Below are 57,671 nucleotides of genomic sequence, written 5' to 3' on the forward strand. Positions count from 1 at the left end.
ACGTAACTTTTCAAACCCGACACAGTAACGCTGCAGAAAATCGACGTCGTGCAGTTCTTCCATGAGAAGAGTATGGGCGATCGCTAACATCATCGCGGTGTCGGTATTCGGCCTGAGTGGCACCCACTCAGACTCGACACCCTCTGGACCGTCGTCACGAACCGGTGAGATATTGACAAACCGGACGCCGCTCGCCCGGGCGTTTTTCATGGCTGACAGCACTTCGTGCCGGCCAAGTCCGCCGGCCTGAACCTGTGCGTTACGCTTTGGGATGCCGCCGAAGCAAACGACCAACCGTCCCTCGTTGGCGATGCCGTCCCAGGTCGAATGACTGCCTGTGAGGCCGTTCATGCTGCCGATGATATGCGGGAGCAAAACTTCGCCGGCAGCATACGAGTAGGAATTGACGGAACCGGTATAGCCCCCGATCGTATTCAGGAACCGATGTAGCTGGCCCTGTGCGTGATGAAAGCGCCCAGCACTCGCCCAGCCGTAAGAACCCCCGTAGATGGCGCCGTTGCCGTGCTCGTCGCACACACGCTGCAGCTCGCCCGCCACCAGATCGAGCGCTTCATCCCATTCGAGTTCCACGAACGGGTCCGCGCCGCGGCGGCCTGCCGCACGTGATCCCTTTCGCTCCAGCCATTCCCGGCGAAATGAAGGTTTGCTAACCCGAAGCGGTCCATCTACCGCGCCAACAAAGGATTGCCCGATCGGCGACGGGTCTGGATCCCCAGCCCAGGGCTCTACAGCCTTCAGACAACCGTTCTCGGTCTCAACCAAATAGGTTCCCCAATGGGTCGCCGTCAGTTGACTGTTCGACGTGGGAGTGGTCACCGAACGCTCCCTTGCAACTGTTCGGCGATGCCGATGCCTGCCTGCCGAGCCTTCGTGCGTGCTGTTTCGTATCCGGCGCTTGCGTGACGAAGCACGCCATGCCGGTATCATTGTCCATCACCCGTGCCAGGCGGCTGGCGGCGTCCTGCGTGCCTGTTGCGATAGTGGTCACGCCCGCCGACTGTGCCCAGTTGCCCATTCCGTGCAGGGCCACGAGATCGGCGCCAGATGCGCAATTGAGCAATGCGTTCAAGATCGGCCAGTCCGATATGGCGTCCGAGCCATCGGCCATGTTTTCCGTCTCGCGATGCGGCAAGGTTGCTGAGCCTGAATCAAGATGGTCACGCGTAAACGCAATCGGACCCTTCAAAGCACCCTTTGCGACCAGATCATTGACGGCGAGTGCCAGCTGTTTGCGTTCCCCAAGACCAAGCCAGCCTATGCGAGCCGGTAGCCCGGTGAACTGGACGTGATCGCGGGCGGTGCGGATCCAGCTCGATATGCGATGGTCTGACGGGAACATCTGCAGGATCAGATCGTCGATCGCGTGGATGTCCCCCGGCTCGCCGGATGCGGCGATCCAGCGAAATGGCCCAATCCCCTCGCAAAACAGCGGGCGGATGAAAAGTTCGATGAAGGACCCAAAGCCGAATGCCTCTTCCAGTCCGCCCTGTTTCGCATATTTTCGCAGATTGTTGCCGTATTCGAAGACCAGAGATCCGCGCTCCTTCAGCCTCAGCATCGCTTTGACGTGCATGGCAAGGGTCGCGCTGGACTGCTGCTTCAGGGAGTCGGGATTGGATTGGCGTAGGTCCGCGGCCTGATTGGTGCTCATGCCGGATGGCACATAGCCGGCGACGGGATCAGCGATGGTCTGGTCGGTGACGATATCCGGCGTGATCTCCCTCGTGACCAATTCCGACAGGACGTCGGCAATGTTTCCCACGAGGCCCACGGACAGGCCCTCGCCGGCACTGCGCGCCTCGTCACACCATGCGAGTGCCTCGTCGAGGCTGTAGGTCAGTCGCTGGCAATATCCGGTGTCGACGCGACGTTGAATGCGCCTCGCATCGACCTCGACGACGAGCGTGGCCGCGCCTGCGAGTTGCCCCGCGAGCGGCTGCGCGCCGCTCATCCCTCCGCATCCTCCCGTGACGATCAGCCGGCCTTTGAGCGAACCGTCGAAATGAAGGCGGGCAGCGGTCATGAATGTTTCATAGGTCCCTGAAGGATGCCCTGGCTGCCGATATACTGCCATGCTGCAGCGGTCATGCCTGGCATGATCGTCAAACCCTTGCGCTCAAGGGCGCGGAAGTCGTCGTCTCCTGCCCAGCCGCCCACCACGTTTCCGTTGGCCATCAAGACGAGCGGTGTCGTTCCTTGCGAGGGGAACAGGCCGACAGGGCGACCCGATTGCATGATCAGTGTCTGGTCCTCCTCCAGACGTTTCAGCGCCGCAACCGCTTGGTCGAAGCTCTCCCAGTCGCGCGCGGCTTTTGCCCAGGACATGTAGATCACGAGGTCGGCCGGGTTCTCGGCGTTCTCCAGATTGTTCTCCAACAGGCGCAGGATGGTTTCCTGCCGCCAGCCCTTGCACCGCAGGTCTGGACCGCGCATCGCTTGAAAGCTGCGTTCACTTTTCATTGGAGTTCCTTGCATTGTGTCTGCTGCTGACGCGATTGATTGAAAGCTTGGTCGGCGTCGACGCGCAGCAGTGTTTCCAGAAGGATTGCCGCACCGTTGGCGCATTGCTGGGCCGGGGTCCACTCCTCGGGGCAGTGGCTGCGACCTTCCCGGCTGGGAACGAAGACCATTGCTATAGGCGCCACCTGCGCGACGAAGGAAGAATCGTGCCCTGCCCCGCTTGCCATCGACAGCGTCGACAATCCCAGATCAGATGCGGCCATACGCATATGATCGCGCAGGCGCTGGTCACAGTGGGCCGGCAACGAATCCGACAATTGACGAAACACCGCTCGTTCGACCTTTGCTGTGGTCGCCGCATGCAGGCTCGCTTTGTCGATCGTCGCGACAAATTCGGAAAGTTGCGCTGCGTCCTCAGCCCGGGCCTCGACAATCAGGCGAGCGAGCCGTGGTACGACATTGGCTGCGTTAGGCTCTACTTGGATTGCTCCTGTCGTTGCTATGAAATAGCCCCTCCCCGCTGCTGCGAACTGCTCACCGGATGAGCGAACCGAACTGATGGTCGATGCCGCTGCCACCAGCGCGTCGCGCCTCAGGTCGAACGGCGTTGCTCCGGCATGATCCGCGGCCCCGAGAAACTCGATCTCCAGACGAACGATACCGACAATACTGGAAACGATGCCCAGGTCGGTGCCACTGCTTTCGAGAACGCGTCCCTGTTCGATGTGAAGTTCGAGAAAGGCTGCGAGATCCGAGCGTCGAGCCAGGAACAATTTGTCAGGCTGTCCGCCGATCCGAGCTATTGCCTGCCCCAGCGTCTCACCCTGCGAATTCTCAAACGGAAGGAAATGCTCCGGCAGGTGTCCCGACAGCGCCCTGCTGCCGACGCACGAGAGGGCCGTATTCACTCGGCTCCTCGGCCAGAAAGTCGATTATTTCGATCGGGTGACGCGTATGGATATTACGTTCGCGCAGGGTGCGGATGACCTCCAGTCCAGCGAGCACGCCGAGAATGCCCGTCAAATCGACCTCCGGATGGCACTGTATCCGAATGCGAGCCAATCGCGATCGGGCGGAAGATCCGGCTCGCTCCCCTCCAGACGGCCGATCAGATTCGCGGCGGTGTCGTAAGACACGCTCATCCCAGCTTCGCGGAAGCGATTTTCGATCCAAGACCGTCCCTCCAGAAAGCAGGAGCTGAACGAACGGCGCGTATAGGGGCGACCCGGCTCCGTTATATCGGCAAGGGTCATCAGGTCCTGCCAGAGCCGATCCGCATTGACAGCCGAATTGGAAGTTGGATCACGGACAGTCATTGTTGGCCTCCGGCGACCAGCGCTTCGTAAGCAGGCAGCGCCTCGAAGCGAGCAATCCACGCTTGGACATTCGGCCAGGTCGACAGGTCAAACCCACCTTCGGGCGACAGACGGATGTAAGGGTAGAGAGCAAAATCCGCAGCACTCAGACCATGATCATGAAGCCATTGATGTTCGCCGAGTGCCCTTTCGACCGGCGCCAGGGCCGCTGCGACGATGCCGTGATAGTGCGAGATCACTCGGCTTGCGCATCCGTCTGGCCGGTCATCGCATAGAACCGTGGATACGCCAGAAAACGGCCTAGATCGGCCTGCTCGTAGAACAGCCATGCGGTGACGGCGGCGCGCCCCTTCGGGTCCTGCGGAAGGAGATCCGTTCCTTCTGAGAAATGCAGCAGGATCGCGCCGGATTCGCTCAGATGCGTTCCGTCCGGCAGCCCGACGACGGGGACGCGTTGAAAACGACTGAGCTTCTCAAAATCGGCACTCTTATGCGTGCCCTCCGCGAGATTCATCGTCACCCGTTTGAACGGGAGACCCAGGTGACGTAGGAGCAGGCGAACCTTCCAGGCGTTGCCGGAAAGCTTGCTATCGTAAAGCGTGATCATTATTCGGAGACTTCACTATTCGTTTCAAGGTAGGAAAACAGATCGACACCGAGGGCTTCCTCGACCTCCGCAAAAACGCTTGGATCGAGGGCGCCCTTGCCCAACGGGAAACCTGAGCGATTGGCGACGACGATGGAAACCTCAGCACCTTCCGGAAGCTGGGCAATGGCGATCGGATCACCCGTAACCGGGTCGAGCGATCCGATCATGTCGGGAAACGTCGCGACCCGCTGGCCATCGCGATCCGCGGTCATGAATTCATTGTAGATCCCAAGAACAATTTCGCGTGCGCCATCCGATATCACCAGCCGCCCGACGTCGAAGCCATTGCGGTAAACCACGCTGTTCTCGAGCACGGTACCGGTAACCAGAACGTCGCCCTTCATGAAATCGGCGGCGGCGCGGATCCGAGCGCTGCCAGGCGCTGCTTCCAGCATAGCTTTGCCAAGGTCGACCTGGAAACTGATTGCGCCCAGGGCAGCATTCGCAGCCACGAATGAGGTTTCGTATGGCCCTCGGGCAGAGGCGACCAGCCCGCCGCTGATGATGGCGGCGTGGCGCATCACTTGCGAGGTCTTGACCAAATTGCCTTGCGCGATCACCGAGATTTTCGAGCCGGTTTCCGTGTAGCCGGCCTGGGCGACCTGATACAGAAACGCATCCGACTTGGATGCCAATCCCATGCCACCCATCTGGACAGTCGGGTGACCGCGTCCGTTGGCTGCTGCATCGATATATGGAATATCGAGAGCGGCTGCGACGAGCCAGCCATTGAAGCCCGGGACATGGCCGCAAATGACCCCGTCCGGCTTTTTCCCGAGCCTTTCGATGAGAGACCGGGCGGCATCGACATGATCGCGCAAAACAAGTTCCGGCTTGGCAAATCCAGGAGCACCGACCGAAGTGGAGATAAGGACGTAGCCATCTGGATCCAGCGCATCGACGGAGACCAGGGAGATGTCGCCATAGCCAAGCGCGACTTCCGCCGCAAGGTCATGCCGCTCCAGCGAGCGGGCCACACCGCTGCCGCCTGCGGAAAGCAGGAGACCCCCAATCATTGCAGGCTCAACGTCTTGCCGCGTCAGCTTCCGTTTCATTTCAAACCTCTTTGGCGGGTTTCAGGCGGGTTTTTCCCGGCCCATGCGGGTGCCCCGAGATGGGACGACAGGTCCTGTGCTTCCGCGACCAGCCGATCGCCTGTGCGCGCAATGAAGGTCTCATCGACGCGGTAGCTGGGGCTGGTGACACTTAGGGCGGCAATGATCTGGGCGTCCGCGCCATAAACGGGTACAGCCACAGCGGTTACGTCCGGTTCGAGCGTCGTGGTCCGGAGGGAAAAACCGTCCGCGTTCACCCTGCCGGCAATCGCATCGCCTATCGCCGTTCCATCAAGCGGGACAGATCGGCCGATCCAGTTGTCGTGACGCACGGAGTGGCGGCTTGCCACCTGGCGAAGATACAGAACCTGCCCGTCATTGGTGGGAATTGCCAGATTGGCCGATTCCCCAGTCACACTGGCCAGACGCTCCAGATATTCCTCGGCGACATCGTAAAGCTCCACCCCATGCAGTGCGACGACACCGATCCGCAGCAACCGTCCGCCTGGCATGTAGCGGCCATCGGCAAGCCGACGTATAAACCGGGAGGCTTCGAGTGTTCCGAGCAACCGCGAAACGGTGCTTAGCGGAAGATCGACGGCACGCGCGGCTTCCGTAAGCGTAATGGTCTTCTGTTCAGCGCTGAAGCATCCGAGAAGATCGAATGCACGCTCGACGGACCTGACCGTCGCACGGTCCTGACTCCCGCCATCCCGCTTGGTCGTTTCCGTTTTTTTTTCATCGTCCATGGGGGTCTCCTACTACGCCCTGGGGACTGAACTGCCGCTTGCTTCGGCGGTGTCGAGCCCGAGATAGGTTCCAAAGAAATTTTCCGTCCCGCGAATCTCCGCCGGCGTACCAGCACCGACGACTCGCCCTGAGGAGAGGACAACGACCTGGTCGGCGATATCAAGTGCGCGATCCGTGTTTTGCTCGACCAGAACGATCGCCAGCCCTTCGGACTTCAAACGGGAAATGGTCTCCAGGCAAAGGTCGATCATCTTAGGCATCAGGCCGAGCGACAATTCGTCGACCAAGAGCACTTTCGGCGATGTCATCAGGGCGCGCCCGATGGCCAGCATCTGTTGCTCGCCCCCGGACATCAGGCCTGCTGTCTGGCTCCGTCTTTCCGCAAGACGTGGAAAGAGACTGTAAACCCGCTCACGGAGCTTGCGCGCCTGCGCGCGACTCTGCGAATATCCGCCGACGGTCAAATTGTCCTCGACGCTGAGGTCATTGAAGAGCCGGCGGCCTTCCGGAACGACGGACATGCCGAGAAAGGGACGGTGTTGCGCGGGCCTTCCGGTTATGTCCTCGTCATCAAGCCTGATCGTGCCGGCGCTCACCCGCACATGGCCCATGGCGGCCATGATGGTCGATGTTTTCCCCGCTCCATTGGAACCGAGAATGGCGAGAATTTCTCCCTTGCCGACGGTAAAGCTGACCTCGGCAGCAGCGATGACCGCGCCGTAACCACATGTGAGATTGTCGATCGTCAACATTGTCAGTGCCCTCCGAGATAGGCGGAGCGAACGTCTGGCCGTGCCATCACGTCGGCGGGCTCGCCAACCGCCATGAGGCGTCCCTGATCGAGGACGGCCAGCCGCCCGACGATCCGCATCACCTCGGCAAGCCGATGCTCCACGAGCACGATTGTCAGGCCGTCACGGTTCAGGCCGATGATCAAATCTCCAAGCGTCGTGGCCTCGCTTTGATTGAGCCCTGCCAGAGGCTCGTCGAGCAGGAGGATATCCGGATCGAGAGCCAGTGCACGGGCCACTTCGAGACGCTTCAACTGCCCCAAAGGCAAGAGACCTGCGGCTTTGTGAGCGACATCCGCAAGACCGACGCTGCCAAGGAGGTGCATGGCCCGCTGGGACGACGACGCCCGGTCGCGGTGAAGCAGGCTGCTGACGGGCGATCGAGTCATCCTGTGGCCGGCAGCCAGCATGACGTTCTCGACGGTCGTCATCGACCGAAACGGTCTGACGATTTGGTGCGTCATTGCGAGGCCCGCGCGTGCGCGCCTGTCGACCTGCGCGCGCGTCACATCCTTGCCGTTCAGTACAATCGTGCCGGACATCGGCTGCACGATGCCGGTCAGCAACCGCAGGAATGTTGTCTTGCCTGCGCCGTTCGGTCCGATCAGTCCAAGGAGCTCACCCTTTTCGACCGCTAGCCCGACGGCCTGCACGGCCTTTATTCCGCCGAACGAAATGCTGACGCCCTTGGCTTCCAGTATCGCCGTCATGCTGCGGCCCTCCTGTGCAGGGACCGACCGGCTTTTGCCAGGCTTGCCGTGACAAGACCAGCAAGTCCAGCCGGGCTGAACCGCATGACGAGCACCAGCATGACGCCGAAAATCAGTTGCCTGTAATCTCCGGCGAAACGGAAAGCTTCAGGAAAAAGCGTCAGCAGCACCGCACCGGCAAGGACGCCCCAGACCGACCCGATGCCGCCGATGACGACCATGGCGAGGATCGAGACCGACACAAGAAAACTGAAGGCATCAGGCGTAATGAATCGTGCGTAGTAGCAATACAAACCACCGGCCAATCCCGAGAGCGCGCTGGCGATAAAGAACGCGGCCAGCTTGAAAGCGGGAACCGGTATGGCGATGGCGCGCGCCGCGTGTTCGTCCTCGGCAATCGAGATGAAGGCGAATCCCAGCCAACTCGATTTGATGTAGATGCAAAGCGCAACCGTCGCGAGAACGAGTGCGACGATCAAAGCCACGAAACCGTATTGGCCGAGACCGTGGGCCGGAATGCCCGCGAGGCCCACCTCTCCCCCCAGGAACGCGTTCTTGCGCACGATCCCGAGAAAGAGAAAATTGACAGCAATCGTCGTCACGGCGAGGAAGTCGTGTCTGACGCGCAACGACACCAGCCCGATCACCACGCCGCAAATACCAACAAACAGCGTCACCACGGGAAGAACCGCCCAGAGGGGCCAGCCGGCAAGTGCCAGAAGCGCCGTTGAATAGGCCCCGATACCGTAGAAGGCCGCTTGACCGAGGCTGATCTGACCGCAGAATCCCGCGATGACATTCAGTCCCATCGCAAGGATGACATTGATCCCGATCAGAGGAACCAAACTGACGAGATAACCGCTCATGCCGCTGCCCTCCGGACAAGACCTTCGGGGCGAAGCATCAATGCGGCGATGAGGCAAATGGCAGCAATGGCGTCCCGATCAAGGACATGCGTTAGGAAAACCGTTCCGAACGATTCAGCGACGCCCAGCAGCAGACCGCCGACCAGAGCTCCCGGCATGCTGCCAAGTCCTCCGAGAACGATGATGGCGAGCGCCTTGTAGCTGACGACCATGCCCATATCGGGCTCGACATAATTGTTGAGAAGAGCGATCAGCGCCCCTGCGATACCGGCGAAAGCCGAACCGATGGCGAAGTTGAGATAATGAACCCGGGGAATGTCGATGCCGAACGTCGCCGCCATCTGAGGATTTGCAAGCGTCGCGCGCCATGCAACGCCGGTTCGGGTCAGGCCAACGAACAGTCCGAAGCCGATGAGGATCACCGCCGCACTCACGAGCATCACCAGTTGCAGGATGCCGATCGTGAGATTGCCAATGCCGACTGTCATATACAGATAGGGGTTGTCGTTGAACGAAAGTCCGAGATTTCCGAACACGATCCTGAAAGCATCCTCGCACAGGATCAGCAGTCCCACCGAGGCGACCAGTGGTACGAGCGGAGGGCGCGAGAGCAACGGTGCGTAAATCACCTTGTAGATCAGCATGCCCGTCAAAGAGCACACCAGGATCGCTGTCGGAACGCCGAACCAAAGCGATCCGGTAAGGTTGGTGATGACGACACTGACATAAGCGCCGAGGGTGAAAACAGCGGCATGCGCGATATGTAGAATCCGCATCAGCCCGTAAATCAGGGTGAGGCCGAGGGCCATGAGCGCGTACATGCTGCCATAGACCAGGCCCTGGGTGGCCAGCTCGATATAATACATGGCTTGCTCCCGAGGGGCGTTGAGAGAGGGTTGAAGCGTCCTGCGGCGATGCAATCAGTTCGCGATGTCGGTCACGAAGACGAATTTTCCTTTCTTAACTTCGATCACAGGCGTCGGAAGCTGCGCCTCGCGCTCGGGGCTAAAGGCGGCCAGTGCCCCGTAGAAATGCGGAAAATCCTTCGTCGATTGCAGAGCGTTCCGAACTTTCGAGGGATCGGTCGAATTTGCGCGCTTGGAGGCATCGTTCAAAAGCATGAAGGCTGAATAGACAGCAGCAGCCACAGACGGTGATTCAGCACCTTTCGCTTTCAGCGCTTCCATCAGATGCTGAAAGCTCGCATCCTGATTGTCACGGTTGAGCCCATTGATCACATAGACGCCTTCGGCTGCCTGACCGGCGATGGAGATCAGACTGTCGGAATCGAATCCCTGCGTGCCGATAATTGGCGCGGTTATACCGGCGGCACGGAGCTGGATCGCTAGCGGCCCTCCGTGGAAGAAATAACCGGCCACGAAGATGGCGTCGGGGTTGTCGCGCTTGACGCTTGCAACGATGGAGCCGAACTGACGGTCCTTCATTCCGAATGTATAGGTGTTGATCAGATCGAGATCGAGGTCCTGCACCGCCTGCTGAAACCCGCCGATCGCCGTCTGCCCGTAGTCGTTGTCGACGATGATGGCCGTGACTTTTTTCAGCTTGAGATTTTCGGCGATGAAATGTGCAGCCGACGTTGCCTGTTGCGGACCGAGTTTGAACGGACGAAAAACCTGATCGCCTGCCTGGGTGATTGCAGGATGCGTCGCATAAGCCGCGATGTAAGGTATGCCGCCCTCCTGGAAAATCGTTGCGGCTGCACGGGTCGGCTCGGAATAGCTCCCCGAAATCGCGAACGAGACTCCGTCCTGATTAATAAGCTTGTTGGCAATAGCAATTGATTGTTGCGGCTGAGCCTGGTCGTCGTAGCTGATGAGCTCGACTTTCTCTCCAGCGATACCGCCGGCTTTGTTGAGATCTTCGACAGCCAGTTCTGCGGCGATCTGCGCCGAAGCACCATCTGCAGCCGCAAAGCCCGTGGTGGGTGCATGAAATCCGATTCTGACGTCGGCGTGAACTGGCCAACTGCCAGCAATGAATGCTGCACTGCTCATAAAAGCAACACTTAGGAACCGATGCATGGATGCCCCCTTCAATAAGATCGCAAAACAAAACTTCCGCCTAGTGGATGTTACTACCATCTAGCGAGAACCGAGTCAATAATTGACCACACTCTTGCTATGCTTGTTTTTTGGGCGAAGAATTGGGCCGTTCGTTACAGAAGGCCAATCTCAGGGGTACAGATAACGCGGCTGCCAACATGCTGACCGGCAAAAGCGGACAACAGGCTCTCTGGATTGGGTGGCAGCGACACGCTCAATGGCGGCACCGGCTTTTCTTGCCGCTGTCAGACAAACAATAGTGCCCACCTCTTGATCCAATACAGAATTTCCCAGACCTGCGTGAGCAGTCCCAGGATAGGCTTGGCGTCACAATGTTCGGGCAGCGCCCAAGAGTGCTGCTGTTCCCATGGTGGCAGTGCATGACTTTTTGCTCGTACTAACGAAATCATCTCAGCAGGTGAAAGTTTCTCTGGCGACGATCGATCCACCCTTACTTCCGCTATAGGACGTGTTGGCCGCTTCTGATGCGGGAAATACGACGAGCCTCGCAATGACCAACGCCGCGCGGAACCATCTTTGTTGGACGGGAGGTTTAATTTCGGCGCTCGCAAGAATGTAGCCTTCGTCCCTTGAGGAAACCTTTTGCAGCAGCAATCGCTTCATCCAGGCTCGGACTACTTCGAGCCAGGCATTCAAGGCATGGAAATGGGGTGCGCTAGCCCCTGGCTTGACCAGCCGGCTGCCGGACTGCCTTGGGCCTGGGTGATGTGCGCCTGCACGGATCGCAAATAGGCCAGTTCGTCGTCTGGATCCCTGGCGGCCAGCGCGTCCGAATTGGAGCGTCTGTGGGGAACGATCGCGGCACCGATCGGGCAAGTAAATTCCACCTTGATGGGTTTGATCGAATCGAGCCGACGCTTGACTCCAAGCCATTCTAAAGTCGCCCCGGATTGTATCTTGTGGCCGTCAGCCGCTCAGACACAGCACAGGACTTGGAGTCGCGATACCCTGCGTCGCGCAACGTGGCCCTTATAGGCCCATCCCTGAGAGCCCAGCTCCTGCCCGCAGCGCGACCGATGCTGCTTGTGTGTTCGTCAACACGACGCACGTCCTGTGCTCAGGCAGAAGACTTTGAAGCCAGGGCCAGAACGGTCGGAGTTCGCGCCACAGTGCTGCCGGTCGCCAAGAGCCATTCCGCCATTAACGAAGATCTCGGCAAACCAGGAAGCTACACTGTGGCGGTCGATCGGTTTGTCCAGGGGGTGGTCCAATAGGCTCAGCGCGACGGTTTCAGATGGATGGCTCAGCATGGGCTGCCTTCGGACGCACCCGTCGCGTGCCTGGCGGGCGCCCTTGCCACGACAATCAGAAACACCCGGTAACAGTCGGGGTTCACATTTGTGATTAACCGTTGATCAGCGGGAAACCAACACGGAGCCCTCTACCATCGTCGTGCGCACACAGAACTCCTGATCGTGCAATCGGAACGCGATGATCTCCAGCATCGCGGCCGTGCCGGATCGCGGCCGTGCAGTGGGCCGCTCATCAAAAGTCCTCCCACGTTTCCTTGACGGCGGCATTGCCAGAAAATGCCTTGGCCACCTTGCCGGCCAGTTTCCTGACGGGTGACTGCACCGGGCGATGGGCAGGGCTCGCGGCCATCACGGATGCGGTGTGACGAAGCGCGCCACCAAGCTGGAACTGCGAGATCAGTTCGCGCAGCTTTCCGCTCTCGTTGGCAAGCGTCGCGCCGGCTGCACTCGTCTCCTCGACCATTGCCGCGTTCTGCTGGGTCACCTGGTCCATCTGATTGACGGCCGTGTTGACCTCGGCCAGACCAACGGACTGCTCCCTGGCCGATGTGGCAATCGATTCCATGTGCTGGTTGACAGTGACAATGTAGCCCTCGATGGTTTTCAGCGCCTCGCCTGTGTCGCTGACCAGTTTGACACCGCTCTGCACTTCGATCGAGGAGTTTCGGATCAGATCCTTGATCTCCTTGGCCGCACGGGCCGAGCGCTGGGCAAGCTCGCGGACCTCCTGAGCGACGACGGCAAAACCTTTGCCTGCCTCGCCCGCCCTTGCAGCCTCGACGCCTGCGTTGAGCGCCAGAAGGTTGGTCTGGAAGGCGATCTCGTCAATGACACCGATGATGTTGGAGACCTGGTTGGAGGAGGCCTCGATCTTCTGCATGGCATCGACGGCATTGGCGACGACCCGGCCCGATTGGGTCGCACTCTCATTGGCCTGCACCGCGACCTTGCGGGCTTCTTCGGCACGCTTGGACGAGTTGGTCACATTGACGGTGATCTGGTCGAGTGCGGCCGCTGTTTCTTCCAGCGCTGCGGCCTGCTGTTCCGTCCGCTTGGACAGATCGTCAGCGCTGGCGCTGACCTCACGGCTGCCTGTATCGATCCCACCTGTCGCCTCGGCTACGGCCCGCAGGGTTTCCGACAACTGCGAAACGGCGGCGTTGAAGTCGGCGCGCAGCGTCTCGAAGTCCGCTGCGAACGGCTCGGCCAATTGGAACGTCAGGTCGCCACCCGCCAGATGCTTCAAGCCTTCGCCCAGACCGGCTGTGGCCTGCGCCATCTCCTCGGCTCGGGCACGGTCAGCTTTAGCCTGGCGTAGGCGCTCTTCTTCTGAAAGGCTCCGGTTGGCTGCGGCGTCCTGCTCGAGCTTAATGTTGGCGACTGCGTTGTCCCGGAACACGGCAACCGCCTTCGCCATCTGCCCGACCTCGTCCTTGCGGTCTTGGGCATCCACCGGTGATTCGGTATCGCCCGAAGCGAGTGATGTCATCCGTTCGCGCAAACTGGCGATCGGTGCAGTGATACCGCGCGACGAAACGAACAGCGCTGCCGCAATGCCAAAAGCGAAAGCAATCGCGATCGTCAGAAGGCAGTAAAAAATTGTCTGCGCTGTTGTGTCGCCGAGCAGAATTCTGCCGGATTCGACGTCTTTTCTGAGCCCTCCCAGCCAATCCCTCAAATCGTCCGCGAGGGGAAGAATAAGCATATCCGCCTTGGCGAGCACTTTCATGGCTTCGTCGTCATGATCCGCGCTTCCAAGCTGAACGGCTTGATCGGTAAGTGCAATAATGCTGCTTGCGCGGGCTGCGAGAGGGTCAATCTCGCTCACCCTATTGGGAAGCTCAGCCTTTACGTCAGCAAATCGACCTTGAAGTTGGGATACGCTCGCCTTGTAGAACTCGCGAGCTCGCTCAAGCTCAGGGGTTCCTTGCGAGTAGGCGAGGGTCTGATAGGCGCCGTATGCGACCGCGGCGAGGTTCCTGTTGGCCCTTGCCATATCCACCGCTGCGCTGGCTTCCTTGGTAATAAAGTTTGAATAGGCTATATCGGCCTTTTGGAAACGGTCTGATAGAATCAGGGATGCGGCGATGCCAACGGCGCATATAGGTAAGATTAGCGACAATATTTTAGTACGTATTTTGGCGTTCTCTAAAAACGACATATTCCCTCGCGATGATTGAAATCACGAGCGGCACGACGAGGTCTGCCTACACTGAAACCGCTATCGGAAACGGCCCGGTCTCCTCCCGTGCCAATCGGCGTCGCCAACAATTTTGGATGGCGATCCTTGCAACACATCCGATCAGCTAAACATCATACGGCGATGCGCTCGGTATGGATGGACGAAAATGACAGAGGACGTCGCCCGTCATGGCGACCCTGATACCTGTTCTGACCCAAACAGGGTGCAGCGGTTTAGTTTATTTAGCGTAAATTAAAGCATATGTTTTGCGCCCTGCCTCGGCACGACTCCCATGGAGGCGATGACTGCAAAGAACGTTCGACGCTCGGCGTAGGAAGAACTGCCAGATTGGCGTTTTTGTCACTCATGCCAGCCGCTTCGGTTAGGCGCTGATCGACGGCAGGCTTTATTTGCCTGATCCGTGGGCGAGAAATGAGAAGCGCTGCAAGGTCGCATCGGTTTCGGACGAAGCCGCTTTTGCGCAAACGCTACTCAATGCGCCTTTAAGCGCAGAACTGATCAGGCGATCGACATCGCGGATCTTATCGTGGCCAATGGTCAACGACCGCGCTGACAGGCCGGACATATGACAGCGCCGTCCGACGGTGATCTGCGCTGAAAAACCTTTCTAACCGGGCCGTTCCACATATGCGTCAAAACAAATTTTGCACGCCGAAACACAAACTTATGTGCTTGGTATTCGTGCAGTTCGTTCCGCCAACGTCGTCCTAGAGTTTCATTTGGCGTCGGGACATATGAGCCGCACCACGGACCATCTATCGTCGCCTCAGGTGGCTTGGATATGCTCGCCTCTGGGCTCCGCCGCATGGCCGCGCCGCATGCCAAAGCCAACGAAGTCGCCGCCCGTCCGTTGCGCGGCCGTTGTAAACGTAACCATGAAGCGCACGGAACGCGATACCGCGATGCTTCAGTCAACTTCCCGTCAGGCAGAGTGTGGACAGTGACATCGCGGGTTCGGCAAGGCCTAAAAGTCCCATTCCCGAGAGCGCTAGACCGAGCGCCTTGCGTATTTTCGGCTGGGCTTGATACGAAGTGCTCCGGGACTTGAGGAAACTCACGCCCAAGGCGACGGACCCGACCGCGGGCACGGTGGCTAGGCCGAACCCGGCCATGAACATTGCTCCGCCCTGAGGCGACCCCGCGAGCATGCCCGTTAAAAGCGCATTGTACACCATGGCACAGGGCGCAAATCCCCAGCCCATCCCGGCAAGCAGCGGCGATGCCTGCTGCCAGGCTGGCGACATGGGGCGTGTCGAGGCGATGAAAAAACGCCGAAAGAGTCCATCGAGCTTGCCAAAGGCTGGTAGGACGCCTGCAATGGATAGGCCGCTGGAGACCACGGAGAGTGCTGCAAGAAGGCGAAGGACTGGTTGCGCTGGCGACAATTGTAGCATGAAATCCAGAGCACCGCCAATCGTCCCGACGAAGGCCCCGGCTAGCATGTAAGTCAACACGCGACCCAGTTGCAGGGCGGAAACTGCCCGGACCCGCGCAACGCCGCCGTTTTCTCCGGCATTTGTGGCGAGAAGAAGGGAGGACGCGATGCCGCCGCAGAGGCCGGCGCAATGAAGGCTGCCGGCCAATCCCATCAGGAATCCGCTGGCAAGCAATGTCGCCAGGGTCATGGTCGCCGCCCCCGCGTCGGGGGAGGCGTCCGGTTCCTACCTGTAATCATCGCACCGTCAGGCATTGACCTCGGCCGGCATGCTGGCGCGATTGATCTCCGGCGCGAGATTGATCGCGGGATTGCCGTTGAAGAAGCCCGACGGCATCAGCTTGAAGCCGGTGGTTACGCAGGGCTGCACCGGAAAATCCTCGAGCCGTACCGGATGATGCAAGCCGAAGACATGCCACATGACGACTTCGGTGTTCTCCAGCGGGCGATCCGCCTTGATGAAATCTGAAAGTCCGCCACGACCGCTGGAATGGTTCATGAATTCGCCAGCAGGGTAGCGCTCCTGCGGGTCGTAGCGGGTGAACCAGACATGGTTCTCGACGAAGGAGGCCCGCTTGCCGGAAGGGGAACCGGGATGAACGAAGGGCGTGACGCAATGGGTGGCTTCGAGCTTGTAGCCGACCGGGCGGCCAACGCGGTTCAGGCTGTTCGGATTGACCACCTTCCAATAGCGATGCGAGGCCGGGTTTGCGCGCCGCGCCGCCTCGCTTTCCCGGGCAAGGATCGTCTCCTCCTCGAAAAAAGCATTGCCATAGGGATTTTTCGGACCCGGCGGCTCGCTATAGGTGTTGCATTCGACCACGCTATTTTCATCGCCGTCCACCGCCATTTCGACCCGGGCACACAGGATATGCTGGTGGATATGACCGAGCACGCCCGGTGCGACTTCGCGGCCGTATTTGGTGGGCTCGCCGGGAAGGCAGGCTGCGGTATTGATGATGCCGGTCGCCTTCACCTCGAACTCGATCATGCCGTCGAGGAAGAGATACCAGTAGAGCGCATACTCATAGTTACCGACGGTGCAGATGGTTGAAATCACCAGCTTGGCGCCGCGCCGGATCTCGGTGCGCTCGGTGCGAAAGTCGATGTGCTTCCACAGCAGACCGGAATCCTCCTCGTGAACGCAGATCGCCTTCTCGATCGTCCACGGTTCGCCGTCCATCGTGTTCAGGTGCACGTCGAGATACTGGATGACGCCCAGGCAGTCGCATCCCAGTTTCAGCGAATTGGCCAGCTTGCCGATGCCATATTCGCCGATGTCGAACACGTTCTTTCTGAAATGACCGTTGTCGGGGCTGCCGTAGGGAACGGTCATTTCGACGATCGAGGCGCGATGGGCGATAGGTCGGCCGTCAAAGCGGATGTCATGTAGCGTCAGGGCCTCGCGAGCATTGAAGCCGACCACGAGCGACCAGTTGCGCCAGTTTAGGCGCCTGCCGTCGAACGAGAAGTTGACGCCCTCGGGCTGCTCGACATTGATCGGCCGTGCTTTCGGTTGAAAGGTTTCGATGAACTGGTTCTCATAGTTCACCTCCATCATCGGAACCGGTACCACGCCGTAGTCATCGACGCGGATCACGCGGTTCTCGATCAGATCGACGACGGCATTAAGGCCCTCGATCGGGTGCGCGTAGAAATTCTCGTTCTCGCGCAGGCGCAGCCAGACGAAGACATGCGCCAGATGCCTCCCCTCCTCGCCGGGGATATCGAAATTGCCGGCCGACCACGGGTCGACGCAAACCATCGACATGTCGGCGATGCCGCGCTTGGCGCAGGCGGCGATGAAGGCCGGATCGGCGCGCACGATGTCCTCGATCCCGACGAACTGCTCCAACTGGATCATCGGACGTTGGCCGGGGCAAGCCTCCGCCGAAAGGATCGTCTCGCTATCCAGGCAGACCGTCATTTTCGTGACGCTCACGGTCTTGCTGCTGAAGACGTTGACGGAGGCCTTGCGGGCGATCCCTGCGCCCGGTCGGAAGGCGCTGACATCCGAGCGTGACGGTTCTTGCAACTGGATCGTCTCGAACCGGGTGTCAGCGCCATATGGCGGATTCGTGCGGACGATGGCCGCAGCGCGGCGGATTTCGTCGGATGTGAGAGACTGGAGCGGATGGGTGACGTCAGGCGAGGCTGGGCGCCGTGACGCCGTGCAGCAGGTATCCATGTCAAATTCCTTTTCATGCTCGATAGGGCGGATCGCGGGACGACGTGCCGCCAATATTTGAGGTTCACAGTGCCAAAGCGCCCGGTTCAGGCGAAAGCGCGACCGAGATTGGCGTAGACGTCGGGCTTGCGGGACTTCATCCAGATGGCCAAAGCCGCTCCCGACGCACCTGTCAGGCCAACCAGCAAGGGGAAGCTTTCAACGACCAGTGATTCCGAGCCGCTGACGAGAGGCAGGTTGATGATCATCAGGATCAGGCACCCGATAAGCCCTGCCATGCTGAGAAACGGCGCAACGACGCGGTGCCATAGGCTCACACCACTGGCAGCCTTGTGGAAAAAGCCCATGACGGCCAGCGAAACGAGGGATTGCAGAACAAGAACGCCGACGCTGGAGAAAGCGCCCATCCATGCGAAAACAACGGCGTAGGGATCCTGTCCGCCAAGCGCGAAGGCAAGAACGAAAACCGCAATGAGGATCGTCTGGACAAGGCCCGCCACATGCGGCGACTGGTGCTTGCTGTGCGTGCGGGCCAATCCCTTCCAGGCGATGCCTTCCCGACCGAGCGCGAAGAAATAGCGATTGATGGTATTGTGAAATGAGAGCGCGCAGGCAAACAGACTGGTGACAAGCAGGGCGTCCATCACCATCCCCGCAGTATGCCCGAGCGTGGCCTGAACGGCAGTAAGGTAAAGCGTTGCGGTGTTGGCACTGGCTTCAGCGGCGATATTTTCCGGTCCGTAGTGCAGTGCTACCGCCCAGGTGACGATGGCGTAGAAGACAGCAATGATGACGATGGCGAGATAGGTTGCGATCGGAATGGTGCGTTTGGGGTCCTTCGCTTCCTCGCCGAAAATCACCGTTGCCTCGAAGCCGATGAAGGAGGCAACCACGAAAACCAGCGCCACGCCCATACCGGGCGCGAGGATGGCCGATGGTCCGAAGCCTGCCAGCGTCACGCCGTCCGGCCCGCCGCCCATGAGGAACACCTTCAGCGAGAAAAGCGCCAGGATGGCGATCTCGCCGATCATGCAATAGCCGAGAAGCCGACCTGAGAACTCGATATTGCGCTGTCCGCAAACATGGACGATCAACGCAAGGGCCACAGCGAAGACCCACCAGGCGATATTCGGACCGCCGGGCCGTCTTGACGATGTCATTGACGAAGAAGCCGAACAGACCGAACACGGCGATTTCGATGGCGAAATAGGTGACCAGCGCGATGAAGGCGCCCGCGACACCGGCGGGCCGGCCGAGACCCGCTGCGATATAAGGATAAAACCCACCGGCATTGCCGACGAAGCGGCTCATGGTGGTGAAGCCGACGCTGAACAACAGGTAGAGCATGCCGACCAGGAGGTACATGGCCGGTACGCCGGGGCCGTTTCCAAAGGCAAACGCAGCGGGTGACGCCCCCACGACGGCCGTCAGAGGAGCTGCGGCGGCGACAACGAAGAAGACGATGTGCGAGATTCCGACCGCATTCTTCCGAAGTTTGAAATCTTCCTCAACTAACGTCATCATATTCCCCTTTTTTATTGTTTATTATTCGATTGAAATATCTTCAAAAGACAGCAATATACAGTGACCGTTACGCAAGGCGAACGGATAAGTACTCAGGCCGGGGCCTTCTATTGATGCTTCTGCTCACGCTATGACGTCGTGGCGACGAAGTAATTGACAATTTGCGCCAGATTGCAGTGGAAGTGATTTGCTTCACGCGCTGAAATCGTGATCCTAACTGGCACGCCGTTTGCTTCGTGCACTGCTTGAAGGAGCGCGACAATGGAAGCTTCGGGCGTAATAGACGCGACGGTAATCGAAACAGCGCTGGCGACGATGGATGGGATAGACCGGTCCGTCATCGCAGCACGGATCGGGTTGGCAGGCGGCGCGCTGTTCGGCAATCAGCGCTTTCTGCCGCTCGCTACATTCACGGCTCTGCTTGATGTAGCGGCAGAGGAAACACGCGATCCCTTGCTTGGACTTCATGTCGGAAAGCTGTTTGAAGTCGATGGCTTGGGGGACCTATCAAAGCTCTTCCGCTCGGCCGGCACGGTGGGTGAGGCGATCGAAAAATTCACCCGCTATTTTCCTGTGCTGCAGAGCAATACCCGCACTGCTCTGACTATAGATAACGGTATTGCGCGCTTCTCGTATACGATCACCGACATGACGGTGCGCAATCGCACGCAGGATTCCGACTTTACGGAAACCGTGTTCTGCAAGATGCTACGTGCTGCGATCGGCCATGATTGGCGACCAAGCAGCATAGACTTCGAGCATGCAGCCGAAGGGCATTTGCCGACTTATCAGTCACATTTCGGCTGCAAACTTCGTTTCGGCCGCCGCGAGAACGCCATTTATTTTCCCGCGCACGAACTTCACGCTCCTATTCTGCGCGCGGACGATCGGCTTCATGCCAGGATCGAAGCGGATATCAGCGACGTTATCACGAACGGCCAAGCACGGCTTGATATCATCGCCAGTATCAAGGCGTGGATTGTAGCGGCGCTGGTGCGGGGAGCGCCTGTGGATGCTGAGGATGCAGCTAACGCTTTTGGTATGAGTCTGCGAAGCCTGCAACGCAAGCTGCTCGAACTGGGCGTAAACTTCATCGACCTGCGACATCAAGTGCGGATAGAAATTGCCAAGACGCTTCTCTCGAACACATCTCTCCCGATTCCCGTTATTGCTGAGCAGATGCGCTTCAGTGAGACGAGCGCTTTTTGTCGCAGCTTCAAGAAATTGAGCGGCAGCACCCCCGCGCGTTATCGCGACGATGCTCGACTGTCGCCAGTGTAGCATCTGCGTCGCCTTTCATGTGTGATCGAATTTTCCGTGCCATGGGATCTGATACCATTCCTGATGCAACTTCATGGTTAGCCTGTGCCTAGGATGGGGACCTGATCAAAGAATTGTCTTTATTGCATGATTCTTGCTTGTTCGAGGTTCAAAGCAAGGATGCTCATGATGAGCGATCTTTTCTGGCTTTCGGACCCGGCATCCGGCCGATGCATATGACCTGCAACCCTTCCTACAATCGGCAAGGATGTTGTCTTGGGTGTTGCCGGTTCTTGAATGGAAACAGGCGGGGCGCGCACCTTGCGATGCGCGGCCCGCCTTATCTGGCTGCTGTCCGGTCAGGCCGGGAGCTGGAAGTAGGCGTTTGCGGCGAGAACGACGGCAAGGCCGGCGGCGAGCGCTGCATAGGGCAGGATCCCGGCTTTCTTAACACCCAGATCCTGGCCGACGAGGCCCAGGTCTTCCATGGCGCCCTCCGGGAATTTTCCTCCATCGCGCACGTAATGACGATAAGCGAAGACCGGCAGGATCAGGGCGGCGAAGATGAAGCCGACCCAGAGTGCGTTGGAATACCCCCAGACCTTGGCGCCAGCACCGAGGAACAGCGCGTTGACGAAGGCGAGAACGGTGTTGAGACCGATCAGCCAGGTGGGTGCTTTCCACGGGCGCGGGATATGGCCGGCATCCATGCGGTGAATCCAGCCAGCGTTGAGGTTGAGGAAGTTAAATATAATGTAGCCGACATTGGAGACGGCAAGCACGAAGAAGTAACCAGCGACGTCAGAAGCAATGGCCAGCAGAATGAGATTGAAGGCGAAGTCAGTCCACATGGCGCGAGTAGGTGCGCCGTGTTCATTGACGTGATCGAGATACTTTGGCAGCCAGCCGTCTTTCGAACCCTGATAGAGGGTGCGCGACGAGCCCGCCATTGCCGTCATGATAGCGAGAAACAGCGCCATGATCATCAGGATCACGAGGATCTGCGTGACGATGCGGCCGCCATGGACAAGGCTTGCCAGAGCCTCTGCGACACCCGTGCCATTGACAATGCCGGGCGCGAGCATGCCTGCATGGCCGAGAACGCCCTGAAAGGTGAAGGGAATGAGGAAGAAGAACAGGCAGCACAGAAGGCCCGAATAGAAGATTGCCTTGAACGTGTCGGTATTCGGGTTCTTCAGTTCACGGGTGTAGCAAACGGCGGTTTCAAACCCGTAAGTTGACCATGCCGCGATGTAGAGGCCACCGAGGAAAAGCGTCCAGCCGCCGTTGCTCCACACGCCATCGACGCCAGAATAACCGGCTGTCGGCGGAACGAGATTGGTCACATTGGCGATGTCGATCTGGCCGGAGAAGATTGGGTAGAGGCCGATGATCAAGAGCGGTAGAAGAACGATAATAGCAAGCCACTTCTGGACGCTTGCCGTTCCCTGGATGCCGCGGTGCTGGATCGCGAAGATGATCAGCATCAGGATGGCACCGATAACAAAGGTGGCGTTAAGGTTGGCGTTGGCGAGGAACGGGATGTCGAAGCTGGCAAGCGACCAGTTGCGGATCGGAGGCGTCAGCGCTGCAACGCCGTCGGCCGAGAGCAGGGCCGAAATGGCTTCGGACTGGCTCTTTCCGGCATGTGCCGCAATCCATTCGGAGACGCGCGGGCTGTCCGCTGCTAACGTTGCCATATTGGCATTGATCCACTCCATGACGGCCGGACTATCGGCGCCAGGAATCGGGAACAGAGCATTGAGGATGTAGCCGGCTGCGATAGCGCAGCCGAGAGACAGAACCGGCGACCAGGCGAACCAGTTGCACCATACCGAGAGCGGTGCGATGAATTTCGAATAACGCAGCCAGGCAGTGGCGCCGTAGATTGATGCCCCGCCCGATTTATTGCCGAACATGCCCGCGATTTCGGCATACGTGAAGGACTGCAGGAAGCCCATTACCATGGAAATAATCCAGACAACGAAGGCGAGCTTGCCCGTCGTGCCTGCAATTCCGCCGATGGAAAACAGCACGAGTGGCGGTACGCCGGCGGCGACCCAAAACGCCCCTTTCCAGTCCAGCGCACGAATCAACCCCGTGCCCGGGGCAGCCGATTCTTCGGTCTCAACGATAGAAGCCATAATAGTCTCCTCGACCAGTTTTTTGCCGTGAAGCGCGTGTGCGCGCGTCCCCAATAGGATGGTTCTTGCTGCGGTTTCTCGCTGGATGGCGCCTGCGTTTTGCAGTGTCGCCATCTGTTCCCAATTGCAATTTCGAGTCCGCAACTTTTTCTCATAGTGAATTTTTTTTCTTTTAGGTCAAGTATCTCTTTACATTCCGCTGCGTCTCATAGGATAGTTTTGCCATAATACCGGTTCAAAGAAGGACGCGTTCGGGGCAGCGAAGCGCGTCCGCCACCGGGCGGGAGCTGAGATGGACAATTCCGGACGATCTGCAGGCGCACTGATGCCGCCAAGACCAAGCACGATTTTGCGGCCGGGTATTCCGACGCTGATGCCCGGTGTTGAGCGATACCGCGTCAGGGGGCGTGGCACGACGGTGGTCAAGGTTGCCGCCGGCGACCGGGTTGTTATCAAGGACGTCGAAGGCGGACAGCTTTGTGAAGCGAGTTTCGTCGACGCCGGCGGCCGGTTCAACGCTGCCGGCCTCGGTGTCTCCTTCGCGCGGCCCGCCGACGGACTTCTGGAAATTCTCGGGCGGGACGAAGACAGCGCACGACGGACGCTCGCCGCCTTGAAACGGCGCAATGTCGATCCCTCAGGCGCACAAGCGCTGGTGCTGTTCGGTGAAAACTCTTCGCCGGGCGCCTCCGCGGAATTGACGATAACGCTCGACGGCCTGCTGATCGTCGCGGCTCCGGCGCCGCCAATGGACCTGGAAGAACAGAACACCGCGACAGCGCTCGAACTACTGATCACCCGGTCCACAATCGAACGGACTTACGTGGACATGCTGCCGGAACCGATGGCCGACCCGATACAGGATCTGCGCATTCGGGCGGCACGGGCTTCGGCCTATTTCGTGCGGGCCGGCGAGTTCATTCAGGTGATCGATGTCTCGGGCAGGCAATGTACGGATTTTCAGGCTTTTTCGGCCCGCAAGGTCGACAAGGGACTGGATCTCGCTCTCGATGCGACGGTGACCCGCACGCTTCTCGGGCGCAGCTACCCGATGCCCGGACTGCCATCCAAGGCGTTCGACCGGGATTTCGAGCCCCTGGTGGAGATCGTGCAGGACACGGTCGGACGCCACGATGCCTTTGCTACTGCCTGCAACTCGCGCTACTACGACGACATGGGGTATCCTGGGCATGTCAACTGCACCGAAAACTTCAACGATGCGCTGGCGCCCTTCGGCATTGCCCCGCGCAAGGGTTGGGAGGCGCTCAATTATTTCTACAACACCAATGTTGATCATCACAATCAGCTCTATCTGGACGAGCCCTGGTCGCGGCCGGGCGACTACGTGCTGATGCGGGCGCTGACCGATCTCGTCTGTGTCTCGTCGTCTTGCCCGGACGATATCGACGCGGCAAACGGTTGGGATCCGACAGATATCCATGTCCGCACCTATTCGGACAAGGAGACATTCTCGCGCGCCGTCGCCATCCGAATGACCCCTGATGCAGAGCCCGAAATGACCAAAGAAACCGCTTTCCATCCCCGTTTCTCGGGCCTTACCCGCAACCATGTCGAATATCGCGGCTACTGGCTGCCCAACCGCTTCAACAATGAAGGGCCGATCGAGGAATACTGGGCGTGCCGTGAAAACGCCGTAGTCATGGACCTCTCGCCGCTCAGGAAATTCGAGGTGACGGGGCCTGACGCGGAGGCGCTGCTGCAATATTGCTTCACTCGAGACATCCGCAAGCTTTCGCCCGGACAGGTCGTCTACACGGCCATGTGCTACGAGAATGGCGGCATGATCGACGACGGCACAGTGTTCCGGCTCGGCCAGAACAATTTCCGCTGGATCGGCGGCGATGACGTCAGCGGTATCTGGTTGCGCGAGCAGGCAGAGAAGAAGGGATATAAAGCCTGGGTGCGCTCCTCAACGGACCAGATGCACAACCTCGCCGTCCAAGGACCGAAAAGCCGGGACATTATCAAGCAGATCGTCTGGACAGCCCCGATGCAGCCGTCGATCGGTGAACTCGAATGGTTCCGCTTCGCCGTCGGCCGCATCGGTCATTTCGAAGGCGCGCCGGTCGTCGTTTCGCGCACTGGCTATACGGGCGAACTCGGCTATGAAATTTTCTGTCATCCCAAGGATGCGCTCACCGTATTCGACGCTGTCTGGGAGGCTGGCCAGGAGCACGGGCTGAAGCCGATGGGACTGGAAGCGCTCGATATGGTGCGTATCGAGGCGGGGCTGGTGTTCGCCCATTATGACTTCTCCGACCAGACCGATCCCTTCGAAGCCGGCATCGGCTTTACCGTGCCGCTGAAGTCGAAAACCGAGGATTTCATCGGCCGCGAGGCGCTGATCAAGCGCAAAGAGAACCCGCGCTACAAGTTGGTCGGCCTTGATATTGACGCCAACGACGACGTTGGCCACGGCGATACGGTGCATATAGGGAGGGCACAGGTCGGTGTCGTGACCAGTTCGACGCGTTCACCGATTCTGAAGAAGACAATCGCGCTGGCGCGGATGGATGCCTTGCATTCGGAAATCGGCACCGACGTAGAGATCGGCAAGCTGGATGGCCAGCAGAAGCGGCTTCCAGCAAGGATCGTGCCGTTTGCGCACTACGATCCGCAGAAGCTCAAGCCAAGGTCGTGAGGGAGCAGCTCTCGCCGTGGCGAGCGGTCAGTCCGATTTGTGCTGCGCCATCGAAAACTGCCGCGCGACGGCATCGGAATGTTTCGCGCGCGTGTGCATTCCGAGGAAAGAACGCCAGGCAAGCACCAGGCGTGTCGTTCTGCGCCGATCGGCGCCAGCGAGGAGTTTCAGGGAGCACAAGAAATGCAGGATTTCGGCGGTGCGCGTCGCGGTCGCGCGCATGTCGTCGGTCTGTTGTTCGATACGCCCTAGTAGAGGGATTCGATGTTGATGATGCTGCGTTCGAGATAGAGAAGCTCGCCGTTTACGCCCCAGACGTCACCGGTGGTTTCCGTACCCAAATATAGCGACCCTTGTTGTGGCGGATGCGTTATTTCAGCGCCTCGCGACTACTTCACCCATGACGCGGGTGGTCTCCTCGAAATTGATGTAGGTTTAAGCGCGTATCGACTGCCGATAACCTCAAGAGGAAACCTTTTATCCGTCCGAGAGCGCTGCTTAGAAAATCCATGGGGACCTGGTAAATGCTGGAGGGCGGACAAGAATACTATGGATGGTTCTGGATGATACTCCGTTACTCGAAATTTGTGGCCGAAGGTCATTGAGATGGCCTTCGGCTTTGTCGTCACGAGCGATCAGTTCTTTAGATAAACCTCGAGCGTATCGTCCATAGCCTCCAACCATGGCGTATGATGCTTGGGTGCGAGGGTGCCGGTCATCAGCGACTTGTAGGCGTTGTCGCGGAAGCCCATGATGTTCGCAGCCTTGTGGTGCTCCCATTCCATGAAGGTCTTGTTGGTGCCCTCGACGTCGAACTTCGGATAGTCGGTGTCCTCCAGAAGTTCGATGATGTAGTCGCCTTGGAACCAGATCATCTGCTCGGCATCTTCCAGCGTTTCCTCGCGGGCACGCCACTTGTCGAAATGCGCCTTCATCTCTGCTTTCGAGGGCAGGCCGACGCGGCCCATGATGACGTCGCGTGCATACCAGGCCTGGGCGTCGAACATGTTGAAGGTGTAAAACTGGTCCTGCATGCCGATATACATCAACTGCGGATTGTCCTCGTAGACCACACCCTTGTAGAGACTGTCGCTCCAGAGGCGGTTGGCTGTCTTCAGGCGCAGGTCATCCGGCAAGAACGGGAAATGGTGGAGGTAGCCGGTGCACAGGATCAGCGCATCGACCTCCTTGGTCGATCCGTCGGCGAAATGGGCTGTTTTATTGACAAGCTTCTGCAATAGCGGCCGCTCTTCGAAGCGCTCCGGCCATTTGAAGCCCATTGGCTTGGAACGGTAGCTGGTCGTCACCGACTTGGCACCGTATTTCCAGCATTGCGATCCGATATCCTCGGCAGAATAGCTGCGGCCGACGATCAGCACGTCCTTGTCCTTGAACTCCAGGGCATCGCGGAAATCGTGGGCATGCAGCACGCGGCCGCCGAAGGTCTTCACGCCTTCGAAATACGGGACGTTTGGGGTCGAGAAATGGCCGGAGGCGACGACGACATAGTCGAACTCCTCGTCATACATCCGGTCCTCGACGCGGTTGTGCGCGGTCACCGTGAATTTCTTCGTCGCCTCGTCGAACCGCACCATGCGCACGGGGGTCGAGAAGCGCACCCATTTACGCACGTCGGCCTTTTCGACGCGGCCCTTGATGTAGTCCCACAGCACGGCGCGAGGCGGATAGGAGCCGATCGGCTTGCCGAAATGTTCCTCAAAGGAATAGTCGGCAAACTCCAGGCATTCCTTGGGGCCGTTCGACCAGAGATAACGGTACATGCTGCCATGGACCGGCTCACCATACTCATCGAGGCCGGTGCGCCACGTGTAATTCCACAATCCGCCCCACTCGGCCTGTTTCTCGAAGCAAACCACTTCGGGGATTTCCGCGCCCTTTTGGGCCGCGGACTGGAATGCTCTCAATTGAGCAAGACCCGATGGTCCTGCGCCGATTACCGCTACTCTAGTCATATATGTATGTTCCCTTTTATATCGTTGTAAGCTTTTTGAAGACCTTCAATCCGGATGGATGCCCGCGCTGGTCGGCGCACCGTCGTCATATTTCGCCAACCAGTCGATCATGATCTGACGATTGCGGGTCAGCCCCTTGTAGTCGACGATCTCGGCAGGCAGGCTTTTCAACACGCGCGGCAGGCGGCGGCCCCATTTCGGTACGGTGACCAGCTCATTGAGGTTGATCAGATAGCAGCGGATGACGAAGAGGATGGCGTTGGAGCGCGGCAGGCGCCAGAGACTCTGCAGCTCGACGCGCAGATGCATTTTGTCGCCGACATTATCGGGCGTAACCGTTGCCCGGTCCGGTCCCCATTTGGGGAAGTTTTCTGGAGATGTATCGAGCCGCGGATTGACCGTCATCGTCCAGTTGAGGCGCCGCGTCGGCTTGCCCTGCTGCAGGTTGAGCAGGAACTTCAGCGCCCGTTCGAACACGCCGATCTGGTGAGCAAGTGGTACCGGACCGTGCCATTCCATAAAGTTCATGCCGATGTCGAAATCCAGCGACCAATCAGCCTGGGTGGTGACCATGCCGGCATCCATCCAGAGATTGTTGTCACGCTGGTCGACGATGCAAAAATCGCCCTGTGCTTGCCTTGTGATGTATTCCATTGGCGGATAGGGAAGCGTCGACGGGTCGCCGAAGGTGAAGGTCTCGTCGATGCCAAGCGGCCTGTTGATCCAGCGCCAGCGGTCCCCGTTCTTTTCAAGAGTGAAGTGTTCGGGGTAATCCTGCGCCTTATGCTCCATCAGCAGTTCAAGGACATCCCATTGCGCCGTCATCATGTGTGGCAACGCCTGGCAGCGGAGCGGGTCTTCCTTCAGCACCATCGCCCGGTCCTGCATCTCCGCGACGTAATGTTCGTCGACATCGACCAGGTTTTCAAAGACGCTGTCCTTCTTGCCCCGGACATGCGGCTCCATATTGACCGAGTACATGTATTCGTCGCGGTCGAAGGGAAAGGGAAAACGCCTGATATTGTGGAGGCTGTTGCGGAAGCTGAAGTCGTCGCGGAACGTTTCGTTCCTGAACGTGATGGTCATCTGTCCGGTCCCCTTAAGCTAGAGTTGAAGAACGAGTTGCTGGCCCTTGAACCGCGATACGCAGATCATGACCTTTTTGCCGGATGCCTTTTCCTCGTCCGACAAATAGATATCGTTATGTTCAAGGGTACCATCGCAGGAGGAAACCGCAGTTTCGCACTGGCCGCAGGCTCCTCCGCGACACATGTAGGGGGCATCGCAGCCATGGGCTTCGGCTGCCTCCAGAATGCTCTGGTGCTCGCCGACGGTCATGTGGATGTTGGATTTTTCGAGAAACACCTGGAACGGCAAGCCGGCGGGCGGTGCCAGGAACCGTTCCGAATGTAGGTTCTCCTTCGGCCAGCCCGCCTCCAGCGCCGTCATCAGCACGCCGTCGATCATGCCAGCGGGACCACAGACATAGAGATGCGTGCCAAGCGGCTGGTTGTCGGCGATCTTGGCCACGGGAAGGTAATTCTTTTCCTCGTCGACATAAATCTTGATGCGGCGCGGACCGTAGCGATCGAGCAACTGCTTCCAGTAAGCCCCGTGCGAGCGGGAACGGATCGCATAGTGCAGTTCGAAGGCGATGTTGTCGCGGCTGAACTGCTCCATCATGGCGATGAAAGGGGTGATGCCGATGCCGCCGGCAAACAGCAGGTGCTTGCGGCCGCGATGGTCCGGCGCGAAGAGATTGACAGGCTGGCTGATGGTCAGCTGATCGCCCGGCTTCACCTGCTCATGCAGGAAGATCGAGCCGCCGCGGGAATTGGGAACCCTGAGCACGCTGATCTCGTAGGCACTATTATCATCAGGATTTGACATGAGCGAATATGGGTTGCGGCGCAGAAGGCCACTATCGTTCATTGAAACGACGACATGGGCGCCGCCTGAGAAGAACGGCATGGGATGTCCGTCTGTTCGCTCGAAGCGGAAACGTTTGACCAGATCGGTGACCTGGGTCACATCAGCGACCCTCACAGGCATATCGGTATTGAGGCTCATGGGAACATTTCCTCAGGGTCAGGCGCAGTACCCGGTTCTTCCGCATCGATATTGACACCCTGGAACGCGCCGATACGTCTCGAATAGTGATCGCGCACCAGCAGAGGCAGACCGCAATGGGTGCAGGCAAAGGGGCTGGTGGTCACGTTGTCGGTGATGCCCTTGCAGTGCACGCATTGTACCCGACGCGCCGTCGAGCCGCGATGTTCGGTGTGGATAGAGTTGAAATCGATCGCGAATTCGAGCGCAACCTGCATGACCTGACCAATGAAGCCTTCCGTGCCAGCGATATAGAGCCGCGTTCCCATCCGGGCCTGATCCAGACAGGCGCGCAGACGAAACAATAGCGGCTGAAGCGTCGGAGCCTGCCAGAAAATATCGGGCGACAGGGCCGCGAGCGTGACGTCGTAGGCTTTGGGTGCTGCACCGGCGGCGAGATAGAGGATTTCCGATTTTGCGAGGAAATCCCTGCCTTTCAAGTCGACCTGATCGGTCAGGGCTGCCGCCCCCTCGCCCTCAAGGACGAAGAGGTGGCGTTTGGCGTGGGGATCAATGCTGAGCCCCTTATATTCCGGCCTGCTTTTGATCCCTTGCACGAGCATACTGTCAGTCCTGTGCCATCCGCTTGGTCTTCTTCGGATCATCGAAGGTGATTGTATGGGCGATGGCTTTTGCGTTCAGCGACTTGCCACGCACTTCAAGCGGCGTGCCCTGCACGGCCTTGTCCACATCGAGACGTGCGATTGCCATCGAGCGGTTCGTGAGCTTGGAATAGCTCGGGCAGGTGATGACACCGACCTTTTTGTCATCGGCAAAGACCTCGTCGCCGAGATCGGCGGGACCATCCGCCTCGATAAGAAGCCCGAAAATCTTGAAACGTTCCTTGCCCTTGAGGCGCGCATGCTCCTCGGCACCGCGGAAACCTGTCTTGCCCGGGCTAACGGTGAAGTCGAGGCCGAGCTCCCACAGGCTGTCGCCGGGCTGCTCGTTCGCAAACGGATACATCTGCGAATTGTCGTAGGGATAGAATAGCAGGTAGCTTTCAACCCGGAGCATGTCGAGAACGCTGAAGCAGACGGGGATGATGCCCATCTCCTTGCCTTCATCGACGATGCGATCCCAGACCATGCCAGCATCCTGACCGCGCACGAAGATTTCATAGCCGCGTTCGCCGGTGTATCCGGTGCGCGAGATCATCACCGGGGCTCCGAACAGCGTCGTCTGCATGTGATGGAAATATTTGAGGGAGCGGATGCCGGGTACATGCTTTTCGAGATAATCGACGGCGAGCGGTCCCTGCAGCGACAGGTCGTGCAGGTCGTCGTCGAACAGCACGGCGCAATTGCGGCCCTGTGCCTGCTTGACGATTTCCTCATGGCACGCGCCGGAGCCGTGAACCAGCATCCAGGAGTTTGGACCCGTGCGGTAGATGATGCCGTCATCGATAAAATGACCTCGGTCATTGAGCATGCAAGCATAGACGGACTTGCCTGGGTAAACCTTGGTGACGTTGCGGGTGGTGATGTAGTCGAGCACCGCGATCGCATGGGGTCCGACGAGATGTACCTTTTTCAGGCCCGACACGTCCATGATGCCAGCCTTGGTGCGCACGGCAATGTGTTCTTCGTAAATATCCTTGTCGTAGGTCCAGGCGGTTCCCATCCCGTTCCAGTCTTCAAGCTTCGAGCCCAGCGCCCGGTGGCGATCCGCCAGAGCTGAAAAACGCCATGTAGAAGTCATAATATCCCGTCCCCTATTTTTACTGTATGGAATATTTGTTTCCTGAGTATAATGCTGTTTTCACGGTTGGCAAGCGTTCCACTTTAGAATTTCGGCGGTTTCAGACCACCTAATCGATAGGCCGCGATCACCGTATTTGCCATCAGCATGGCTATGGTCATCGGTCCAACGCCGCCCGGTACCGGTGTGATAACAGCAGCGACATCGGCGCATTCGGCAAAGGCGACATCGCCCACCAGCCGCGACTTGCCCTCGCCCCGGTCAGCTGCAGCAATCCGGTTGATCCCGACATCGATCACGGTCGCGCCGTGCTTCAACCAGTCGGCCTTGACCATTTCCGGACGGCCGACGGCGGCGACGAGAATATCGGCCTCACGGCAGATGCGGGGGAGGTCCTTCGTACGCGAATGGGCGACAGTGACCGTCGCATTGGCATGAAGCAGGAGCTGCGCCATCGGCTTGCCGAACAGGTTGGAACGGCCGATGACTACGGCATTCAGCCCGGAGAGATCGTCTCCATGGATACCCCGCACGAAGAGCATCGCACCGGCGGGCGTACAGGATACGAGCCCGGTTGAAATGTCGCCCGTGGCAAGCTTGCCGGCGTTCATCACATGAAGCCCATCGACATCCTTCTGCGGCAGGATGGACTGGATGATCGGCTCGGAATTCAGATGTTTCGGTAGCGGCAGCTGCACGAGAATGCCGTGGATTGAACTATCCGCATTGAGCCTGCCGATCAGCGCCGCAAGCTCCGCCTGCGTCGTCTCGGCAGGAAGCGTATGCTGAACCGATTTGAAACCGCATTCCTTCGCCGTACGGCTTTTCGCGCCGACATAGGTGTGGCTTGCCGGATCGTCGCCGACGATCACCACTGCCAGCCCGGTCTTTGCACCGGTCTTAGCTTCCAGATCTGCGACCGCCGCCGTCACGGTCTCGATCACGGTGGCGGCAACTTGCTTGCCATCGATTACATCAGCCATGGCTGCTTACCCCATCCGCTCGGACGCATAGCTGCCCGGGCTTGCAGGGAAGACGACAGTGCGGTTGCCGTTGATGAAGGTGCGGTGGTGAATATGGGCGTGGATGGCGCGTGCCAGAACCTGCGCCTCAACGTCACGCCCGAGAGACACATAATCCTCCGGGCTCTGGGCATGGGTGATACGCACAATATCCTGCTCGATGATTGGACCCTCATCGAGATCGGCAGTCACATAATGCGCTGTTGCACCGATCAGCTTCACGCCGCGCTGATAGGCCTGCTTGTAGGGGTTGGCGCCCTTAAAGGATGGCAGGAAAGAATGGTGGATGTTGATGATCTTCCCCGACATCGTCTCGCACATCCGGTCGGAAAGCACCTGCATATAACGCGCAAGCACGATCAGTTCAGTACCGCTGCCTTCGACGATCTCCATGATCCGTGCTTCAGCCTTAGGCTTGTTTTCCTTCGTCACCGGAATGTGGTGGAAGGGGATATCATGATTGACCACCACCTTCTGGTAATCGAAGTGGTTCGAAACGACGCCAACGATGTCGATCGGCAATGCGCCGATTTTCCAGCGATAGAGCAGGTCGTTGAGGCAATGGCCGAAGCGCGAGACCATGAGCAGCACCTTCACGCGCTTTTTGGCATCGTGGATTTCGGCGTCCATTCCGAACGTTTCGGCGATCGGCTTAAAGCCTTCGACGAGCGCCTGCCCGCCGACACCGTCTTCCGAGATGAAGGAGACACGCATGAAGAACTTACCGGTATCGAGATCGTCGAACTGGCTGGAATCGACGATGTTGCAGCCCTGCTCGGCAAGATAGTTCGAGATCGCAGCCACGATCCCACGGGTGGATTTGCACGTCACTGTCAATACATAGGTCGTCATGCCGATTTCCTCCGCCGTTTTACGGCCGAATTTTCACTTTGCGCCGCGGATATCCACGCGCACGGGTCCATTCAGGTATGTTTTTGCTGCTGTCAGACGTCGAGCGTTGTCTGGTGCTCCCAGGCGGTGAATTGCGCGCAATAAGCGTTCCACTCGCCCTGCTTGAGCTTCAGATAGGCCTTTGAGAACTCCATGCCCAATGCCTGCTGCAGTTCCTCGTCCTTCTCGTATTCGCGCAGCGCATCGAGAAGATTGAGCGGCAGTTTAGGCGCATTCGTCACGGTATGACCTTCGCGATACATGTCTATATCGTGATGCGGACCGGGATCGGCCTGTGAGCGGACACCCGAGAGACCGGCCGCAATGATGATGGCCTGCAGCAGATAGGGGTTCACGGCGCCATCCGGCAGACGCAGTTCGAAACGCCCCGGCCCTGGCACTCGTACCATGTGGGTGCGGTTGTTCCCGGTCCAGGTCACCGTGTTCGGCGCCCAGGTCGCGCCCGAGATGGTCCGCGGCGCGTTGATGCGCTTGTAGGAATTAACCGTCGGATTGGTGACGGCAGCAAGAGCAGAGGCATGTTTCATGATGCCGCCCAGAAACGTCTTGCCCTTTGCGGAGAGCCCGAAAGGCATTGCCTTGTCGGCAAAAGCGTTGACCTTGCCGTCCAGATCCCAGACCGAAATATGAGCGTGGCAGCCGTTGCCGGTCAGCCCCTTGAAAGGTTTCGGCATGAATGTCGCGCGCAGCCCGTGCTTTTCGGCAACCGACTTGACCATGAACTTGAAGAAGGAATGTTTATCCGCCGTCTGGAGCGCATCGTCATATTCCCAGTTCATCTCGAACTGGCCGTTCGCGTCCTCATGGTCGTTCTGGTAAGGTTTCCAGCCCAACTCCAACATGTAGTCGCATATTTCCGCGATCACATCGTAACGACGCATCACTGCCTGCTGGTCGTAGCAGGGCTTTTCCGCCGTGTCGTACTCATCGGAGATTTTCGCGCCGTCCGGCGAAATCAGGAAAAATTCCGGTTCCACGCCGGTTTTGACCCGCAGCCCTTGCCCGGCCGCTTCCGCGATGAGCTTTTTCAAAACGACGCGCGGCGCCTGTTCCACAGGCTGGTCTTCCATGACGCAATCGGCAGCAACCCAGGCCACATCCTTTTTCCAGGGAAGCTGGATGACAGAGGAGGCGTCCGGCACTGCGAAGAGATCGGGATGGGCGGGTGTAAGATCGAACCATGTGGCGAAACCGGCAAATCCGGCGCCGCCCTTCTGCATATCGGCAATCGCTTCTGCAGGAACCAGCTTGGCGCGCTGACCACCGAAGAGATCGGTATAGCTGATCATGAAATATTTGATGCCTTTTTCGGCAGCAAACTTGGAGAGGTCCAGTGTCACGTCATTCCCCTTTTTTTGAATATCAGACACTTCATCGAAAAAGACGGCCACATCCTCCCAAATGCGCCCGTCCATTGTGTTTTTTTAAAAGCTGCCTTTACCCGGGAACCAGTTTGTTCCCGCCAGCGGAACCTGCGCCATTGCCGCAGCCTCCATGGTCAGAGCCACCAGATCTTCCGGCTCCAGATTGTGGAGATGGTTTTTGCCGCAGGCGCGCGCGATGGTCTGGGCTTCGAGCGTCATGACCTTCAGATAGTTGGCGAGGCGGCGACCGGCGGCGATTGGGTCAAGACGTGCGGCAAGTTCCGGGTCCTGCGTGGTGATGCCCGCGGGGTCTTTGCCCTCGTGCCAGTCATCGTAAGCGCCGGCCGTGGTGCCGAGCTTCTGGTATTCGTCTTCCCATTTCGGGTCGTTATCGCCCAGCGCCACCAGCGCCGCCGTTCCGATGGCAACCGCATCGGCACCAAGCGCCAGAGCCTTGGCGACATCCGCACCCGAGCGAATGCCACCGGACACGACCAATTGTACCTTGCGATGCATGCCGAGATCCTGAAGCGCCTGTACTGCGGGGCGAATACAGGCAAGCGTGGGCATGCCGACATTTTCGATGAAGACGTCCTGCGTGGCCGCCGTGCCGCCCTGCATGCCATCAAGCACCACCACATCGGCACCGGCCTTTACGGCAAGTGCGGTGTCGTAATAGGGGCGCGCACCACCAACCTTGATGTAGATCGGTTTTTCCCAATCGGTGATTTCGCGCAGTTCAAGGATCTTGATTTCCAGATCGTCCGGGCCGGTCCAATCAGGATGACGGCAGGCGGAACGTTGGTCGATCCCCTTCGGCAAATTGCGCATATTGGCGACGCGATCGGAAATCTTCTGGCCAAGCAGCATGCCGCCGCCACCCGGTTTCGCGCCCTGGCCGACAACCACCTCGATGGCGTCCGCACGGCGCAAATCCTTAGGGTTCATGCCATAACGCGACGGCAGATACTGGTAAACCAGCGTCTGGCTGTGGCCGCGTTCCTCATCCGTCATGCCGCCATCGCCCGTGGTGGTGGAGGTGCCGGCAATGGTTGCGCCACGGCCGAGCGCTTCCTTGGCGTTGCCGGAAAGCGCGCCGAAGCTCATGCCGGCAATGGTGATCGGCGTTTTAAGCGTGATCGGCTTCTTGGCAAAGCGCGTGCCGAGGGTAACGGTCGTATCGCACTTCTCGCGATAACCTTCGAGCGGATAACGCGAGATGGACGCGCCGAGAAACAGCAGGTCGTCGAAATGAGGCACCTTGCGCTTCGTGCCTGCGCCGCGAATATCATAGATGCCGGTCGCAGCCGCACGGCGGATTTCCGCCAGCGTGTGATCATCGAAAGTCGCGGACTTGCGCGGCGGGGTGAAGGGGTTGTGATAGCTCATCGGAAAATCCCTCGCCTCAATACGCGTCGGCGTTGTCGATGTTGAAATTGTAGAGCGTGCGGGCCGAACCGTAGCGCTTGAACTCATCAGGGGTGACATCGGTGACACCCGCTTTTTCGAGAAGCTCGGCAAGCTTTTCCAGATGTTCGGGCCGCATTTCCTTCTCGATGCAATCGGCGCCGAGGCTTTTGACCGAGCCGCGCACGAAAAGCTTCGCTTCATAAAGGGAGTCACCCAGCGCATCGCCCGCATCGCCGCAGACGACGAGGTGGCCGGACTGGCCCATGAAAGCGGACATGTGGCCGATATTGCCCTTCACGACGATATCGATGCCCTTCATGGAAATGCCGCAACGGGAAGCGGCGTTGCCCTTGATGACCAGAAGCCCGCCGCGACCGGTGGCACCTGCGTATTGCGAAGCGTCGCCCTCGATGACGACGGTGCCCGACATCATGTTTTCTGCAACACCTGGGCCTGCCGAGCCGTGGACGGTGACGGTGCCGCCATCATTCATTCCGGCGCAATAATAACCGACCGAGCCGCGAACATCGACGATGACGGGGCTGTCGATGCCAACAGCGACGGCATGGTGGCCGCGCGGATTGACAACTTCGAATTCGGTATCGTTTGCGCCCGAGGAAAGCCCATGGAGCGCGCTGTTGAGTTCACGCAAAGGCGTGTGGGAGAGATCGAAAACTGGCATGGATATGACTTTCGCAATATGCGCCGATGACGGTTTCACGCGGCCTTTTCATGGTCCCAGAAATAGACGGTCGCCGGCTCCGGCTCCCAGACGCGGGCACTTTCGATGCCGGGCAGATTGACCAGCGCGCGGTATTCGGAGCCGAAAGCGACATATTGATCGGTCTCGGCCATCACCGCCGGCTTGCAGGCGATGGGATCGCGCACCACGCCGAAACCGGATTTGGTGCCGACGACGAAGGTAAAGAACCCGTCGAGATCATCCAGCGCGCCGGTCAGCGCTTCGCCCAGATCCTTGCCCTTGGCCATTTCAGCCGTGAGATAGGCGGCGGCCACTTCCGAGTCGTTCTGGGTTTCGAAGGTCATGCCCTCGCGTACCAGTTCCCGACGCAGATTATTGTGGTTGGAGAGCGAACCGTTATGCACCAGGCACTGGTCGGCACCGGTGGAGAAGGGGTGTGCGCCAAGCGTCGTCACAGCCGATTCCGTTGCCATGCGGGTGTGGCCGATGCCATGGCTGCCCGCCATGGAGCGCACGCCAAAACGGGCGAGGACATCTTTCGGCAGGCCGGTTTCCTTGTAGATTTCCACGCTGTCGCCGGAGCCCATCACCCGCACATTGGGACGGATGGCGGCGAGGACCGATCGAATTCCCGTGAGCTTTGCCGATGGAATATCCAGGACCGCGTGGGTGCTTTTCACCGCAACCGAAGCTTCAACGCCATTTTCCTTCAGCGCTTCGGCAAGGCCCGAAAAATCGGCGACTGGATCGGCCGACTGGATGGTCACTTTTGCCCGGCCATCGGCAGCGCTTCCATAGATCGCGATGCCGGCGGAATCCGGTCCACGATCCGTCATAATCACGAGCATGTCCGAAAGCAGCTCACCCAGCTGCGGTTCAAGGCTTTTGTCTTTTAAAAACAATCCGACAATTCCGCACATGGGGACAATTCCTTGTTTCGTTGACGAAGGATGGATAGCAGCTGCCTTTCTAAATTTCAACCATGAAGAAAGTTATTTTCTTTTAAGGCAATTAAAACTACGCCAGACGATTGGAAGACTGCCGTCGCGCGCGTGGCGGCTCCCCGAAGGCGGACGGTAGGTTCGTGCATGATGCCCCGGCGTCGGACACCCGGTGGCGAGCGCGATTTCGAAGATGGAAAGCGGGTTTCGCTGCTGCAGTAGACGCAGGGCATGATCCGGCCGCTATTCCCGGTATTCGAGCAGGAAGGACGAACCCATGTGGCTGAAAAGGATAATCGAGATGACGCGGGAAGACGACCGCCGGTTTGGGGCTGGCCTACCGGTCGAGTGGCACCGCGGTCGTTGCTTCAATTTTTCCAGCACCATCAGCAATCCACGATGATTGACCCCGTAGCGCTCGGCGAGCGACGCTCGCTACGGCGCAACCTCGACAAGCGTATGAAGACAAAAGTCGCTAATTTTATGGGAAAAATCAGACTCCATGCGCTCGGAATCCGGTAGGCGATGCGCTACACGTTCTGGCGGCGCAAAAGCGGCGACCTGCGGCTCCTGATGCAAACGATCGCGACGGCACCTCATGCGGTTCGCCCCTATGGCGCCAGGCAATTGTTCGTCACCACTGATGCGACGCCTTCTTCTGCGGAGCTTGTCGGCTAAAAGCTGTTGCACAATGGCAGATCGTCCATTGCGGACCAAGGCCAGAAGCGTATAGAGATCGGCATAGGCGACCGGTCTGTCGAGACCATGCTTGCAAAAGGGCAGGACCATCGATCTCGACGGCGCCAGCTTCCCCCTTCGTCCAGTCCACTATGATCCTGATCGGCTATATCTTAGGACTGATCACCCGCAAGGGACGGAAATTTTCGATCTGGTGCAGTTGCGCGGCTGGCCGGAGGCCTACGGGACAAGAGCATCCAAATCCGCCTTGAGTTCGGCGTCGATACAAGGCCTGCACGGGTGGCTTCGGATTTTAAGTCAGTCAGTCTGGTTGCGCCTTTGCGGATAGCTGATGATTGAGAGGTAACGGGCCGGTAGATGAACCAGTTCCTGCGGTCCGTGGGGTGAATCGGCATCGAAGAACAGGCTGTCGCCAGGTTGCATGGTGAATAGCTGATCGCCGTGGCGGTAGACCACTTCTCCCTCTAGCATGTGCAGGAATTCCATGCCCTCATGCTGGAACGTCGGGAAGACATCGGACTCAGTCGTCAGCGTTATCAGATAGGGTTCGACCAAGACGCCGCTTGTATTGTTGGCGATATGACCGAGCAGGCTGTACTGGTGCCCCGCACGCGTACCGCGCCGCTCGATGTTCACTCCTTCTCCGGCCTTGACGAATGTCGCGTCGTGCGGCTCCTCGAACCGGCGAAAAAACGCAGTGAGCGGCACGCCTAGCGCTTTGGTCAGCGCCTGCAGCGTTGTCAGTGACGGCGAGATGTTGCCGTTCTCGATCTTCGACAGCATGCCCACGGAAATGCCGGTTGCGTTTGCAAGGTCAGTGACGGTGATGCCGAGCGCTTTGCGATAGGTGCGAACCTCGTGCCCTATCGCCATTTCTAGATTGTTTTCCCTGGGCTCGCGAACCCGGTGCGGGTCCTGCGACAAGATGGCCAACTGCTGCTCATCCTTTTCATTCTTGTCGGTCATCATTACCTCCTACGAACTAAGTTCCTTACAGGAAACGTCTCGTTATTCCGAAAAATTTTGCCTGCTGTAAGAAACCCACACCTTCTTCCGTACACTTGCCGGCGCGATCGACTTTCTGTGATCTCCGACCTACGCCTTCGCAACGGTCATCGGGGTCAACCGCTGTCGCTGTTTCGCTTCCTGACAATTCTCATCCTGCCGCGCTGACGCGAATCGAACGGACAATCCTGCTTCCGCATCATACGTGGGTTATGACTTAAAGGAATGACTTCTGCGCATTAGTCGTTTGTCAATCTTTGAACGATGGGCTTTTCTCTTAATCTAGGTAGGAGCTCGATACATGACAGAACAGATCACGGCAAAGCGCGTCGAGCGCGATAGCATAGGTGCGTTTGACGTGCCCTTAGACGCCGTCTACGGAATAAAGACGCAGCGCGCCATCCAGTTGTATCCGATGGTTGGTCAGGGGCGATTTGCGGATTATCCTGCCCTGCTGGACGCAATGTTGCAGTCCTGCGTGTTGCCATACAGGATTATCAGGTGAAGCTGAATTGCCAGCGCAGTCGCGGATGTCGTTGAGGCAGCGCCTAGCTTGTGGCGTGCCGACATCAGATACCGTTGCGTCGTATGAATCGATAGGCCGGGAATCTCGGCGATTTCGTCGTTCGTTTTTCCGAGAGCTGACCAGTGAAGGCACTCCTTTTCCCGCGGATCGTGCTGCGGAATTGGGTCATGCTCGCCGTGCAGTTCGAACACAGCTTTCCTATGGATCAGAAATGCGAGCTCGAGCCACTCGTGGCGATATATCTGGACAAGCCTGCTCCACTCACTGGCAGGCTTCCTGGAGTTCAGGGAGAAGAGCAAGCGGCGCTTCTTGTCGACAATGGGAATAGAATATCCATTGGCTCCAACGCCGTCTTCCTGGACGTCGAGCACAAAGTCATGGGCCGATTGGGGAACGTCGACCTTGCGCCAATCGAATGGCATTTGTCGGATGCGGCCCTCGCGGACGATTGGATCGACTTTTACGTATCCCGCAAGAGGTAGCGAGCAACCCAGGCATCACGATAGGTCGTGCTAACATATGGGGTGTCGAGCAGATGGGTCAATTGCAACGATTCAGCCGCGTCGCGCACCTTCACCGCGATCTCTGCTCAAGGCCACCAGGCGTTGGTGATCGGTTGGCAAAACGGTGAACGATATTCCTGTGCGCATACGCCAGACTCGCAGGCCAACCCAGCAAAAGGAATCCCATACCGGACTCTTATGTCGGGCGGTAACCACTAGACTAGACATTGGCCCGTTCAAAACCAGCTCGGCAGTCGAAACCGAGATGTACGATAAGGCTCCGGCGCGACGATGGAGCATTCTTTGCCTTGATGCTGCAATTGGTAAAACAAGTGCGGCATACCGAGCGTGGGATCAGCCGTATAGTCCGGATAGGGGATGGCGGCACGCCAGGCCGGGTGGTAATTGATCGTACCGACGACAGATCTGAAGGGCATCGTGACCAGTACTTCGGCAACTTTTCGGTTTTGTTCGGTCGGATCAAAAGGTGCGCCTGTACCCCCAGCGATAGCTGCCGCGGCCCCGTAGTGTCGAACTGAACTATAGGTCAGGCATCCAACCTCGGGTGTGGACAATTCCCCGAAGCATTTCATGTATTTGTGCGCGAACGCTTTCCCACTCTCATCCTGGAGGAGACCGACTACTGTCCCGATCAAGACGCCTTCTGCCCGTTTCCCCACGATATCGCCGAAACTTTTGTGCATGCCTCCGTACTGCAAATAGACAAGACAGCGAAACGGGTCTTGCAGAAACTGGTTTTGGAAATGCGCCAGATCATGGGCGTAGAAATGCGTATTCACCAAGATCGACGGCTCGACTGCTCGAGCCCTGTCGAGAACATTCCTCCACTCCTTGGTTGGCGTATCGACGATTTCTGGACCGAACGCGGTGACCCACCCAAACTCCTTCGCAGCCGACTTCATCGCGTTGGCGATCACGATGCTGTAGGGGCGCGATCCAGAAATGATCGCGAGCCGATTTGAGTCCGGGCGCCACTGCCCCGTATCTCGAAGCCAGGAAATGAACTTGATGAACCCCTGACCGTACCAATAGTCGGCTGGGTTGCCCATGAGGCAACCGAAATAGCGATGTGGGTCGCTGGCAATTGTGTCGTGATGCTGGATAGTTGTATTGCTGTGAATGTAAATGATCCCGGCATCGGCTATGACATCGTATTCAGCATTATGAGACCCCATATTATAGCCGTTGATGATCGCATGCACACCGTGCTCGTTTATAAGTCTGCGCGCTGCGGCGACAACTGCCCCGGCGCTCTGATCGCCGGAATCGACACAGACGAGTTTCAGTTTCCGGCCGTTTATCCCGCCCAACGTGTTGATCTCGTCGATTGCCAGGCGAGCGCCGTTCCGGAACTCCTGCGCATCGACGCGAGAGGCCGACCCAAATGGCAGCATACTCCCGATTTTAATACTGTCCATTGGTCGATACCTCACTCATAGCGGGGAACGGATTTTTTCGTAGAGTAGATGATGCATAATCGAGCGCAGACGAGCTGGGCTAACCGGCTTGATGAGGAGCACTGTGCCGCTGTCGCGAATTTGCTGCGCCACAACCGGGTCCGTGTTGGCTGTGCATACAATCGCCGGAATGTCGCGACCGACATCCTCGCAGATCTGCCGCAGAATTTCAGTACCGGTTTCACCATTGCGCAAACTGTAGTCTATCAGAACGATATCGGGATCGAAGCGATCTTCGACGAGGGCTCTTTGCGCGCCGATCCTGTCGCTGACGGTGAGAACTTTGATTCCCCAACGCAACAGCATTTCCTGAAGAGCTGCACGCAGGCGCTCGTCGTCCTCGACTACAAGCACGCGGACATCGCGGAATTCTCCGTAAAGGCCTTCGGTAACGTCGCCGTCGGAAAGCTTGCTTTGCCAAATGTCGCCGACTGGCACTTCGACCGCGAACATGGAGCCATGTCCTACCGAGGACACAACCCGAAGCTTGTGCTCCATAATATCCGAGAGACGCTTGGCGATGTTTAGTCCCAGACCCAAGCCACGTTGACGAATTGTAGACTTGCTGTCGACCTGATGGAATTCCTGGAAAATGAGATCGAGTTGGTCTGTTGCGATGCCACATCCAGTATCCCAGACTTGAATCTCCGCCATATGTCCACGGCGACGCACTCCAATCAGTATTTTACCATTTTCAGTAAAACGTATGGCATTCGCTACAAGATTGCTGAGAATCCTTTCAAGTAAAGCCTGATCCGATTCAAGTGTCAGAAAACTTTGTACGACACGGAATTCGAGCCCCTTCTGAGACGCAATCGGAGAAAACTGTACGTTCAATCGCTCCAATATCTGCGTTGATTGAAAATGATTCCTTCTGACAGCGATCTTGCCAGCATCGAGCTGGCCGATTTGCAGTAGCGCGCCAATCAGGTCCTCCATAACATCGACCACCGCATCTATTGACTTCAGAATCTCCCGCAATTGGGCCTTAGGTTTCAGTTCCAAGGCATTGAAGGTAAGGATTTTCAACGTCGATAGGGGTTGGCGCAGATCGTGGTTAGCTGCGTGAAGAAATCTGCTTTTCTTCGAGTTCGCGTCTTCCGCTAGGGATTTTGCCTGATGTAGCAAACGCTCGCCCTGTCTTGTGACAGTGGAATCCTGTACGATCAGCAGGACTCCTCCCTCCACATCCTGCCAAGCAATATCCAGGTAACGACCATCTGCCAGGCTCCAGCTCGCTGGGCGTCGATACTCCCATCCCTCAACCATGTGGTCCACCCATTCGTCGGAAGGACGGTCGAGGACCAGTTCTCTGGACGATGCCAGTGCGGTCAGAAAGTGGACGAGAGTCGAACCGATGGGTGGGGCAACATTAAAAGTAGCAAGAGCTTGGTTGAAGTACCGGTTCGCCTGAAGGAGGCGACCGTCTTCATTCCAGACGGCAAGCCCGAAATTAATCTGCTCAACCAGCCGGGCTGGAATGATGTCGGCGGACGGTTCGCTTCTTGCTGTTTCAATCGAATCGTCACGTACAATGCCGATCACACGCGCGGACTCACCAGAATTTTCGGATGATCTACGAACGGTATCTTTTATGAAACAGACAGTTCCGTCATCCAGCAAATAGCGAAGCCGCAATTCGGAGGCTTCACTGCAATGCAGCCTAGCAAGATGCGAGGCAATCTGCTCGGCTTGTTCGGGAGTGCATCGGCCCGCATCAAAATCATCCAGGGGCAATAGCCTTCCGTGTGTGCCGACATTTCCTGTCACCCATTCTATAGCGAAACGTCCGTTGCGATCAAATACCGCTGAATAGACGAGGCTATTAGATATCTCTGCCAGCAAGCGGGCTTCCTCAGGGATCGTGAAATCGGGGTTGTCCAACACAAATCCTTGTCCTAAATCGCTCTGGCCCATGAGAGGTTTTCCCGTCGGTTAGTCAAGGTGGGCTCGCCTCAAAGCGGTCGCATAAGTCGAATCGACCTGCGACAATAAGTTATTTGATCGCGATGACGGTTGCGACGTGCTCAGCGCCGACCGATCAGTCGCAAAGCGGCAACGTTGCCGCTGCGGATTCGAATGACTCGAGGCAGTCGGTTTCAGCCCGTTCGCCGCCCGAGAACGTCACTTTCGCTAAGACATGTCCGTGTTGGGCTGCCGACGCTTCAACCTCATCTTTGTCCCTTGCGGTACCTTCGCATTAATATTCCGAAGGTGGACTCGCACCGTGCTGGCGCTCATTCCAAGTTTCTGGGCTATTGAGACGTTCGAGCAACCTGCGCTTGCGAGCTTGAACACTTCGTCTTCGCGAGGGGTCAGGGGCAGATTCGACACTTCCGGTCCGCTGGCAATCGGTCCCGTTTGGTCCATTGACTGCGAATTCTTGAGGATCTCGCGCGGAAAGAAGACGTCTCCGCCTAATACCAGCTTGAGGGCGCGCATGACCTCCGCCCCGCCGGCGCTCTTGGGTATATAGCCCACAACGCCTTCTGCGATCGCCCGGAGAACATGATCGCGCTCTTCATGAACCGAAATGACAACAATCGGGATTTCCGGATAGCGGTTTCGCAGCATCCGGAGGCCCGAGAATTCGGCAAAGTCCGGCATCACGAGGTCAACAAGCATAAGCTCCGTGTCAGGATGTTTGCTGAGCAATTCCATCGCCTCCTCAAAATTTGATGCTTCGATGGCCTCGAAAGACGGGCTCACGGAGGAGATTGCGTGCTTTAGCGAGGTGCGAACAATCCAGTGGTCATCAGCTAGCAGAACTTTCATTTCATTCCCGTTGTTTACCGTCGGACTTAAACATAGCCCCTTTTGGTCAGGGACGTATACACGAAAGAGTGGTCCTTGTCTTGGCCTCTCGGTAAAATCAGAGGGTTATGAAGCCTGGATTGTTTAGGGCCGTGAATTGTGCGGTGCCGCGCATCAGCTTTCGAACTTCCACGAATCGGTCGTCCTAGTAGGGAAATGATTAGTTACGTTTACGCATCAACTAGGCGGTTGACTCAAGACAGCATAAGCTTCATCCTAGAAAAAATGCAAAAACGTTTATAAAAGGGGAATAAACATGCTTAGACTCAATAAACGCCAGTTCCTACAAGGCGCTGGTATGACTGTTGCAGCTGCTTCCTGGGGCTTTCCCGCCAGATCGGCGAGCGACGTCATCAAAGTCGGTGTCATCCAGCCCCAGCAGGGTGATTGCGCACAATGGGGGATACCGATCACCAGAGGCGTACAGCTGTGGGCCGAGGAACTGTCAGCCGGCAGCGGCTTCGTGGCAGGTGATGGAAAGACCTATTCCATTGAGGTTAGTGGTTACGACAATGTCTGCTACGCTGCGGGTGATGAGCTTCGAGCCGCACGGCGTGCGATCCTTGACGACGGCGTGCATCTTCTTCTTCAGACCTTCACGCCCTCGTGTCGTCAGGCGTTGGGCCCGCTTTCCAATGAAACTAAGTCCCTCATCACTGCCTATGGCGGCGGCTTTCTGAGCAAGGACTTTCCCTTTCTCGTGGGCGGCCACACCGGGCAGCCGATGGCCAACATGCTGGCTATCAGTCATATGATCGAGAAGCATCCCAATGCGAAGCGAGTTGCAATCATTACGACTGACTCGTCATTTGCAAGCGCGGCGCGCGCCTACGTTCAGGCAGGATGCGCTGTTCATGCCGACAAGGTTGAAATAGTTTATGACAATTCTTTCGGCGCAACCGCGACGAACGATATGCTGGGCCTTTTAACGCCGGTGGCCGAAGCGAACCCGGATATCATTTACGAAGGCGGATTGGCGCCTGGCCAGAAGGCAGCGATGATCTCCACGATGGAACAGCTCGGCTTTCAAGGTATCTACGGCAGCGAGACATGGGAGATCGGTTTCATTGAGCAGGCCGGGATGCTACCTGCTGTCGCCGGGAGGCTTTTCAGCAGCCCCGCAATCGACGCGCAAGAGCCGAGCTTCAGTCCGCGGGCGCACGCATTTTACAAAAGATATGTCGAGCGGTTCGGCGCTGCGGAATGGGCGTCTTGGGCTTCTTCGGCGTATGCAACAATGGTCGGTCTCGAAATCGGCCTGAAAGCAGCGCCCGCTGTCGATGCCGAGTCCATTCTGAAGACCCTATACGGCATGTCTTCCATAGATCATCCTTTGTTCGGCCAATCAAAGTGGGGCGGTGAGGAAATCTTCGGTGCTAACCATCATCTTTACACGCCTCAGCCAATATACGGTGTAAACGCCGACGGTTCTCCAAGCATCAGCGGCATTATCCAAACCTCGGAATGGTGGTCACAACACAAGGAAATCGCCCTCCCCGCGCTGGCGGCTGCCGGCCAGGTCTATGCAAAATAGGTGTCGTTTCTCCCATCGACTCGTCAACGAGCGAGGCGATGGGTACTCACCAACCGAGACACAGGACCTATATGCCGTGCAAATCATTGTAAACTGTCTTTTCCTTTCATCATTCTACCTTTCCTTCGCAATCGGGTTAACGTTGATCTTTGGCGTCATGCAGGTCGTCAACTATGCCCATGGCGAAATCTTCATGGCCGGAGGCTATACGTTATATCTCACCGCAAGTTTGTTGCACGGGCTCGTGCCCGGTGCGGTAGTGCTCGCCGCAGCCTTTGTGGCGGCAATTGCCGTGGGTGGCGCGCTGGGATTGTTGATCTATTTTGGCCTTATCAAGCGGTTGAAGGACCAGCCCTTGTCGATCTTTATGGCGACTTTGGCGTTGAGCTATGTCTTGCAGGTCGTTATTATCCAGATATTTGGGCCAATGGGGCGCTCGATCCCCGTATTGATTCCGGGCGTCATCCGCGAAGCGGGCATCATCCTTCCGACCCAGCGCCTAGCCGTACTTTCAATAACCCTTCTGACGATCCTCTCGCTCTGGTTCTTTCTTAGCAAAACAGATCTTGGCAGGGCGGTAAGAGCGGTGGCGCAAAACAGTACAGGCGCCGTCCTGCAGGGGGTAAACCTTGGCCGTATAGCGTTGATCAGTGTGATCATCGGCAGCAGTCTCGCTGCCATGTCCGGCGTGCTTATGGGCAGCCTCCTTAACATCAATCCGTTCATGGGCGGCGAGGCGATCTGGAGGGCATTCATAGTCGTCATTGTCGGCGGTATCGGAAGTCTGCCAGGCGCTGGTTTGGCAGCCGTATTGTTCGGAACTCTCGACACGCTTCTGACGTCCTTCGGGTACGGCGCATATGTCGCCTTGGTCGATGCGCTCATCATGATCGGCATCCTGTGCTTCCTTCCAAACGGGTTGCTTGGGGGGAACGAACGATGAGCGTTTTCAACATGTCACCTAGATCGCAGATCACATCTCTCCGCGGGTCGGCTTCCGCCTGGTCACGTCTATCTATCGCCGACTGGTCTGGCCTTGCGGCCAGCTCTGCTGCCATCCTTTTCTGCGGCTTCCTTGCCGGTGAGTATGCGAAGCAGGTTCTCATACTGTTCATGATCAACCTCATGCTCGTGACAAGTTACCGGCTGATCACGACTATGGGTGGCTGGTCCTTTGCGCACATCGCCTTTGCCGCGCTTGGCGCCTATACGATGGCCTTGCTGACAACGTCGCTCGGGCTTTCCTTCTGGATCGCAATTTTTGCCGGCGTGCTTGTCGCAGCTGCCGCGGCACTGTTGCTCGCCTATCCCTTGCTACGTACCCGGCAATACAATTTCTTCCTCGCGACTTTTGCTGCAAGCGCCGCCATTCAGCAAAGTCTCATTCAATTCTCCAGTCTGACTGGCGGCACGAACGGCATAGCTTTCATCCTCCGACCTTCATCTTTTCTTGGTCTGTCGTTTGAAGGGAATATCGGTTTTTTTGTTCTTGTCTTTATCCTTACAGTAGCGGTGACCATCGCTCTGCTTACACTCGATCGATCCCAGTTCGGTCGCACGATCAGGGCTGTCGCGATGAACGAGCAGCTGTCGGAATCCCTTGGAATCTACAGCTGGGGCTATCGAACTTTGGCATTCGTCACGGGCTCAGCAATCGCAGGCCTTGCCGGCGTCCTGCTGGGAAATTTCAACGCGATAGTCAACCCGTCCGACTTCGGTCCGTCCTTCATGTTCAAGATCGCCGCCGCCGTAATCGTGGGCGGAACCACGACGTTCTCCGGACCTATCCTAGGTCTGATTTTCTTGACTGCTATCGAGGAAATTTTTCGTGGGTCGGCGCAATATATTCCGTTCTTCTGGGGGTTGAGCGTCATCCTGATAATTTTGTTCAGCCGAGGCGGGATTGAAGACTTCATTTACCGGATAATCTTTCGGCAACCGATGGCAGCGGGAGGGCGTTCAGGTGCTTGAAATAGAGAACGTAAGCAAAAGCTTTGGGAAGATTGCCGCGATTAAAGACATTAGCTTTTCAGTCGCGCAGGGCACGATAGGCGGCCTTATTGGTCCAAATGGTTCCGGCAAGACGACGATGTTCAACCTCATCAGTGGTTATCTAAAGCCGAATTCGGGCAATATACGGCTCGAGGGTGTTCAGATCACCGGATATCGACCAAGCAAGATCGCCGCGCTCGGTCTCCTGCGGACGTTCCAATTGACAAGCGTCTACAAGGATTTGACTGCACTCGAGAATGTGAGGATGGGGCAGCATCTTGCCCGGGTTGGAGCCAGGCGTTCCCACGTCATGAATATACTGGGCTCCATGGAAGCGACCGACGCGTCGGCCCTGGTGATCCTCGATTATATGGGGTTGGCCGACTACGCCTACACACCAGCCAGCCAATTACCCGGGGGGCTGCAGCGGATGTTGTCGATCGCCACCGCGCTGGCTGCCAGGCCCTCCGTGCTTCTTCTTGACGAACCTTTGGCGGGCATGAACTCGACGGAGAAAGCGAACATTGCCAGGCGTTTGCTCGATTTGAAGCGCCTGGGGATCACCATGCTCATCGTCGAGCATGACATGAAGTCCGTGATGTCGGTCTGCGACAACATTTGCGTAATAAATTTCGGTACGAAGATTGGCGAGGGAACGCCACGCGAAATCACTGCAAATCAGGCCGTCATCGAAGCGTACCTAGGACCCGGCGGAGGCGTCCATGCTTGAAGTCGAAGATCTGCACGTATCTTATGACGGCAACATCGCCGTGGATGGGTTCTCATTTCTCGCGAAGTCGTCGACCGTAACCACGATTATCGGCAGCAACGGAGCCGGCAAGACGACTCTCTTGAAATGCATAAGCGGCCTGTTGCCTGCGAGGTCAGGTCGCGTACGGCTCAACGGCGAAGACATCCTCAGGCTGCCCACGGCACAGATCGTGCGCTTGGGCATATGCATGGTCCCGGAAGGCCGCCTTTTGTTTCCCCGCATGAGCGTTCTCGACAATCTGCTTGTCGGAAGCCACCTGCGAAATGACAAAGCCGGTATCGCAAAAGACCTTGAGCGAATTTATCATTACTTTCCCGTGCTGAAGAAGAAGGCGGGCGCATTCGCCCGTAACCTGAGCGGCGGCGAACAGCAAATGGTAGCATTCGGTCGAGCCTTGATGGCGTCGCCGAAGGTGTTGCTGTTGGACGAGCCGTCTATCGGATTGGCTCCCCTCGTCGAGCGGCAACTTATGAAAACGGTGGGCCAGTTGGCAATCGATGCGGGCATCACCGTCGTGTTGGTTGAGCAAAATGCGTCCCTCGCGCTCAGTGTTTCCAATTACGGCTATGTCTTGGAACTCGGCTCGAATGTGTTTGAGGGAAGTGTAGATGCATTGCTTTCAAGTCCCCGCGTGAGGGAGGCTTATCTTGGGTTTTAGTTAGTCGCTACACGCGGGAGACCAAGAATGGTGTCTCCCTATCATTTGCAGGTGCTGTCAATTCTTAATGTCACGCGACCCCAGCGTTGCGTGACGAGGTTGGCCGCGTCCAAAGTTAACTGGGCGGTTTCTTTTAGCTGGCCCCGATTGCTGTCGAGCTAGATGGCCGCATCTCAATTCAGTCGTCCGTTATGCAGAAAGGAGAAAGTATAAAATGCCATGTTCAGACCCCAGACAGATCAGAGATCGAGGTGAAGAGTGGGCGGAGTATTTCTACAACAGACGTGGTAGAGAGATCCTTCAGCTTATTACCGACGAGCTGTTGGAAGAGCACTGCAGCAACTGGGACGAAGCCAAAGGCTTCCACAGCGAGAATCTCCAGAAGGTACTGAATTTCATACGAAATCTTCCGGCCATAGGAAAAGATTTCGCATATGAAGAAAAGCCTTACGAGAGCTACAGGCTTGGGCGTATTACAAAGCGCGGCGTTCCTCCAGAGCTTTCAAACGGCCCACACTACATGGGTGAATCAGAAGCTGTGCACGCAATACTCTTGGCGCGCATCGACCGAATCCGTCAACGCATCGAGGGTTGAGACATGTCAGAAATTCATATCCGCGGCTACTGTGACAAGCCAAATGTTGCCCCAGGTCAGGAAATCACCTTCTACGTTTCCTGCGACCAGGAAGGTCCGTATGAAGCGCAGTTCGTTAATCTGGTCAATGGCGACGTAAATCCCAAAGGCCCCGGCTTCCGGGACTTGATCATTGATAACCCTGTCAATGGAATCTACAAGGGGCATAAGCAAAGAACGCAAGCTGGCGGTCACGTGGAAATACCCGATCCGGAGAGCAAGCTCGCCTTTTCGCAGAGTTTCACTATCCATGCCTTTATCAGCGCCATGCTTCCGGAAGGAGGCAGGCAAGGGATCATAAGTCGATGGAACGACACGACGCAGACCGGCTGGGCATTGATGATCCAGGACGGCGCCTTGACGTTCGTCATAGGTAACGGGAGCAGTCTGGCTCAGGTTTCGTGCAACAAGCTTTTGTTCAAGGATACGTTCTATTCCGTGACCGCGTCCTACGACGCGGTGTCGAAAACTATCCGACTGCGCCAGAAGCCGGTGGTCAACAGCGTCAACAGCCGTTTCGGTCTGGTGTTCCCGCTGGACTCGGAGGAGGAGATCGAGGCAACAGCCGCGCAAGGGCCCGGTGACGCGCTTATCCCGGTCGTCATCGGGGGCCTCGGAGAATCATTCAATGCCGGCCGAACCTGGGTCACTGCGACCTTCAATGGCAAGATCGATTCCCCCTCTGTCTATCGGATAAGTCTTGGCAAGGATGATATCCGGTTGTTGGAATCGGGAATGCGGCCAGCGCCAGAGGCGCTCGCGGCGCGATGGGATTTCGCGGCCGGAACGGGGAAAGCGGGTATTCCGACAGACAAAGTGATCGATGTTTCCGGCGCGGGACTCGATGGCTGGTGCATCAACCAACCTGACCGGGGTATGACCGGATGGAACTGGCAGGGCCGTGAAGAGCACTTCATTCATGCTCCTGAACAATACGGCGCATTGTGGTTCCACGAAGACTCGCTGGATGATTGTCGCTGGGAACCCGCATTCAAAGTGAAGATCCCGGACGATCTTAGAAGTGGTTGTTACGCGATTCGTCTGAGGCAGGGTAGCAGAGAGGATTACATACCGTTCTTCGTCGTTCCAAAACGCGGGACCGCGAAGGGGAAAATTCTGCTGCTGATTCCGACCGTGAGCTACCTTGCCTATGCGAATTCCCAGGCAATGCAAAACATTGCCTCCTGCCAAGCTGCGATGGGTCGTCTTGCGGTTCTTCAAGACGTCGATTTGGAGTTGAACGAAAGGGTGAAGGAATACGGATTGTCGACTTACGACTATCATATCGACGACCGCGGCGTGCAATACACGTCCTGGCGGCGACCCATCATGAACATGCGACCCAAGTATCGTCATGAGTTCGGCATGGTATGGCAATTTCCCGCAGACCTTCATCTTGTCGATTGGTTGGAGAAGAAAGGGTTCGACTTCGACGTTGCGACCGATCATGATTTGATGGAGCAGGGTGTCGATCTTTTCAAGCGTTACAATGCTGTCGTGACCGGATCCCATCCGGAGTACTATACCGACGGCATGATTGACGCTTGGGAGCAGTATCTGGCGGGCGGCGGGCGAGGAATGTACCTTGCGGGAAACGGGATGTACTGGGTCGCGTCGCAACATCCGGAAAAGCCATGGGTCATGGAGATCCGCAAAGGCGAACAGGGCGATCAGGCCTGGCGCGCTCGCCCCGGCGAGCTGTATCACAGCACGAACGGACTGCGAGGCGGGCTCTGGAGAATGCGGGCCCGCGGCTCCGCGAAGGTCTGGGGTGTTACCTACACCGCGCATGGCATGGATACGTCATGTTCGTTCACGCAAATGAGCGATGCACGCGACCCCAAGCTCGCCTGGATGTTCAAGGGGATCGAGTCCAGCGAGCAGATAGGCGATTTCGGACTGGTCAACAGCGGCGCCGCTGGTCTTGAGCTCGACCGATATGACCTAAAGCTGGGGACCCCGCCCAACACTTACATGGTCGCAAGCTCTTATGGGCACAGTCCCGACTGGGGTCTGGTACCGGAAGAACAGTTCTTCGTGCAAAATGGTATCCATGGACCTGAATGCGTCAACGTGAGAGGAGACATCGTCTTCTTCTCGACTCCAAACGGCGGCGGCATGTTCAGCTCGTCTTCGATGTCGTGGTGCGGCAGCTTGTCGTGGAATGACTACAACAACAACGTTTCAATTATGACGGAGAACGTGTTGCGTCATTTTGCAGTAACAGGACCCATACCCGAAGTTTGAGGGGTCGACGCCTAAACGTCCGACCACCTGGGCGAGCAGGTGGGGTATGCAGGAAAAGGGGGCCAGCTCGTTGTCCCCTTTTCCTGGAATGTCGGGGGCGAAATGGATCAGCACAATATTCCCAGCGGGTCGCATGTTGCAGGCAGTCGGCTTTCTCTCGTCGATGTTCGATTGCGAACTCAAGTAAGCTAGGAACATGTTACACCATTGAGTTTGGAGCGCTTAAGTGGAAACTCCCTCGCGCACGAATGTCTACGCTCAAAATCTCACGAAAAAGCTGTCGCACTAGCTGTGCGGAAACGCCATGGAGTTCGCCTGATTGAGGGGCGGCGCGCCAGCCAATCACTTGGCGAGACGTCCAGTTTGGCATTATAGCTACTTAGAGTTTCAAGCAGGCCAAAATAGTTCGCCAATGAATGCTACTCGGCGATAGGATTACGCAGTGACGGAAGATTCAATCATCTTGTTAGAGAGAAAGTTCATTAAGGCGTCTGCCGTCACGTATTTTGCAGCTTATATTGCCGGAAGCTTGATATCGGCACTTGTCTGGTTCGGAATTGACCACCTCAATGCAGCGGAGTTCTGGATGCTTTGGCCAGTAAACTTGCGCTACATCAGCCAAATAAAAGAACATTTTGGCAGCGTCGACGGCTGGAATGGCTTTTTATTCTCTAATTACATTATCAGTTCGTTAATGATCACGCGGATGATCTATCTTTTTTCAGTGGAGCTCTCAAAGCCCCCCGATAGCTTTACTTGGGGAATTACTAAAGTCCATCTGATGGTCATGCCCTTCGCGTTCATCGCTTTATTTTTTCCCTTCCGAGAAGGGCCACGATCCTACGGAATGACGTTTTATTATGGTCCATTCAGCAACTCCCTGATTAGCAACTTTCTCGTTGCAACCTTTTATTTCGGCATCACAGACCCGGTCGTGAAGTTCGTAAGCTGGCTGAAATTCTCCTTTTATCCACGAGGTATTTAAATGGCCGAAACACCGAAAACGAAATCGGAAAATGGCTGGAATCTCTACTCCAAGAGAATATCTCCCATTGCAGACGGCCCCAAACCGTGGCGCGAGACGCCATACCCAATCCCGACGCTCAGGCCATGGAGGAACAGGCCGCTCCGCAGTTCAGGAGTGTTGTTCCGGGCGGGAATGTGCAGCGGCTGCAAAACGTTGTTTACCCCCGCGACGATTGCTCTCGATACAACAGAGATAAATGTTGATGGAGTTATGCGTCCACTGTCGCCTGGCATGGCGGTCTCAGTCGAAATCAAGACCGGCACTCGGCGGATAATCGACTATTTCTGGTCACCGGTCGCGCAAGTGGCGTCTGAGGCAATGCAGGAGCGCTAGCAGTTCTCCAGTGGTGATCACGGGCCGTGCGTCTGATCGCTTCGCGAGGCGCTCCCTGCGATGGAACGTCGATTGCTGTGAGCCTAAAGCTTAGAGCGTATCGCCATCGAGATCCATCGCCTTGAGCCAATAGGAGACATCGTTACCACGTTCCGGAGATCAGTCTAAAAAACCAAGCTGCACTGCGTGGGAATCGTGCTGCAAACTTCCAGTAGCTATTTCTAAGATATTGTACGCACCGCCACTTCGTCGACAGCATGAGGTAGTCAAAATGTGTGAACCGGAGGACTGATCGTGCGCGATTGCGTAACGCTTCCTCTACCTCAGTCTGGTTTTGCGCTAATGCGCGTCCGAGCGTGACGCCGTCCCAAACAGCCAAATTAAGGCCTTGGCCGCCAACGGGAGATTGTACATGGGCCGCATCCCCAATAAGCCATACGCGATCTATTCGTGGCGAAGGCACGCGCCGAAGGGAAACTCGAAACTCCCTTTCATAAAGCAACTTGGCATCTCGAAACATATGAGAGAGCCTCAAGGCCACACCCTTCGCATTCACTATGCCCTGAATGACCCCTCGACGAGGTTGTGAAAGAAAGAGGCCAACCCCATCTGCTTGCAGAAACAGTTGCGCTTGTGTGTCCTGCGGCCACTCCTGGGTCTCTATCTCGGCTACCGACCACTCTTCGGGATAATCACATCCGACGAACGGGACGTTCAGGAATGTTCGGACTGCGCTCCTGCTCCCGTCAGCGGCGACAAGCCAATCGGCCTCGATGACTTCCGTCTCATGGCCGTGACTTACAGTAGCTTTAATTCCATCGGCATTCTCCACTACGCCTATGAATGTTCGGCCGTACTCAACCTTTACACCATAAGAGGCCAAGGCATCTTCCATGGCCTGCTCAAGCATGGCCTGCGGATAAAGATGCGCGGGCGGTTCGCCATTTACATTCGGAACCCGAATATCCGCCACCAAGCTCGCATCGTCGTGAAATATGAAGCGCCTCAAGGGTATGGCTTCCGAGATCACCTTTTCGGTTATCCCAAAATCCGCCAATTGGTTCCAGACGCCTTGAGCGACCCCAGTCGCCTTCTGCACCGATACCCTTGAAACTCTCTTCTCAATTATCCTGACGGCTACTCCGAGACGAGCGCAACTGAGTGCGCAGGCAAGGCCGCTCGCGCCGCCACCGACGATCAAGACCCTTGCGAAGTGAACCATGGTAACCCCGACGAGTGATCCAACACGTCTCCGTGTCAGCCAAGCAAGATTGCTGCCATAGCTTTACCAGCAGCATATCGTAGCCAATCAAATTCTTCATTGTGACACAAGCGTCATGGAGATCGGCGCTATGTCCGAAATGGGCTGAGAGGCGTCTTCCGCTTCGCGCCAATTGCGGACGATCAGGTATGCCGTCATCCTCCGCTTACAGTGAATTGAAGGGACGACCTTGAGCGACATGCTTGCGAAAGCTATTCGGACAGCAGCAAAAGGAAGCGGCTGGTCCGTGAAACGGGATGTGCTTTCAAAGCGCATGGATGACCACCTCCTCGCCGTCCATCCCCGAAGGGGATCGATAGGACGGATCGAGTTCCGGGCGAAGCCAGCCGCTTGGGACCGCATGTTATGGTCAATCCTGCAGATTGAAGGGAATGATCTGCAGCCAGCGAGCTTTCATTTCACCGGAGCCTTCACCTGCGACAGTCCCGCACTACTTCAGCAAGATGTGGAACCATCTGCACCAAATGAGCAATTTGCTCGCGAGATGGTCCAGCTTGCGGAGCGCATCCCGCGTATGGTGAGCCTGTGGCAAGAATATGATCTAGCCCGCGCTATTGCAGACGAAACACCGCAGGAACCATATCGCTATCATATGACCCGTGTTGTGGAGCGCATCTGTTGCCGAGATCGGCAAACTGCATGTGAGATATGTGATGCCGCATTGCAGGGAGAGCTGGACCTGCGAGGCTTTTTCTCTTCGACCGACAAGTTGACACAACCGGACGCGAATGGACGCAGGCAAAGCCTATCGTTCTTCGATCTGGCGCGGCTATGGATGGGCCGCCACTGACCGCAATGGGCCAATCACGGCCTTGGCGTTGGTGCACCAACTGCGATCTTCCGCTCCGCGCCAATAGCGGACAAAATGCTCATCGCTGTTGATAAGCCTTACGCAACGTTGCACGTATAAATAGCGGCGTAACTGCGACGAACGAGGCGATGTTGTGAACAGATACAAGCGCACGGCCCTTTTACTCGTGACATCCTTTGCGGTTTTGTTCGGCGTTTTCGACCCATCCCACGCTATGCAACCTTGTCCACCTAGAGCGGAAATGCGTCAAAACGCGCAAATCATTGTCGAAGCTCGATTGAGGTCACTCTCTATCGGCGATTCTGCGTTGGTTGTAACCGATACGTCCCCAAACCGCATGATTCGCGCTGAACTCGAAATCAAACGCGTCATCAAGGGCGCGTTTTCAGAAAGGGATGCGATTGCCATCGGCTTCTCGTGGCCACCAGGACCCTATTATGCGCTCACCCTGATGGCGATGTTGTATGGCGGCAGTGATGGGAGCGATACGTTTGAACTCGAGCTTGCTCGCTACGAAATAAATGAGAACTTCAGCATTTACCCTCTGAACTCTTGCATCTACTACAAGTTTCCAGACGAAATCGAGGAGCTGACCGGTTGGACGGATACTCCCTCGAGATCACAAAACGTCCCGCTCGTTGATTCCGCTCCGCCCCCTCCGTGAATGACCGGTTTGGGCCAGTTGCGGTCATTGCGGCGGCTGCTAAACTTCCTACTCTGCGGCTTCGAAAAAGCCAGCGAAACAAGTTTTTCTTTTATTTAAGTTGTTGTGAGAACAGCTTAAATCCTAACGAATTTGGTGCGGGTTTAGATTTGGAATATTTCTCAGCGATAGTTAATATTTTTGAATTCCTTCGAGGAAACGCTGACGGCATCCATCGCTCGGTGAAGAAGATAGAGCGACTTCCTGCTCCAAGCGAATTGAGTTGGTGCATAGAAGGTGCTCCGCTAGTAGATTTCTGCGGACTCTCTGACGTTGAGCACGTAACGTCGCTTTATCTTGTTGAATGCCGCAAGCTCACCTCCTTTCGGGGGATCGCTACGCGATTTCCCAAACTCAAAGCTCTTTGGGTCTATTCATGTGATCAACTGACCACCCTTGATGGGCTTCAATCTTTGAGGGAACTTCAAGCTTTAACGATCTGGCCGTCCTTCTCCGGTAAGATCAAAGTTGACACGCTTTCGCCAATCTCTGACTCCACCACACTGACCACGCTAGTCTTCTCGGGCAATGTCGGCGATGGTTCATTGAAGCCTCTTTATGGGTTAAAACTGCTTCACCGGCTTTTTCTGTCAAACAATTTCTCTTGGCAGGAATTTGCTCAGTTCGAGGCCAAGCGACCTGATGTCGATTTCCCTTGGAAAGGCGGCGTTGTCTATAACGCCAACCCGGCAACATTGGCCTGTCCATCCTGTGGTAAAGCGCAAGCGCTCCTGACTGGTAAGGGGATTAGGCTGTGCTGTCCCGATTGCGATGGTGATCGTCTAGCTAGGCACATCAAACGCTATGCCGAATTGTCGCGCAACTCCTGATTTTTCGACGGCCAATGACCGTTTTGGACACCCAAAGGGGACATGACGGCAACAGTCTCCGCAAGGCCGAGATGAGGTGTATTCAGGCTCGAACTGCCGGGTTCACCGTCCTGGTTCTTGCGCAGCTGTTCAATTGCTTCAACGCACGTTCTGAGACGACCAGTGCATTCCGCCATCCGTTTACGAATCGGTGGCTGTGGGCAGCCATTGGAGTTTCAGTCTTGCTCCAGGTTGTAGTCGTCAACTTCGGACCGCTGAACGTGGCATTTGGAACACTCCCCCTGCCGCTCGAACAGTGGCTCGTTTGCATAGCCATC

The 57,671-nt window shown here is 57.3% G+C and carries 52 protein-coding genes and 1 pseudogene (1 of these 53 running past the window's edge); 17 read left to right on the forward strand and 36 right to left on the reverse strand.

Going from position 1 to position 57,671, the window contains the following annotated elements; all coding sequences use genetic code 11:
• The 17 genes and pseudogenes from CRO62_RS00005 to CRO62_RS00090 all read right to left on the reverse strand — a co-directional run.
• A partial coding sequence (locus tag CRO62_RS00005) for a molybdopterin-dependent oxidoreductase (RefSeq protein WP_179784404.1) occupies positions 1-837 on the reverse strand: 837 nt, incomplete at its 3' end.
• A pseudogene (locus tag CRO62_RS00010) lies at positions 834-2,496 on the reverse strand (urocanate hydratase). The gene CRO62_RS00005 and the pseudogene CRO62_RS00010, both read right to left, overlap by 4 nt.
• Positions 2,478-3,389 (reverse strand): hydantoinase/carbamoylase family amidase, encoded by a 912-nt coding sequence (locus tag CRO62_RS00015; protein ID WP_323455400.1) that lies wholly within the window; start codon positions 3,387-3,389, stop codon positions 2,478-2,480. Before CRO62_RS00015 ends, CRO62_RS00010 begins: the two are co-directional and overlap by 19 nt.
• 111 nt (positions 3,390-3,500) lie before the next feature.
• Entirely contained in the window at positions 3,501-3,797 is a 297-nt protein-coding gene (locus CRO62_RS27380) for a hypothetical protein (protein ID WP_323455401.1), read from the reverse strand.
• Positions 3,794-4,036, reverse strand: coding sequence for a glutathione binding-like protein (locus CRO62_RS00020; protein ID WP_179784405.1), 243 nt, complete (start codon positions 4,034-4,036; stop codon positions 3,794-3,796). Before CRO62_RS00020 ends, CRO62_RS27380 begins: the two co-directional genes overlap by 4 nt.
• The gene (locus CRO62_RS00025; RefSeq protein ID WP_097098615.1) at positions 4,033-4,404 is read right to left on the reverse strand and encodes a glutathione S-transferase family protein; all 372 of its coding nucleotides are present in this window, start codon (positions 4,402-4,404) and stop codon (positions 4,033-4,035) included. The genes CRO62_RS00020 and CRO62_RS00025 overlap by 4 nt, the downstream gene beginning before the upstream one ends.
• Positions 4,404-5,501 (reverse strand): DUF917 family protein, encoded by a 1,098-nt coding sequence (locus CRO62_RS00030; protein WP_097098618.1) that lies wholly within the window; start codon positions 5,499-5,501, stop codon positions 4,404-4,406. Before CRO62_RS00030 ends, CRO62_RS00025 begins: the two co-directional genes overlap by 1 nt.
• Positions 5,498-6,250 carry an IclR family transcriptional regulator gene (locus tag CRO62_RS00035; protein ID WP_097098620.1) on the reverse strand — a complete coding sequence of 251 codons (753 nt, stop codon included), beginning with the start codon at positions 6,248-6,250 and terminating at the stop codon, positions 5,498-5,500. The genes CRO62_RS00030 and CRO62_RS00035 overlap by 4 nt, the downstream gene beginning before the upstream one ends.
• 12 nt (positions 6,251-6,262) lie before the next feature.
• The gene (locus CRO62_RS00040) at positions 6,263-7,003 is read right to left on the reverse strand and encodes an ABC transporter ATP-binding protein (protein ID WP_097098622.1); all 741 of its coding nucleotides are present in this window, start codon (positions 7,001-7,003) and stop codon (positions 6,263-6,265) included.
• Positions 7,004-7,005: 2 nt separating this feature from the next.
• A complete protein-coding gene (locus CRO62_RS00045) occupies positions 7,006-7,752 on the reverse strand; it encodes an ABC transporter ATP-binding protein (protein WP_097098625.1) in 747 nt (248 codons plus the stop codon).
• Positions 7,749-8,618, reverse strand: coding sequence for a branched-chain amino acid ABC transporter permease (locus tag CRO62_RS00050; protein ID WP_038497140.1), 870 nt, complete (start codon positions 8,616-8,618; stop codon positions 7,749-7,751). The genes CRO62_RS00045 and CRO62_RS00050 overlap by 4 nt, the downstream gene beginning before the upstream one ends.
• Positions 8,615-9,484, reverse strand: coding sequence for a branched-chain amino acid ABC transporter permease (locus CRO62_RS00055; RefSeq protein ID WP_097098627.1), 870 nt, complete (start codon positions 9,482-9,484; stop codon positions 8,615-8,617). Before CRO62_RS00055 ends, CRO62_RS00050 begins: the two co-directional genes overlap by 4 nt.
• Before the next feature lie 54 nt (positions 9,485-9,538).
• Entirely contained in the window at positions 9,539-10,660 is a 1,122-nt protein-coding gene (locus CRO62_RS00060; RefSeq protein ID WP_179784407.1) for an ABC transporter substrate-binding protein, read from the reverse strand.
• Between the two features lie 1,527 nt (positions 10,661-12,187).
• Complete coding sequence (locus CRO62_RS00070) at positions 12,188-14,116, reverse strand: methyl-accepting chemotaxis protein (RefSeq protein WP_097098632.1); 1,929 nt, start codon at positions 14,114-14,116, stop codon at positions 12,188-12,190.
• Positions 14,117-15,069: 953 nt separating this feature from the next.
• Positions 15,070-15,783, reverse strand: a complete 714-nt coding sequence (locus CRO62_RS00080; RefSeq protein WP_097098637.1) for a sulfite exporter TauE/SafE family protein — start codon at positions 15,781-15,783, stop codon at positions 15,070-15,072.
• Positions 15,784-15,840: 57 nt separating this feature from the next.
• A complete protein-coding gene (locus CRO62_RS00085) occupies positions 15,841-17,781 on the reverse strand; it encodes a primary-amine oxidase (RefSeq protein ID WP_097098640.1) in 1,941 nt (646 codons plus the stop codon).
• 86 nt (positions 17,782-17,867) lie between these two features.
• Complete coding sequence (locus CRO62_RS00090; protein WP_323455402.1) at positions 17,868-18,941, reverse strand: APC family permease; 1,074 nt, start codon at positions 18,939-18,941, stop codon at positions 17,868-17,870.
• Positions 18,942-19,144: 203 nt separating this feature from the next.
• Here CRO62_RS00090 and CRO62_RS27385 point away from each other — a divergent pair, with 203 nt between their 5' ends.
• Together CRO62_RS27385 and CRO62_RS00095 are read left to right on the forward strand one after the other, a co-directional pair.
• On the forward strand, positions 19,145-19,369 hold the full coding sequence (locus CRO62_RS27385) for a hypothetical protein (RefSeq protein WP_323455403.1): 225 nt from the start codon (positions 19,145-19,147) through the stop codon (positions 19,367-19,369).
• 197 nt (positions 19,370-19,566) lie between these two features.
• The gene (locus CRO62_RS00095) at positions 19,567-20,586 is read left to right on the forward strand and encodes an AraC family transcriptional regulator (RefSeq protein WP_097098643.1); all 1,020 of its coding nucleotides are present in this window, start codon (positions 19,567-19,569) and stop codon (positions 20,584-20,586) included.
• 338 nt (positions 20,587-20,924) lie between these two features.
• On the opposite strand, the gene CRO62_RS00100 is transcribed toward CRO62_RS00095, so the two are convergent.
• Positions 20,925-22,709, reverse strand: a complete 1,785-nt coding sequence (locus tag CRO62_RS00100; RefSeq protein ID WP_097098858.1) for an APC family permease — start codon at positions 22,707-22,709, stop codon at positions 20,925-20,927.
• Between the two features lie 292 nt (positions 22,710-23,001).
• Between CRO62_RS00100 and CRO62_RS00105 the strand changes: the two genes are divergently transcribed.
• Positions 23,002-25,371 (forward strand): DUF1989 domain-containing protein, encoded by a 2,370-nt coding sequence (locus CRO62_RS00105; protein ID WP_097098645.1) that lies wholly within the window; start codon positions 23,002-23,004, stop codon positions 25,369-25,371.
• A gap of 27 nt (positions 25,372-25,398) precedes the next feature.
• On the opposite strand, the gene CRO62_RS26950 is transcribed toward CRO62_RS00105, so the two are convergent.
• The 12 genes from CRO62_RS26950 to CRO62_RS00165 form a co-directional block, all read right to left on the reverse strand.
• Entirely contained in the window at positions 25,399-25,593 is a 195-nt protein-coding gene (locus CRO62_RS26950) for a hypothetical protein (protein WP_143539358.1), read from the reverse strand.
• 413 nt (positions 25,594-26,006) lie between these two features.
• A complete protein-coding gene (locus CRO62_RS00115) occupies positions 26,007-27,344 on the reverse strand; it encodes an NAD(P)-binding domain-containing protein (RefSeq protein ID WP_097098649.1) in 1,338 nt (445 codons plus the stop codon).
• 45 nt (positions 27,345-27,389) lie between these two features.
• The gene (locus CRO62_RS00120) at positions 27,390-28,430 is read right to left on the reverse strand and encodes a heme-dependent oxidative N-demethylase family protein (RefSeq protein ID WP_097098651.1); all 1,041 of its coding nucleotides are present in this window, start codon (positions 28,428-28,430) and stop codon (positions 27,390-27,392) included.
• Positions 28,431-28,448: 18 nt separating this feature from the next.
• The gene (locus CRO62_RS00125) at positions 28,449-29,414 is read right to left on the reverse strand and encodes a PDR/VanB family oxidoreductase (RefSeq protein ID WP_097098653.1); all 966 of its coding nucleotides are present in this window, start codon (positions 29,412-29,414) and stop codon (positions 28,449-28,451) included.
• Entirely contained in the window at positions 29,411-30,016 is a 606-nt protein-coding gene (locus CRO62_RS00130; protein ID WP_097098655.1) for a dimethylamine monooxygenase subunit DmmA family protein, read from the reverse strand. The genes CRO62_RS00125 and CRO62_RS00130 overlap by 4 nt, the downstream gene beginning before the upstream one ends.
• Before the next feature lie 4 nt (positions 30,017-30,020).
• Entirely contained in the window at positions 30,021-31,154 is a 1,134-nt protein-coding gene (locus CRO62_RS00135; protein ID WP_097098657.1) for an aminomethyltransferase family protein, read from the reverse strand.
• 83 nt (positions 31,155-31,237) lie between these two features.
• On the reverse strand, positions 31,238-32,137 hold the full coding sequence (gene folD, locus CRO62_RS00140; protein ID WP_097098659.1) for a bifunctional methylenetetrahydrofolate dehydrogenase/methenyltetrahydrofolate cyclohydrolase FolD: 900 nt from the start codon (positions 32,135-32,137) through the stop codon (positions 31,238-31,240).
• A gap of 6 nt (positions 32,138-32,143) precedes the next feature.
• Complete coding sequence (gene purU / locus CRO62_RS00145) at positions 32,144-33,028, reverse strand: formyltetrahydrofolate deformylase (protein ID WP_097098662.1); 885 nt, start codon at positions 33,026-33,028, stop codon at positions 32,144-32,146.
• 92 nt (positions 33,029-33,120) lie between these two features.
• Complete coding sequence (gene glnT, locus CRO62_RS00150) at positions 33,121-34,428, reverse strand: type III glutamate--ammonia ligase (protein WP_003511506.1); 1,308 nt, start codon at positions 34,426-34,428, stop codon at positions 33,121-33,123.
• Positions 34,429-34,512: 84 nt separating this feature from the next.
• Positions 34,513-35,841, reverse strand: a complete 1,329-nt coding sequence (locus CRO62_RS00155; protein ID WP_003511507.1) for an FMN-binding glutamate synthase family protein — start codon at positions 35,839-35,841, stop codon at positions 34,513-34,515.
• 16 nt (positions 35,842-35,857) lie between these two features.
• Positions 35,858-36,544: a GXGXG domain-containing protein gene (locus tag CRO62_RS00160; protein ID WP_097098859.1), complete on the reverse strand. Its 687-nt coding sequence runs from the start codon at positions 36,542-36,544 to the stop codon at positions 35,858-35,860.
• Positions 36,545-36,579: 35 nt separating this feature from the next.
• Positions 36,580-37,485 (reverse strand): class II glutamine amidotransferase, encoded by a 906-nt coding sequence (locus tag CRO62_RS00165; protein ID WP_097098664.1) that lies wholly within the window; start codon positions 37,483-37,485, stop codon positions 36,580-36,582.
• A 546-nt stretch (positions 37,486-38,031) separates the two neighbouring features.
• On the opposite strand from CRO62_RS00165, the gene CRO62_RS27105 reads away from it, so the two are divergent.
• Entirely contained in the window at positions 38,032-38,184 is a 153-nt protein-coding gene (locus tag CRO62_RS27105) for a hypothetical protein (RefSeq protein WP_179784408.1), read from the forward strand.
• Positions 38,185-38,502: 318 nt separating this feature from the next.
• Here the strand turns inward: CRO62_RS27105 and CRO62_RS00175 are convergent, their stop codons facing one another.
• Positions 38,503-39,171 (reverse strand): helix-turn-helix domain-containing protein, encoded by a 669-nt coding sequence (locus tag CRO62_RS00175; protein WP_323455404.1) that lies wholly within the window; start codon positions 39,169-39,171, stop codon positions 38,503-38,505.
• 340 nt (positions 39,172-39,511) lie between these two features.
• Here CRO62_RS00175 and CRO62_RS27110 point away from each other — a divergent pair, with 340 nt between their 5' ends.
• Positions 39,512-39,715 carry a hypothetical protein gene (locus CRO62_RS27110; protein WP_179784403.1) on the forward strand — a complete coding sequence of 68 codons (204 nt, stop codon included), beginning with the start codon at positions 39,512-39,514 and terminating at the stop codon, positions 39,713-39,715.
• Here the strand turns inward: CRO62_RS27110 and CRO62_RS00180 are convergent.
• The 4 genes from CRO62_RS00180 to CRO62_RS00195 all read right to left on the reverse strand — a co-directional run bounded on the left by CRO62_RS00180 (position 39,652) and on the right by CRO62_RS00195 (position 44,492).
• Positions 39,652-40,158: a helix-turn-helix transcriptional regulator gene (locus CRO62_RS00180; protein ID WP_323455405.1), complete on the reverse strand. Its 507-nt coding sequence runs from the start codon at positions 40,156-40,158 to the stop codon at positions 39,652-39,654. The genes CRO62_RS27110 and CRO62_RS00180 overlap by 64 nt on opposite strands.
• A 317-nt stretch (positions 40,159-40,475) precedes the next feature.
• Positions 40,476-41,678: an ABC transporter substrate-binding protein gene (locus CRO62_RS00185; RefSeq protein ID WP_097098668.1), complete on the reverse strand. Its 1,203-nt coding sequence runs from the start codon at positions 41,676-41,678 to the stop codon at positions 40,476-40,478.
• A 15-nt stretch (positions 41,679-41,693) separates the two neighbouring features.
• Complete coding sequence (locus tag CRO62_RS00190) at positions 41,694-43,634, reverse strand: hybrid sensor histidine kinase/response regulator (RefSeq protein ID WP_097098670.1); 1,941 nt, start codon at positions 43,632-43,634, stop codon at positions 41,694-41,696.
• A 216-nt stretch (positions 43,635-43,850) separates the two neighbouring features.
• Positions 43,851-44,492, reverse strand: a complete 642-nt coding sequence (locus CRO62_RS00195) for a response regulator transcription factor (protein ID WP_097098672.1) — start codon at positions 44,490-44,492, stop codon at positions 43,851-43,853.
• A gap of 295 nt (positions 44,493-44,787) precedes the next feature.
• Here CRO62_RS00195 and CRO62_RS00200 point away from each other — a divergent pair, with 295 nt between their 5' ends.
• From CRO62_RS00200 to CRO62_RS00235, 8 genes are all read left to right on the forward strand, one after another.
• The gene (locus CRO62_RS00200) at positions 44,788-46,065 is read left to right on the forward strand and encodes an ABC transporter substrate-binding protein (RefSeq protein WP_097098675.1); all 1,278 of its coding nucleotides are present in this window, start codon (positions 44,788-44,790) and stop codon (positions 46,063-46,065) included.
• Positions 46,066-46,141: 76 nt separating this feature from the next.
• Positions 46,142-47,008, forward strand: coding sequence for a branched-chain amino acid ABC transporter permease (locus tag CRO62_RS00205; protein ID WP_179784410.1), 867 nt, complete (start codon positions 46,142-46,144; stop codon positions 47,006-47,008).
• Positions 47,005-48,036 carry a branched-chain amino acid ABC transporter permease gene (locus CRO62_RS00210; protein ID WP_097098679.1) on the forward strand — a complete coding sequence of 344 codons (1,032 nt, stop codon included), beginning with the start codon at positions 47,005-47,007 and terminating at the stop codon, positions 48,034-48,036. Before CRO62_RS00205 ends, CRO62_RS00210 begins: the two co-directional genes overlap by 4 nt.
• Positions 48,029-48,787, forward strand: a complete 759-nt coding sequence (locus CRO62_RS00215; protein WP_097098681.1) for an ABC transporter ATP-binding protein — start codon at positions 48,029-48,031, stop codon at positions 48,785-48,787. The genes CRO62_RS00210 and CRO62_RS00215 overlap by 8 nt, the downstream gene beginning before the upstream one ends.
• A complete protein-coding gene (locus tag CRO62_RS00220) occupies positions 48,780-49,487 on the forward strand; it encodes an ABC transporter ATP-binding protein (RefSeq protein ID WP_097098683.1) in 708 nt (235 codons plus the stop codon). Before CRO62_RS00215 ends, CRO62_RS00220 begins: the two co-directional genes overlap by 8 nt.
• Before the next feature lie 214 nt (positions 49,488-49,701).
• Positions 49,702-50,082: a hypothetical protein gene (locus tag CRO62_RS00225; protein ID WP_097098685.1), complete on the forward strand. Its 381-nt coding sequence runs from the start codon at positions 49,702-49,704 to the stop codon at positions 50,080-50,082.
• A gap of 3 nt (positions 50,083-50,085) precedes the next feature.
• Entirely contained in the window at positions 50,086-52,368 is a 2,283-nt protein-coding gene (locus CRO62_RS00230; protein ID WP_097098687.1) for a N,N-dimethylformamidase beta subunit family domain-containing protein, read from the forward strand.
• Positions 52,369-52,810: 442 nt separating this feature from the next.
• A complete protein-coding gene (locus CRO62_RS00235) occupies positions 52,811-53,353 on the forward strand; it encodes a hypothetical protein (protein ID WP_097098690.1) in 543 nt (180 codons plus the stop codon).
• Between the two features lie 517 nt (positions 53,354-53,870).
• Here CRO62_RS00235 and CRO62_RS00245 read toward each other — a convergent pair.
• On the reverse strand, positions 53,871-54,989 hold the full coding sequence (locus CRO62_RS00245) for an NAD(P)/FAD-dependent oxidoreductase (RefSeq protein WP_323690402.1): 1,119 nt from the start codon (positions 54,987-54,989) through the stop codon (positions 53,871-53,873).
• A 190-nt stretch (positions 54,990-55,179) separates the two neighbouring features.
• Here CRO62_RS00245 and CRO62_RS00255 point away from each other — a divergent pair, with 190 nt between their 5' ends.
• The 4 genes from CRO62_RS00255 to CRO62_RS00270 all read left to right on the forward strand — a co-directional run.
• A complete protein-coding gene (locus CRO62_RS00255; protein WP_143539359.1) occupies positions 55,180-55,800 on the forward strand; it encodes a hypothetical protein in 621 nt (206 codons plus the stop codon).
• A 154-nt stretch (positions 55,801-55,954) separates the two neighbouring features.
• Positions 55,955-56,485: a hypothetical protein gene (locus tag CRO62_RS27115; protein WP_179784411.1), complete on the forward strand. Its 531-nt coding sequence runs from the start codon at positions 55,955-55,957 to the stop codon at positions 56,483-56,485.
• Complete coding sequence (locus CRO62_RS00265) at positions 56,482-57,354, forward strand: hypothetical protein (protein ID WP_097098697.1); 873 nt, start codon at positions 56,482-56,484, stop codon at positions 57,352-57,354. The genes CRO62_RS27115 and CRO62_RS00265 overlap by 4 nt, the downstream gene beginning before the upstream one ends.
• A 14-nt stretch (positions 57,355-57,368) precedes the next feature.
• A protein-coding gene (locus tag CRO62_RS00270) for a cation-translocating P-type ATPase C-terminal domain-containing protein (RefSeq protein ID WP_323455406.1) crosses the window boundary here: on the forward strand, positions 57,369-57,671 show its 5' portion. It continues 63 nt past the right edge of the window; the window shows 303 of its 366 coding nt (coding positions 1-303); the start codon lies at positions 57,369-57,371; the stop codon falls past the right edge of the window.

Origin of the sequence: Rhizobium sp. AN6A, assembly GCF_900215635.1 — a bacterium.
In the GTDB taxonomy this organism is placed as follows: Bacteria; Pseudomonadota; Alphaproteobacteria; order Rhizobiales; family Rhizobiaceae; genus Agrobacterium; species Agrobacterium tumefaciens.

Bases quoted from the DNA above. Each gene is read 5' to 3' on its own strand.
- CRO62_RS27380 (WP_323455401.1), bottom strand. From the start codon at position 3,797: ATGACTGTCCGTGATCCAACTTCCAATTCGGCTGTCAATGCGGATCGG.
- CRO62_RS00025 (WP_097098615.1), bottom strand. From the start codon at position 4,404: ATGATCACGCTTTACGATAGCAAGCTTTCCGGCAACGCCTGGAAGGTT.
- CRO62_RS00030 (WP_097098618.1), bottom strand. From the start codon at position 5,501: ATGAAACGGAAGCTGACGCGGCAAGACGTTGAGCCTGCAATGATTGGG.
- CRO62_RS00035 (WP_097098620.1), bottom strand. From the start codon at position 6,250: ATGGACGATGAAAAAAAAACGGAAACGACCAAGCGGGATGGCGGGAGT.
- CRO62_RS00040 (WP_097098622.1), bottom strand. From the start codon at position 7,003: ATGTTGACGATCGACAATCTCACATGTGGTTACGGCGCGGTCATCGCT.
- CRO62_RS00045 (WP_097098625.1), bottom strand. From the start codon at position 7,752: ATGACGGCGATACTGGAAGCCAAGGGCGTCAGCATTTCGTTCGGCGGA.
- CRO62_RS00050 (WP_038497140.1), bottom strand. From the start codon at position 8,618: ATGAGCGGTTATCTCGTCAGTTTGGTTCCTCTGATCGGGATCAATGTC.
- CRO62_RS00055 (WP_097098627.1), bottom strand. From the start codon at position 9,484: ATGTATTATATCGAGCTGGCCACCCAGGGCCTGGTCTATGGCAGCATG.
- CRO62_RS00060 (WP_179784407.1), bottom strand. From the start codon at position 10,660: ATGCATCGGTTCCTAAGTGTTGCTTTTATGAGCAGTGCAGCATTCATT.
- CRO62_RS00070 (WP_097098632.1), bottom strand. From the start codon at position 14,116: ATGTCGTTTTTAGAGAACGCCAAAATACGTACTAAAATATTGTCGCTA.
- CRO62_RS00080 (WP_097098637.1), bottom strand. From the start codon at position 15,783: ATGACCCTGGCGACATTGCTTGCCAGCGGATTCCTGATGGGATTGGCC.
- CRO62_RS00085 (WP_097098640.1), bottom strand. From the start codon at position 17,781: ATGGATACCTGCTGCACGGCGTCACGGCGCCCAGCCTCGCCTGACGTC.
- CRO62_RS00090 (WP_323455402.1), bottom strand. From the start codon at position 18,941: ATGACATCGTCAAGACGGCCCGGCGGTCCGAATATCGCCTGGTGGGTC.
- CRO62_RS27385 (WP_323455403.1), top strand. From the start codon at position 19,145: ATGGCCGGTACGCCGGGGCCGTTTCCAAAGGCAAACGCAGCGGGTGAC.
- CRO62_RS00095 (WP_097098643.1), top strand. From the start codon at position 19,567: ATGGAAGCTTCGGGCGTAATAGACGCGACGGTAATCGAAACAGCGCTG.
- CRO62_RS00100 (WP_097098858.1), bottom strand. From the start codon at position 22,709: ATGGCTTCTATCGTTGAGACCGAAGAATCGGCTGCCCCGGGCACGGGG.
- CRO62_RS00105 (WP_097098645.1), top strand. From the start codon at position 23,002: ATGGACAATTCCGGACGATCTGCAGGCGCACTGATGCCGCCAAGACCA.
- CRO62_RS26950 (WP_143539358.1), bottom strand. From the start codon at position 25,593: ATGCGCGCGACCGCGACGCGCACCGCCGAAATCCTGCATTTCTTGTGC.
- CRO62_RS00115 (WP_097098649.1), bottom strand. From the start codon at position 27,344: ATGACTAGAGTAGCGGTAATCGGCGCAGGACCATCGGGTCTTGCTCAA.
- CRO62_RS00120 (WP_097098651.1), bottom strand. From the start codon at position 28,430: ATGACCATCACGTTCAGGAACGAAACGTTCCGCGACGACTTCAGCTTC.
- CRO62_RS00125 (WP_097098653.1), bottom strand. From the start codon at position 29,414: ATGAGCCTCAATACCGATATGCCTGTGAGGGTCGCTGATGTGACCCAG.
- CRO62_RS00130 (WP_097098655.1), bottom strand. From the start codon at position 30,016: ATGCTCGTGCAAGGGATCAAAAGCAGGCCGGAATATAAGGGGCTCAGC.
- CRO62_RS00135 (WP_097098657.1), bottom strand. From the start codon at position 31,154: ATGACTTCTACATGGCGTTTTTCAGCTCTGGCGGATCGCCACCGGGCG.
- folD (WP_097098659.1), bottom strand. From the start codon at position 32,137: ATGGCTGATGTAATCGATGGCAAGCAAGTTGCCGCCACCGTGATCGAG.
- purU (WP_097098662.1), bottom strand. From the start codon at position 33,028: ATGACGACCTATGTATTGACAGTGACGTGCAAATCCACCCGTGGGATC.
- CRO62_RS00155 (WP_003511507.1), bottom strand. From the start codon at position 35,841: ATGAGCTATCACAACCCCTTCACCCCGCCGCGCAAGTCCGCGACTTTC.
- CRO62_RS00160 (WP_097098859.1), bottom strand. From the start codon at position 36,544: ATGCCAGTTTTCGATCTCTCCCACACGCCTTTGCGTGAACTCAACAGC.
- CRO62_RS00165 (WP_097098664.1), bottom strand. From the start codon at position 37,485: ATGTGCGGAATTGTCGGATTGTTTTTAAAAGACAAAAGCCTTGAACCG.
- CRO62_RS27105 (WP_179784408.1), top strand. From the start codon at position 38,032: ATGCGCTACACGTTCTGGCGGCGCAAAAGCGGCGACCTGCGGCTCCTG.
- CRO62_RS00175 (WP_323455404.1), bottom strand. From the start codon at position 39,171: ATGACCGACAAGAATGAAAAGGATGAGCAGCAGTTGGCCATCTTGTCG.
- CRO62_RS27110 (WP_179784403.1), top strand. From the start codon at position 39,512: ATGACAGAACAGATCACGGCAAAGCGCGTCGAGCGCGATAGCATAGGT.
- CRO62_RS00180 (WP_323455405.1), bottom strand. From the start codon at position 40,158: ATGCCATTCGATTGGCGCAAGGTCGACGTTCCCCAATCGGCCCATGAC.
- CRO62_RS00185 (WP_097098668.1), bottom strand. From the start codon at position 41,678: ATGGACAGTATTAAAATCGGGAGTATGCTGCCATTTGGGTCGGCCTCT.
- CRO62_RS00190 (WP_097098670.1), bottom strand. From the start codon at position 43,634: ATGGGCCAGAGCGATTTAGGACAAGGATTTGTGTTGGACAACCCCGAT.
- CRO62_RS00195 (WP_097098672.1), bottom strand. From the start codon at position 44,492: ATGAAAGTTCTGCTAGCTGATGACCACTGGATTGTTCGCACCTCGCTA.
- CRO62_RS00200 (WP_097098675.1), top strand. From the start codon at position 44,788: ATGCTTAGACTCAATAAACGCCAGTTCCTACAAGGCGCTGGTATGACT.
- CRO62_RS00210 (WP_097098679.1), top strand. From the start codon at position 47,005: ATGAGCGTTTTCAACATGTCACCTAGATCGCAGATCACATCTCTCCGC.
- CRO62_RS00220 (WP_097098683.1), top strand. From the start codon at position 48,780: ATGCTTGAAGTCGAAGATCTGCACGTATCTTATGACGGCAACATCGCC.
- CRO62_RS00225 (WP_097098685.1), top strand. From the start codon at position 49,702: ATGCCATGTTCAGACCCCAGACAGATCAGAGATCGAGGTGAAGAGTGG.
- CRO62_RS00230 (WP_097098687.1), top strand. From the start codon at position 50,086: ATGTCAGAAATTCATATCCGCGGCTACTGTGACAAGCCAAATGTTGCC.